The sequence below is a fragment of the Lacticaseibacillus thailandensis DSM 22698 = JCM 13996 genome, assembly GCF_001312865.1.
Lineage (GTDB): Bacteria > Bacillota > Bacilli > Lactobacillales > Lactobacillaceae > Lacticaseibacillus > Lacticaseibacillus thailandensis.
In genome coordinates, this window is record NZ_BBER01000011.1 from 1 (window position 1) to 44,110 (window position 44,110).

Consider the following 44,110-nt stretch of genomic DNA (forward strand, 5'->3'; position numbering starts at 1 on the left):
CAACGACGCCAACGACGCCAACGACGCCAACGACGCCAACGACGCCAACGACGCCAACGACGCCAACGACGCCAACGACGCCAGCAACACCGGCACGGGCCACCACGCCAGCGACGGCGCAGAACGCCACGGCGACGGATTCGACCGCGACACCAATTAGTGACGCGGGCGTTACGGCAAGTCTGGAGTCACTGGCAGCTAGTGTCACTAGCGGTGCGTCAACGGCGGCTGCAGCTAGTTCCGCGGCGGCTGCAGCAGCTCGTGACGTGGCCAATACGACTAACGTTGACGTCACTGACGCGATCGACATTAACGGTACCGATGCGCAAACACAGCGGGCCGTCACTCCAGCTGGCGTTACGGCTACCATCATCAACGTCAGTGAACAGTCACAAAACCGGATTCCTGGTGGTAGTGCGCAGTCGACTTACACCTACTTTGCCCAGAAGGTTGCTGATACCCAGACGCAAGCGGCAGTTCAGTACGAACTGTTACTCCGTCAGTGGGACAGCGGCGTGAACAACTGGGTGCTGCCTTCTAGCTTCGGTATCACCGTGGGGATGCAGACCCGGTTAATGGAACAAGCGCTGCGGAGCTTGGACTCTCATAACATCAGCATTAACCTGACCACCAGTCAGTTTACTGATCCAGCGGTGGTTCGGCGTCTGAGCGAGTTTGGTCGCGAACAAACGCAGGGCACCCTCACCATTGAATTAGGTGAGTTACCATCCACGGACCAACTGGCAAGCGTTCTGCCAACGTACCATGCTGGTGGTGTCCAGGTTGTTCTGGGTGACGCGCAGAATACTGACGTTAACAGCGATACGGCTGCACGGGCCGCACAACAGCTGGACGGCTTCAAGTTCGCCCTACAGAAGTTACGTGCTCGTGGTGCTGATCAAGGCTGGGTTCAAACGGCTCAGCAATGGCAAGCACTGGCCCAGGCCAACGGCGGTAGCTTTACCCTTGAAGGGATTGAAACGCAGGATGACCTCAGTGTTGCTCAGCAGATGGGCGTTGAAAAGGTTCAGGGCTTCCTGTTAGGCAAGCCGGCCGAACCGACCGAGATCAACTTTAATTAAATGGTGAGTGGTTACTAGTAAAATCAGGTAAACATCACTTAGCGGGTGCGCTATCAATGATGATGGCGCATCTTTGCTTACATAGCGTAAGAAATTTACGGTGTTGGTCCCATTTCCGGGATAAGTTGCAGTAGAATGGTCTGTAACTAAGAGTATGTAGTTATCGGCCACTGGGGAGTGGGCGGATCGGTTTGAAAAATGGGGGAATCACCATTGAATACGTACACTTATTTTGCCCAAGCAATCGTGAACGTGACTACGCGCAAAGTAGAGGAGTATGAGTTGCTGTTGCGTGCCTGGTCACCCCAAGACCGCGACTGGTACCTGCCGGAAACGTTTGATATTTCGGTGGGCATGCAGACGCGGATGCTCAAAGAAGCGTTGAAAAATCTCGACGTGCAGCGGGTCAGCATCAACTTGACACCAGAACAATTTGCGAGCCGGTCAGTGGTTCAGCGCCTCGCCCGGTTTGTGAAGCAGACGCCCAGGCTGGCACAGCTAACGGTGGAACTAACCGCGGCTCCCACGGTGGAGGAGTTGACCACGATGGGGCCGGAGTATCACCAGCACCAGATGTTGATTGCCCTGGACGATGTGGGTTCGGACATTGATGATATTGGCTTGGTAGAACAGTTGGCCCCGGGGGTCGATAGCTTTAAGTTTGCCCTCCAGAACCTCCGTGAGCAGGGGGAGACGGCGGACTTGTTGGGTCGGGTGCAGCCGTGGGCAGATCTAGCGCACGCTCACGACATTCAGTTTACGGTCGAAGGGGTCGAGACGTACGCCGACCTACAGTTAGCCCGGTCGGTGGGGGCCAGCCATGCCCAAGGATTCTTCTTCAACCACCCGACGTCACCCAATCAGCGTAACGAACGGGCTTTTGCCCAACAAATTAGTAATTTGAATGATTTAATTTAATCGTGAACATTTGCATTAATATTAGCGGCGGTGGGTTTAATCCCACCGCCGTTTTTATTAGAGCCAACCGTGAGCGTGGGGGCCGGCATGATGAGGGCCAAACGGCTGATTGTGGCTGCGGCGGGCGATGAACCGCTCACATTTTTGTCCGCATTGCTCATCTAAACGTGCAATTTTGCCGATATAAATGTGGCGAAAACTAGTTTTAAGTGAGAATTCGGTGTACAATAGGTTCATCTTGAAACATAGTAGGGGGAAACAACTATGAAAAAGAAGTCAGTGATGCTGGGAGCAATGCTGACCACGATGGTTGCCTTGTTGGCTGCCTGTGGTTCCAGTTCCAGCTCATCTAACAAGAAGTCATCCGTTACATATATGCAGGGTGATGTGCTCCAGACCATGGATCCAGCCTTGGCGACCGATGTCATTTCTGGTCAGTCGCAGACTGATGTATACTCGGGTCTCTTCCGTTGGGACAAGACCAAGCTGACCCCAGATATGGCAGCCAAGATGCCGACTGTATCTAAGGACCAGAAGACCTACACCTTCACGTTGCGGAAGAATGCTAAGTGGAGTGATGGTAAGGAAGTTACCGCGCAAGACTTTGTCTACGCGTGGAAGCGCGCCATCGACCCGAAAACCAAGTCTGAATATGCCTACATCTTCTCTGGCATCAAGAACGCTGACGACATCATCGCCGGCAAGAAGCCAGCCTCAACTTTGGGCGTTAAGGCTTTGAGCAAGACCAAGTTCCAGGTTCAGTTGGACAAGGTTATGCCTTACTTCAACAAGATGATTACCCTGCAAACCTTCGACCCGGTTGAACAGTCCCAGGTTAAGAAGGAAGGTTCCAAGTTCGGGACTAACGCCAAGACGCTGACCTTCAACGGACCTTACAAGTTGGGTAAGTGGACTGGTTCTGAAAACTCTTGGACTGAAACCAAGAACAACAAGTACTGGAACGCTAAGAGTGTGAAGATCAACAAGATCAAGTACCAGGTGATCAAGGAAAACAACACCGCGTACAACCTGTACACGTCTGGCAAGGCTGACGACGTTACCGTTACTGGTGACACGGCAACCCAGGCCAAGAACGACAAGGGTTACACTGTCGTTAAGCAGAACGCGACCTACTACCTGGTTCCAAACTTGAAGCGGGTTCCAGCCTTCAATAACCAGAAGATTCGTCAGGCTATTTCCATGTCCATCAACCGTGCCGAATTTATCAAGAAGGTGCTAGGCAATGGTTCCGTTCCTGCTAAGACCGTTGTGCCTACCGACATGATGATCAACAGTAAGGGCAAGGACTTTACCACTGACGCTACCAATGGCGTCACGACCAGCAACTACGACTTGAAGAAGGCTAAGGAACTGTTCAAGGAAGGTATGAAGGAAGCCGGCAAGACTGACCTGACCTTCACGCTGTTGAGCGACGATACCGACACTGCTAAGTCCACGCTGGACTACCTGCAGTCCGCAATCGGTCAGTTGTCCCAGACTGGTGCTAAGTTGACCGTCAAGACGAAGTCCGTACCGTTCAAGACCCGTCTGACCCTGTCCACTGATGGTGACTTCGACATGGCCATTGAAGCTTGGTCCGCTGACTTCCCAGACGCGATCAGCTTCCTAGACATGTTCACTACTGGCAACTCCTACAACTACGGTGCTTGGAGCAACAAGCAGTACGACAGTCTGATTGCTGCCTCCAAGGGTGCTGACGCAACGAACACCACGAAGCGTTGGAACGACATGGTTCAGGCTGACCAGATTCTGGCTAAGCAGTCCGGTGTCATTCCTCTGTACCAGCTGGGTGCTGCCCACCTGCGTAACACTAAGCTGCAGGGTGTCACTACCAGCCCTAACGGTATGATCAACTGGGTCAAGGCTTCCTACAAGTAAGCTTTCACTGAGTAGCAAAAAGCGTAACCTCCGGGTTGCGCTTTTTGTGTGTTGTGCGCTAACCAGCCACGCTTTGGTGGTCTTTGTCTGTGAAACACTGTATAATTGATGAGCGCGTGGTTAAAGCGACGTAATGATTGGGAGGTTGTTTGGGGATGAAGAAGCATTCAGCGTTGGTAGGCATTGGGTTGGTCATCATGGTGCTCGTTCTAACGGCCTGTGGTGGTCAAGCGCAACGCCCAGCGCGTACGACCGTTAACGTGATGCAGGCAAGTCCACTCCAATCAGTGGATCCGGCGCACGCTAGCGACATTGTGAGTGCTCAAACCATGATGGACGTGTATTCCGGGCTTTACCGTTACAGCAACAAGCAGCTCCACCCCGACATGGCGGCCCGCATGGCCACCATCTCGCATGATCAGAAAACCTATACGTTTCACTTGCGCCGTAACGCCCGCTGGTCGGATGGCCGTCACGTCACCGCACAGGACTTTGTGTACGCGTGGCGGCGGGCGGTCAACCCGGCCACCAAGTCACCCTACGCGTACGCCTTTAATGACATTGTGAATGCCCAGGCCATCGGGGCCGGCAAAATGTCGGCGCAACGGCTAGGGGTAGTGGCCCTCACCCGCACTACTTTGCGGGTGCGGCTAACCAAAGCCGTGCCGTACTTTGAAAGCATGTTGACCATGTCCGTCTTTGACCCCGTCGAACGTACCCAAGTGACCAAGTATGGATCGCAGTACGGGACCAGCGCGGCTACGCTCACGTTCAACGGTCCTTACCGGCTCACTAAGTGGCGCGGTAAGGGGGCGCAACGGTGGGTTGAGACCAAAAATCCAACCTACTGGCGGGCACACCAAGTCCACCTGCACCGGGTCACGTACCGCGTCGTGAAGTCCAGCCAGCACGCCCTCAAGCTGTTCCGGCAAGGACAACTGGACGACATTACCGTCAGTGGTAGCAGTACCCACAAGGCCAAAAAGATGACGGGGTACCATGTAGTCAAACAAAATATTGCGACCTACCTGGAGCTGAATCAGGCGCGGGTACCGGCCCTTAAAAATCAGTCAGTCCGCCAGTCTTTGGCGTTAGCATTAACCGCGCCGGCTTGATTCGTGACGTGCTGGGTGACGGCTCGCAGCCGTTGACCACCATCGTCCCTGCCGGAATGTTTTACAACGAGCAAAGTGGTGCGGACTTTGCGACCAGCGCGGCCAATGGGGTCAGCCGCTATAGCAAGTACGACCTGGAACGCGCCCGGAAACTGTTTAAGGCGGGCATGGCCGCTACGGGGCAGACGCAACTCACGCTAACGGTGATTGGCGCCGACACGGATAGTGCCAAAGCGACGTTGCAGTACCTGCAGCGGTCGCTGGCAGCGTTGAGTCAGCCACAGGCGACGGTGACGGTCAAAGTAGTACCACTCAGTTTGACTGACCGGCTAGCCCGGCTACGGACGGGCAACTTTGACCTTGCCCTCACGGCGTGGTCGGCAGATTATCCTGATCCCGCCACGTTCCTGAACTTGTTCACGACTGGCAACAGCAACAATCATGCTGGGTGGTCGAACACTAAGTATGATCAGTTGGTGAACGCCGCCCAGACGACGGATGCCGGTAACGTTACGCACCGGTGGCACGACTTATTGGCAGCTGATCAGTTGTTGACCCGGTCGGTGGCAACGATCCCGCTGTACCAAGTCGGCCAGGCCCGGGTCCGTAACCCGCAGTTGCATGCCCGGTACAATAACCCGAACGGTCTCGTAAACTGGGCGACCGCGTATTACCAAGGTCAATAACTAGTACTAATCAAATCCACATTAACGAGCCATGTTGACGTTCTTTGGAGCGTGAATATTGGCTCGTTTTTTGGTGACTTTGCTGCCGTTAGCAGGTGCGACGCCGCACATAATGGCTAAGTGAGCTAGGCATGTGACGCGTGTGAGTGCAAAATTTGAACTTTTTGAATAAAATGTGATAAAAATGTGTAGACATGAGTTAAAAATGAGTGTATTATCATTTACATAAACGCACAGAGGTAATCATCACTGTACATATTTTAGGAGGCAATCATTCATGAAGAAGAAGCCATTATTGCTTGGCTCAATGCTAACAACCATGGTCGTTCTCTTAGCTGCTTGTGGCAGTAGTAGTGCCAGTGCTGCAAAGACTAAGTCGATGACCCGCATGGTTAAGGATGTCATTCAGACTATGGACCCCGCGCAGGCGACCGACGTTATTTCCGGTCAGACTTTGCAGGACACCACGGCCGGATTGTTGCGGTTTAAGGGCAAGAAGCTCGAACCAGACTTGGCCAGCAAGATGCCTAAGGTCTCTAAGGACCAGAAGACTTACACCTTCACGTTACGCAAGGGTGCTAAGTGGTCTGACGGTAAGGAGATCACCGCGAAGGACTTTGTTTATTCTTGGGAACGCGCGGCGGACCCGAAGAATAAGTCCGAATATTCCTACATCTTCTCAGGTATCAAGAATGCGGACGCCGTTATTGCCGGCAAGAAGGACCCATCCACAATGGGCTTGAAAGCTGAAGGCAAGTACAAGCTCGTTGTTACTTTGGACCGGGTCATGCCTTACTTTGAAAAGATGATCACGCTGCAGACCTTCAACCCCGTTGAAAAGTCTGAAGTGCAGAAGTACGGTAGCAAGTTTGGTACGAACTCCAAGTACATCACGGCTTCTGGCCCATACAAGTTGACCAACTGGAATGGTTCTAACAACACTTGGACTGAAGTGAAGAACAAGGATTACTGGAACGCCAAGAACGTGCACCTGGACAAGATCAAGACGACTGTTGTTAAGGATACTTCCACAGCCGTTAACTTGTTCCAGTCCAACAAGCTGGATGACGCGGTTATTTCCGGTGATACTGCCACCCAGATGAAGAATGACAAGGCTTACAAGACGATGGTTCAGGGTCGTACGACTTACCTGGAAATGGAACAGAAGAAGGTTCCGGCCTTCAAGAATCAGAAGATTCGTCAGGCCCTGTCCCTATCCATCAACCGTTCCCAGTTCATCAAGAAGGTCTTGGGTGATGGCTCGCGTCCGGTTTACACGATCCTGCCATACAAGTCCATGTACAGCGCTAACGGCACCGACATTGCGGCGGCCGCAACTAAGGGTGTCAAGCAGTACAACGATTACAACTTGGCTAAGGCTAAGCAGCTGTTCAAGGAAGGTATGAAGGAAGCCGGTTTAACTTCATTCAGCTTCACCATCACTTCTGATGATACTGATGCGGCTAAGTCCACGACTGAATACCTGCAGAACGCCTTTGAAAAGCTGAGCACTAACGGTGCTAAGTTGACGGTTAAGACTAAGTCCGTACCGTTCAAGACGCGGATTACCTTGTCCGAACAGCACAACTTCGACATGGTGGTTAGTGGCTGGCAGGGTGACTTCCCTGACGCCATCAGCTTCCTCGACCTGGAAACTACGGGCAACGCTACAACTTCGGTCAGTGGAGCAATGCTGAATACGACAAGTACGTTCAGGCTTCCAAGACGACCGATGCTACCAGCACCACGAAGCGTTGGAACGACTTGGTTAAGGCTACGCAGATCATGGCCAAGGACAACGGGTTATCCCTCTGTACCAGACCGGTGAAGCGCACCTGACTAACACCAAGATCAAGAACTACGATTACGGTCCAAACAACATGATCGACATGGAATCTGTCACTAAGAAGTAACGGATGCGTGCACGAAGCGACGTCCACCTCGGTGGGCGCCGTTTTGTGTGTCTTGACGGGCAGACTGAGGGAGTGGTGTAGCGTTGGGGCTTTGTGGACACCCAGCTGCTGGAACCGTATCGCGGCCATAAACGGGGTCGCAAACAACCAAGTAACGGTTACCAACCGTGCACAAACTCACTCGATGTGGCAGTTGGAAGCGTATACTGGAAGGCAGAAGACGTGAGAGAGGAAGTTTTGTTATGGTTACACCAGAAATCAAGTTGCTGAGCGCCGCCGAACAGGAGCGGTTTGACCGCCTGTACGCGTACACTGAAAGCGTGCTGGCGGCGGACCGCACCGGCCACTCGTTGGATCACATCAACCGCGTCCTGGCCAACGCCGTCCTGTTGCTGCACGACACGCCGGCTGCTGACACGTTGACCGTGGTGGCAGCCGCCACGCTCCACGACACTTACGACGATAAGCTCGTGGACAACGTGCCTGCCGCTCGCCGGAAGACGGCCGCCATGTTGGCGGATCAGGGTTTGACCAAAGTAGCACGGCGGAAATCCTGGGTATTATCGACCAAATGTCCTATCGCTACAGCTTGGACCACGACGTTACCCTCGACCTTAACGGTCAGCTGGTACAGGATGCCGACCGGCTCGACGCCATTGGCGCTATCGGGATTGCGCGGACGTTTTACTACGGTGGGGCCCATGGCAGTCAGCTGTATGGGGGCGAAGTGCGTGAACACTTGAGTGGCGCGGAGTACCGTCACAGTAGCTCGGTACTCAACCACTTTGACGAAAAGCTCTTCAAACTGGTCGACCAACTCAACACCCCTGCTGCCCAGAAACTCGGCGCCCACCGGCAACAAGTCATGCGCGACTTTGTGGCTGAGTTCAAAGCCGAAGTGAATGGCGCAAAATAACAAATAAATCTTTCCAAAGTTGACTACGTTTAACCCTCCCAACCGCTTAAAATAATGGTTAGGAGGGTTAATTATTATGGTAGAGACTAACTTTGGTTATACATACCGCGAGTTACGGCAAGCCAAGGGCTATAGTCTGAAGTCGGCGGCCAGCGGTGAGGTGTCGGTGCAATTTTTGTCCCAGTTTGAACGCGGCGAGTCGCAGATCAGCTTTGAACGGCTGGACCACCTGCTGCGCAATATCCACGTCAGCCTGAGTGAGTACGTGGCCGCGGCCGGCAACGATCAGCTTAACTGGCTCGATTGGTGGGCGTACCAACTAACGGAAGCCTGGCGCCGCCGACCGGCCGATATCGCGGGTGCGGTGGGCATGGCGCCCGTGAGCGTACGACCCGTGGTGGCGGCGATTAACAGCATCGTGCTCCTCGACCAGGCGGACCAGCGGGGGGCATTGACCGGTGCGTCGCTGTCAGCGGTGACCGGTGTATTGCGGCGCACCGTGCGTCCGGGGATGTTTAGCAACCTGGTGGCCGCACTGTCCGCCTTTGCCTTGCCCAACGAACTGCGCGTCAGTACGGCCAACCGGCTCCTGGAGCAACCACCCATTCGGTCCTACGCCCGCTACTTGCGGCCGTGCACCACGATGTACGCCGTCGTGTGTTTAGCCGAAGCCGAAGCGATTTTAGGGCAGCCATGCTTGGCGGGACAGTGGCTGTCCCGGGTGGAGAGACACCTCGGACCCGTTGATATGTATGAACGGTTGATGGTCCGCAAAGTGCAGGCGGGGGTGCTGTTCGCTGAGGGGGCGGTGGTTGCCGCTGAACGGATGCGCGCGCAGGTGCTACGAGCATGGCGAGTACTGGATGACCCGACGGAGGAGCAACTGTTTACGGAACACATGGACGCGATGTTTGCGATGATGGAGGATGAACGCATGGTACAGCCTAAATACGGGACGGCTTTTCGCGAGTTGCGCCAGGCCAACGCGGTGTCACAGTTGGCGCTGGCCGATAGTGATGCGGGACGGCAGGCCTTATCGCGGTTCGAACGAGGGGCGCATGCGTTGACGGTGATGCGGTTGAGCCGCATGCTGGACCGCATTCCGGCCACCTACCAGGAGTATTTACGGTTGCTGGCGCCCGATCCGGACGGCAGCTTTGAAGACTTCATGGTCATGCGTCAGCGCTTGCTGTACGGACCGGCGGGGCGCGTGCGGCTCCAGATGCTAGCGGCGCGGTACCGGAACCGCTACGACCGGGAGGGGCACGCGTGGTTGGAGCACCGGGCCGTCATGCTGGCGGCGACTCCGGACGGGCAAAGACGGCAAGCGGAACGCCAGCGGCTCTATTACTTTCTCCGGCAACAGGGCGCCTGGAGCCATTACGAGTTCGCGCTGTTCACGCACGGGTTGGCGACCACGCTCACGCTGGGCGATGTGCGCCAATTATGGGCGCAGTTAACGCAACCATTTGATGTCCGGACGCGGCTGGGCTACCAAAATCAGCGGCGTCAGATCGACGCGTTGTTAATGGTGGCGCAGGTGGCACTGGCGGCCGGGTGTCTGCCCCTCGCGGCGGCCGCGTTGCGGGTGACAGCCCAACTGCCCGCGCTGGCAGGAGGGCCATACGAAGAGTTGCGGTTGCAGGGCTTAGAGGCACTGTACATGATTCAGGACCCTGAGCAGTCGACCAAGGTGGGCCGGCAGCGGATTACCGCCATCATTGAATTGTGCGACTTTGTGGAGGACAAGACGGTGGCTCAGCGGTTGCGGACAGAACTAGCGGCACGCGCGTAAGGGTGCGGGTTGGAGTTCCGGCGCCAAATCGGGTATATTATGAAGGCGGTGCAGTTAGACGCCGCCTTAGCTCAGGAGGTAGAGCGCAGCGTGGTAAGGCTGAGGTGGCTGGTTCAAGTCCAGCAGGCGGCATAAGTGCTACGTTGTTTGACGACGTTAACACAATAGGGCCAGACTCCACACGAGTCTGGCCCTATTTTGATCGTGGCTCCGCAACAAACACCCCCACCAGTTAGCTGGTGGGGGTGTTGGGCGTCGCTCAGGAGATGAGCCAAAACTGCACTGTGGGACGACTATGGCAATCATCGGGGCGCAGAAGTAATGCTGGCGGTGAGTAGCTACCAGGCGGTCTGGGGATAAGTAGCGGCGTCGGTGTTATTTTAACCCCGGCATGTGCAAAATAAAAGGCTAACGGGTTAACCGTTAGCCACATAATTTTATTCATTACAGTAACGCCCAGCAGTTATTGAGTACGTGCAGTACCATCGATACCCGCAGGTCGTCACTCCAGGTGTAGGCAAAGGCCATGCCCGCGCCCAACCCGCAGTAGGTCAAGAAGTTGATCGGGTCACCGGGTGAATGGACCAGGGCAAAGGCGATGCTACTGACGATGGCGGCAAACCAGCGGCTACCGCGGGTGCGTTGAGCAGTGAACGCGTTCATCAACATGCCGCGGAAAATGAGCTCTTCAATGATGGGTGAAAATAGGCCTACCGATAAGGACATACTCCAGGGGATGCGGCGCAAGTAACTGACCACGGCGCTTTGGTTACTACTTTGCGGTGCCAGGTGGTAGGTGGCGGCCAACCAGGCGGCTACCTGCACGACAATCAGGATTGCCAAGCCACCCAGTAACGCCTGCCAATTGCGGCGGCTAAGGAGGCGGCGCCGGTGGTCCGCAGGCGTCACGTTGCGCACGTAACGCCGGTACGCCCAGTATAGGCCCGTAATCAGTACTAGGTAGCCGGCCACCGTGACGGCGAGCGTCCCGGCGTCTTCATGATGCCCTGTGGGTAGCACCAGGACGTCCACTACTTGGTAGGCCAGGAAGGCCAGCAGGAAGCCTAATGTGCGTTGGGTGACCGAAAAATGCCGCATAACTATCCTCCGGGACTATGGCTGGGTTTCGGCGCTCGCGTTGTCCGGCGCGGTGGCCGCTAGGTACTGCTCACCGGTCTGGGCGGTGTACAGCGATGCGGGCACCGCGTCGATCAGCGGTGAGACCGCATCGCGTGCCACTAGCACCAGTTCGTGCAGGGTGCGGGTGCATAGCGTGTACAGGATGTCCCGGTCGCCGGCGCTCGTATAGGTGTCGGCGGAGACGTCAAAGCCGATGACGGCGTCGAACTCGAGCCCCTTAGCGAGATAGACGGGTAGCACCACGCAGCCGCGGCTAAGCTGGTGGTCATCCTTGCTGAGTAGCGTGACGTCCACGTCGGTCTGCAGGCCCAACGCAACTTTGCTGGCCGTTGCCGCGTCCTTGGTGAGGATCGCGACGGTCGGGTGGCGCTGTAGCAGGTGGTTGACCAGCGTCGACAGCACCGGCTGGTACGTGCGCCGTGGTACCGTCAGGACCAGCGGCAAATTACCACCGCGGCTGAATGCCGTGATGTCCTTGCCTGCTGGAATTAAGGCGTTGGCAAAGTCGGTGATGGGACGCGTTGAACGGTAGGACTTGTTGAGAGTCACGAGGCGGGGATGCAGGTCGGCAAAGTCGTGTTGCAACTCCGCCAGGTAACTCTGACTGTCAGCGTAATTGCCCGTGAACACGTCTTGAGCCACATCGCGAGAAAGGTCAGTTGGGCGCGGGGGAAGGCGTGGTGCAGGTACTTGAGAATGGCGATACTGTAATCCTGCATTTCGTCGACAAAGACGGACTGGATGCCATGGTTTTGGCCACCGCCGGTCAGCACGTCGCGAATCATCATCAGTGGTGCCGCGTCATCGAGGCGCAGACGGTGGGCTTCCAGGTCAGCGCCGACCGCGTCACACATGGCCGTCCAGGTAGCTGCGTCCACAACGGTCTGCGGGTACTGACGGAGGAAGTCCAGGTAGTTTAGGTAGGGGTCGAAGAAGTAGTCGTCGTACAGGGCGGTGTAGACGGGCGCAAAGCGTTCGGCCACGACCGCGCGGGCCACAGCGCGTAGCTCGTCGGCGCCGTTTTCGAAGCGCTGGTCGCCGATGTAGTGCTGGACCTGTTCCTCGTTGAGGCTGGCCAGGGTGTCGTCGACCCAATCCTGGTGGGTTTCGAGGCCGATGCGGGTGTTGAGCCGCTTCATCAGGCGTTTACGCGTTTCGGCAAACTTATCGGCCAGGGTCATCTGCCGCGGAAGGCGGTCGTAAATTTTACGGATGTTTTTGGCGGCAAAGAAAGTCTCACCGTTGAGGTCGACGTCGACAAAGTGCGGTTCCGCTCCGTGCTTAGCGTACGCGGTGGCGGCGTCCATAAACGCAGCGCTCTCCTTGAGCCGCCGCATGGCTTTAGCGGCGGCGGGGAAGGAGGCTTCATCGCGTTCGAAGCGGTCAAAGAGGGTCTCCACCTGCAGCCCGGTTAGCCGCCGAGCAAGGAATTCAACCAGGGTGGTCTGAATCATGTTCTTTTCGCCCAAACTCGGCAACACCTGGGAAATGTAGGTGGCGTAGAGCTTGTTGGGCGAGAACAGGACCATCTGATTGGCGTCCAGCGTGGTGCGGCTGTGGTACAGCTGGAAGGCGATGCGTTGGAGCACAGCACTGGTTTTGCCGGACCCCGCAGCCCCCTGCACGAGCAGGAGGTCGGAGCTGGTATCACGGATAATGGTATTTTGTTCCTGCTGGATGGTAGCGACGATGTTTTGCATGTACTCGGAACTAGCGTCACCCAGCACTTCCTGGAGGATCGAGTCGCCAACGGTTTCGCTGGTGTCGAACATATTGCGAATTTGGCCGTCCTCAATCTGGAACTGGCGTTTATTATTCAAAGTTGCGTGGGCGGTCCCGACTGGGGTGGTGTAGTCGACGGGTCCCAGCGTCCCGTTGTAATAAATAGAAGCAACGGGGGCGCGCCAGTCGTAGACCAGGAACTGGTTATCGCTATCCTGGAAGGTCCCAGTACCGATGTAGAGGGTGTCGTCCTCACCATCTTCGGTGATGTAGATGCGACCAAAGTAGGGTGAGCGGGCCAGCCGGGTGAGGCGAGTCTGTTCCTTTTGCAGGATCTGCTCGTTTTCGACGGCGCGTGCAACCAGTTGCTTTTGCTGTTGCACGGCGGCGTTAGTTTCCATGCGGTCGTCGACCTCGGTGATGTTGACCTTAGTGTTATCACCGTAATTCTGTTCCACGTCACGAGTTTCGGCGTGTGCGGTGTCGATTTGGTGTGCGACTACATCCAGCCGGTGGTGCAGCCGGTCAATGACGTGGTCGACGCGGCGCTGTTCATCTGCGCGCGATGCATTTTGCATGGGACAACCCTCCTTTACTTCCACTTCTAAATTGATAGTACATTGTACTTCCCGCCGGCCAAATGTGCAAGTGAGCACGCTGGTATGATTTCGGGCAGCTTGAGTGTGGGTAGTTTCGGCTTCTCTTCTGTGGAAGACAAACGTGGTGGTGTCTGCCAAAGAAGAATAAGCTGTGCGTTTTGTGGTATTGGCTCTGGGTCAATGGTGTGTATAATACGGTAACTCTTTGACGTGTAGTTGACCTCAAAATAGCGGGAATCTGCGGCTGGTGGTAGGAAGCTACGGCGTAGGACGTAAGCCACAGTCCCACCGCCGACCACAGATTCTACCCACGCAAGCCGCAACTACCTGACCCCGACCAACCCTAAATCTTACGCACTAAGCCAGGGACGTGTGGTACAATTGAAGCCATATGTAAGCGTCCGCAATTAATTCGTGGCGGGTCCCGTGCCCACCAGCTTAGTAAAGGAAGTTCGATTATGCAGCAACAACCAGGTCAACCAGCAGCACCAGCCCAGATGGATCCTAAGCAGAGCAAGAGTTTCTGGATTCGTCATTACAAGGCTATTTGTATCATTTTGCTTGTCGTCGCCGTCTTTGGCGGGGCCGTTTACAAGTTGACGCGGCCGAAGCTGAGCGGTTTTATCCCTGACAACGTTTTCCGCGTGACCATGACGGGCAAGAGCGGCGCGCGGTCCACCTCCTACATGTACTTTGGCGACAAGGAATCCGGGTACGGGGCCGTGGGGTCTACCAGCCAGAAGAAACTGGAGAAGGCCGTCGCCCAACCCGGGTTCAAAGCTAACCTGAAGAAGCAGGTAGCTGGCGGCAAGCGCAACACGTACACCCTCAAGAACAACTCGACCCTCATTCTCTACGACGGTAACGCCGTGGCCTTTAAGATCAAGAGCAGTAAGATCGACGGTAACGAGCTGACCGGTACCCTATCAGCTGGGAACGGGTCCGTCGCCGTGACCCTCATGAAGATCGTGCAATAAATATTTCTACCTAACTAGGTCGCCAACGTGGCGGCCTTTTTTTGGTGGGCATGGGGGAAAGATGCGGTGTCAATTTTACAGCAATCAGCTCACGTGCTGGGGCCATCCCCAGCATTAATGCCCACCATGACCCAACTTTGCCCCGATTATTTTCAGCAAACTACTGCTTTCACCAGTAACTTCTATTACAATAGGGAATTGTTTAGTCTACATATAAAAGTTGGGAGCACGTAATTATGTCGTTAGTTTTAACGTGGTGGGCGGCCCTCATTGGGCTGGCCGTCGCTATCATCTTAATTTTGCAGCACCTGAATCCGGTATATGCGTTAATGCTCGGAGCCGTGGTTGGCTGCTTGCTGGGTGGGGCCAACCTGACCCAGACCATTAACATTCTCATTGCTGGGGGCCAAAGTGTCATGGGCATCGTACTGCGGGTACTCGCGGCCGGCATGCTGGCGGGGGTCATGATGGAGTCTGGTGCCGCCGACACCTTGGCGCGGGCCATCGTCACCAAGATGGGTGACCGCCTGGCCATCCTCGCGTTGGCACTGGCGACCATGGTGATCACGGCCGTCGGGGTGTTCATTCCCGTCGCGGTCCTCATCGTGGCACCCATTGCTTTGGAGGTCGGCCAGCGGATGCACATCTCCAAGTTGGCGCTCCTTGTCGCCCTGTCTGGTGGGGGCAAGGCCGGGAACATTATCTCGCCGAACCCGAACACGATCGCTGCCGCCAAGGGCTTTAACGTTGAGTTGAGTCAGGTGATGATTGCCGACTTTGTTCCGGCCGTTGTGGCGCTGATCGTCACGGTGCTCGTGGCCACTTTGTTGAAGGGCAAAGGCTCGGCGGTACTCGAGCGCGACCTAGACATCCTAGCCAGTGAGGCGCACCCAGACAGCTTGCCGTCCCTCGGTACCGCGCTAGTCACGCCGGTGTTGGCCATCGTTTTGTTACTGCTCAACCCGATTGGGTCCCTGCTCCACATTGGCGTGTTGACCAAGTTCAGCTTGGACGCGATGTACGTGTTGCCGATTGCCGCCATTGTCGGCGCGCTGGCGATGCGCCAGGGGCACAAGTTGATGAGCTACGCGCAGGCGGGGATGAACCGCATGACTGACGTCGTCCTGATTTTGATTGGTGCCGGCGCGATTGGTGCCGTAATTACCTCCTCCGACCTGCCGGCCCAGTTAATTCACCTGATCAAAATGTCGGGCATCTCGGGTGTCTTCTTGGCACCAATTGCTGGTATCCTGATGGCAGGGGCCACCGCGTCCACTTCGACCGGGGTCATCCTGGCGACGGGGTCGTTTAGCAAAGCCGTGCTTGGCTTTGGCATCAGTCCGTTGGCGGGCGCCGCGATGATGCACACCGGTGCCATCGTCTGCGACCACCTGCCGCACGGTAATTACTTCCACGTCACGGCCAACGCGATGCGGATGTCGATCAGCGAGCGCTCGAAGGGAATTCTTTACGAGTCCCTGGTCGGGGGCGCCGCCGTAATCACGGCCACGATTATGTACGGGTTCTTCTAGAGGCAGTACGAGGCAAAGGAGAAGCAAAAAAATGAAGTTTGTCATTGCTCCAGATTCATTTAAGGGCGGCCTGACCGCCAAGGAGGCGGCTCACGCGATGGCGACCGGCATCCGGCGCGTCTTTCCGGACGCTGATTACGCCCTCGTACCGATGGCCGATGGCGGTGAAGGGACCGTCCAGTCGCTGGTCGACGCGACTAACGGGCGGTTGGTCACCGCCACCGTGACTGGGCCACTAGGCGACCCAGTCACGGCCCAGTACGGGCTGCTGGGGGATGGGCACACGGCCGTGATCGAGATGGCGGCGGCCAGCGGCATCCAATTTGTTGATGACCAGACGCATAATCCACTGGTGACGACCACGTACGGCACGGGGGAGTTGATCCGCGCGGCTTTGGCGCAGGGCGTGGATAAGATCATCCTTGGTATTGGGGGCAGCGCGACGAATGACGGCGGTGCGGGGATGGCTCAGGCCGTGGGCGTGCACCTGCGTGATGCAGCTGGGCACGAGTTGCCGTTCGGTGGCGCGGCGCTGGCCAACTTGGCAACAATCGACCTCAGTGAGCGTGACCCGCTGCTGGATGACGTGGAATTGCTAATTGCGTCCGACGTCACCAACCCACTCGTTGGTGACACCGGCGCATCGGCGGTGTTCGGCCCGCAGAAGGGCGCGACACCCGCCATGGTGGCAACGCTCGACGCGGCTTTGGCCCACTATGCGGACGTGATTCACACCCAGGTGGGACCAGATTTGGCCCAGGCGCCGGGTGCGGGGGCTGCTGGTGGCCTGGGTGCCGGGCTAATGGCATTTACCCACGCGACGATGGCCCACGGTATCGACATTGTGGTCGAGTACAGCGGCTTGCGGCAGCAGGCCGCTGACGCCGACTTTGTCTTTACCGGTGAGGGCGGCATCGACTTCCAGACCCAGTACGGCAAAACGCCATACGGGGTGGCGCAGGTGACCAAAGCCGTGACGCCCGATGCGCCGGTGATCGTGCTCGCGGGGAACGTGGGCAAGGACGTTGACGTGCTGTACCGTCACGACGCCATCGACGCCATCTTCTGTACGGTGGCAGGCGCCAACCGCTGGCCCGCGCGATCGCGGATGGGGCGCATGACGTGGCCCAGACGGCAGAGAACGTGGCGCGGCTGATTGCGGCCATGCGGGGCTGATGATGAATAAATGGGGCGTTGTTGGTCGGGTTAAGGCTGATAACGCCCCGTTTGTCGGTGATGCTAGCTTACTAGTCCAAGCCACGGTACGCCAGCCAACAACTTCTTAAGAATCCCAGCCCACCCTGTTCAGCGGTCCCGCAATACGGTATATTAGATACCAGTGACAAAACTAAGATAAATTGATGGGGGTTCGCATGGCACAAGATAAGCAAAGTGGGTCGCAAGCAGCGGCTCAGACGAAGCAACCGTGGAGCAAGGCACGTAAGATTTGGACGTGCGTCGTAACGATCGTGGTGATTGTGGCGGCCATCGCCGGCTTCTTTGGTTGGCGTCAGGAGAGTGCCAAGGCTAAGTTTGCTGACCACATTTACCTGGTTACGTTGGCGGTCAACGGCAAGTCGAGTAACGCGCAGAGTGAAGTGTTCGCCTTTGGCAAGTACGACAAGAAGCAGGTGGCCTTCATGGACCTCAACTACTTCTACTACATTAAAAAGGCGTACCTGCGGAAGGTGCAGGCGGCGACGGCCAAGCAGTACGATGAGAGCTACAAGTTGAACGGCAATCACATCACGATTACCGGGAAGAACTTCAAGTATGACTTCAAGCCTTACACTAGCAAGAAGACCACTGAGACGTACGGGGCGAAGCGCAACCTGTACAGCGGTAAGTTCACGTACAACATCAAGAAGAGCGGTAAGACCAAGACCTACAAGGGTACGTACAAGCTGCGCGACATGGGGACCACCAACCAGTGGTACAAGACGGTCGGTAAGTACCTGAACACCAAGTCGGTCAGCCCGACTACTGGGAGTAGTTCGACAAGTAAGTAATACGAATCAATGCAGATAGACAGGTTGAAGGCGCACCGGCGTGGAGCTGGGGGCGCCTCCTTTTTAGTTTGTCAGTTACGGCGGTGGACTACCCAGACGGTCGTCGTACTACCAGGGGCCAGATTCTCTCCGCTCGGGCATAGCCGGTCATGCTATACTGGTTGGGAATAGCAAAAGCAGAGGAGTGTATATCCAAATGTCAAAGAAAGTCATCCTGACTGGCGACCGCCCAACTGGCCGCCTGCACATCGGCCATTACGTGGGTTCGTTGCGCAACCGTGTGGCACTACAAAATTCCGGCGACTACGAAAACTTCATTATGATTGCTGACATGCAGGCGCTGACCGACAATGCACGTGACCCCGAGAAAATTCGGCACTCGCTGTTGCAGGTGGCGCTGGACTACCTGGCCGTGGGCATCGACCCGGCCAAGTCCACCATCCTGGTGCAGTCCCAGATTCCCGCGTTGAGCGAGCTGACCATGTACTACCTGGACCTGGTCACCGTTGCGCGCCTGAACCGCAATCCCACCGTCAAGACGGAAATCAAGCAGAAGGCCTTTGGTGAGTCCGTACCGGCTGGCTTCCTGATCTATCCGGTTAGCCAGGCGGCGGACATTACGGCGTTCAAGGCCGACACGGTGCCGGTGGGAGATGACCAGGAACCAATGCTGGAGCAGACCCGGGAAATTGTACGCACGTTTAACCGCGTCTACAACACCGATACGCTGGTGGAGCCCGAGGGATACTTTCCACCCAAAGGCAAAGGGCGCCTGCCAGGGATCGATGGTAACGCCAAGATGAGCAAGTCACTGAACAACGGCATTTACCTCAGCGACGACGCCGACACGGTCAAGAGCAAGATCATGAGTATGTACACCGACCCGCACCACATTCACGTTCAGGACCCAGGTCAGGTCGAGGGCAACGTGGTGTTCACGTACCTCGACATCTTTGGCACCGATACCGACAAGATTGCCCAACTGAAGGAGCAGTACCGCCACGGTGGCCTGGGCGACGTGAAGATCAAGCGTTACCTCATCGACGTCATGGAAGCTATCCTGGAGCCCATTCGCACGCGGCGTGCCCAGTACGCTGAGGACATGGGCGCGGTAGCTGACATGCTGCATCGAGGCTCGGCGCACGCCAACGAGGTGGCCAACCAGACACTGGCAGAGGTACGGCAGGCTATTGGGGTCAATTACTTCGACTAGTGTTCTTTAACCGGACCGCAAGTGCATAAAATTCACAAGCAAAAACGGCATTCTGCTATCGTGGGATGCCGTTTTTATAAGGAATAATCGGCCGAATACCAGCAGCTAGAAGGAAATCTTAGGATAAATGTAACGGTTATTTAATATTTGACAGGAGTGAATGCTGGTCTCTGGGTTTGCGTATATGCAACTTCTTACGTATAGACCAATAGTGGGAATAGCGCGGTTGACAGCGGTTCCGTAGGCAGAGAGGCGCTGTTTATCACCCATTTTTCGCAAAGTTAGACAACGTTAGTAACTTGTTATGGGACCGCCAACCGTATGGTCAGCAGCCCATATCTATGATTTAATAATGTCAAGCAACGTTAAAATTAGGGTAAAAGTCCGCAAACTTTTCTAAAATGTGGACGCATCAATGTCGAATTTAGGTGGGAAAAAAACGATATGGATAATGCAATTGATCTAACACGCCTCTGGGCTATCATCAAGCGCAGTCTCGTACCAATGATTGTGCTGGCGATTGTAGGCGGCTGGTGGCTTTTATTGGGGCCAAGGTGCTGATTACGCCGAAGTACACGGCATCGACGACGATGCTAGTTAATAGAGCGGCTGATAGTACAGACGCAAACACACAGTACACGGCACAACAGGCTGATGTTCAACTTATTACTACATACAAGGGTATCCTTACGAGCCCTACTATTCTGGACACAGTGGCGAAGAATTTAACTCAGCCGCGGAAGGTGATGACGAAGAAGCCTACCAAGGCAGTCTATGGGCGGAAGTATAATTCTTACACTGATTCCTATAGTAGCTACTTAAAGACCAAGGCAAAACCGGCTGAGTACAAATTAGTGCCAGCTAAATATCAAGATATTACTGGTAGTGATTTGACGGATATGGTTTCCGTTACCAATGAAACTAATTCTCAACTGTTCACGGTTAACGTCGAAAACACCAGTGCCACGGAAGCGCGCGACATTGCCAATGAAATTGCATCTGTTTTCAGAATTAAGATTAGCAAAATTATGAGCGTTAAAAATGTCACGATCATGTCAAGGGCAACGGCAGATTACACACCGACGTCACCCAACCTGAAGCTCTTAGCGCTGATTGGGGTAGTTTTGGGTATCATTATTGGTTTTGCTTGGGGCTTCGTTCGCGAAGTTACGGACCGGACGATTAAGAGTCTCGACTTCATTACTGATGATTTGGGACTGACTAACCTTGGTATCGTTAACTACGTTCATAAAATGAAGAGTATTGATGCTGCCAAGGCGTCCAGTACAGTAGCAAATAAGCGCATAGATTCGGACCGGCTGGCTCCGCGAGGAACGACGCCAGCCGCGGTGACTAGTGATGAGACTGACCTGACCCGCGAATCATTAACGCGATCACGGCGCAGCGGCAGCCGACGGATTTAGGGGGCATATACGATGCGAATTCCTTTTTTTTCATAAGCACTACAAAGAAGACATGACCTTCCAGACTCATGGCGTCCGGCTGGTTACCTATGCTGATCCCAAGCATGTTGTATCTGAACAGTTCAGAACGGTACGTACGAATATTGAATTTGCCGGTGCTGCCCTGGATAAGTTACAGGTGGTAATGTTTACTTCTGCGGCAATTTCAGAAGGTAAGTCAACGGTATCAAACAACGTTGCAGTTGCTTGGGCACAGTCTGGTAAGCGGGTATTACTGATTGACGCTGATTTGCGTCGTCCGACGGTACATGCAACATTTGATTTATTGAACACCGACGGTTTGACGAACGTCTTAGCGGGTAACGTCAAGGTGGAAGACGCCGTGAAAGACACGTTTGTGCCTAACTTAGCTGTGATGAACGCAGGCCCAGTGCCGCCAAATCCGTCTGAATTGTTAAATTCGCAGAAGATGGCGGACCTGCTGGCTTGGGCGCGTGAGCACTATGACATCGTAGTGTTGGATGTGCCACCAGTATTAGCAGTGTCAGATGTGCAAGTACTGGTGCCCGAGACCGATGGGGTGGTGCTCGTTGTACGTATGGAACACACGCTGAAGGGGGATTTGGAACGGACGGTTGAGGTCCTGAGAATGGCTCATGCGAAGGTACTTGGTGTGGTTGAACGGGTACACTCGAAACACGGCGATCGTGGCTATGGTTACGGCTACGGCTACGGCTACGGGTACGGAAACGACAGTAAGTAGGGTGCTTTTTTTACAGATTCATTTTAAAAGTTGGGGGTTGATTGAATTATGGAAGCAATTCGTGTACAAAATGGGGAAAAGACTGAGGAGACGTATGTAAATTCGATTGGGGAACCAGTTAAGTCGTGGTATCTGCCAATTAAGTTTGCTTTGGACTTCATTACCGCCGCGGTGATTTTGGTATTGACTTCGCCAATTATTTTAATTACCGTGTTGGCGATTAAACATGAGGACAAGGGGCCAGCATTCTATCACCAGACGCGAGTAGCTTGATGGGTCGCCATTTTACGGTCACGAAATTACGGTCAATGTATGTTGATGCAGAAAAACGCGGCGCGCAGTGGGCGGAGAAGGAAGATCCGCGCATTACGCGTGTAGGTCATTTTATTCGTAAAACGCGGATTGATGAATTACCACAACTTGTTGCAGTTCTAAAAGGTGAGATGAGTTTAATTGGTCCACGTCCAGAGCGTCCTGCTTTTACAGAACAGTTCTCGCATGAGTACCCGGGGTTTGAACAACGTTTACGTATCAAGCCAGGGTTAAGTGGCTATGCACAGGTACATGGCGGATACGATATTGACCCAGGTGAGAAGGCTAAGTTGGACCGGTACTACATAGAAAATTTTGGGCCAATGATGGATTTGGGTATTTTCTTTGAGACGATTAAGACTGTATTTACTGGGGAGGGTGCACGGTAATGGAGAACCCAATTATTAGGAACAGTAGGGTTTTAGTCACTGGTAGTGCCGGCTTCATTGGTTCCAATCTTGTAGATGCTTTAATTGGTGATAACGAGGTTGTGGTCGTTGACGATTTATCAATGGGAAGGGTGGAGAACCTTCCACAAAGCAATAATTTGCATTTCTTCAAGCATAGTATTGCGGATTTCAAATTCATGTCGGAATTATTGAAGGATTGGAAATTCGATTACATTTTCTTACTGGCTGCAGTTGCAAGTGTTGCGGACACAATTGTTCGGCCTGCTGAGACACATATTATCAATCAAGATGCTAACTTAAATGTCTTAGAAACAGTTAGGATAAATAAGTTAGACGTTAAGAAAATTCTATTTTCTTCTTCTGCCGCGGTTTATGGCAACAATCCAGAACTTCCCAAGAAGGAGACATCTCCGATTGACCCCCTTTCACCATATGCTGTGGACAAATTTGCTACCGAGCGTTTTGTAATTGATTATGGACGGTTGTATGATATTCCCACGGTAGCGACTCGTTTTTTTTAACGTTTATGGTCCAAAGCAAAATCCAAAGTCTCCTTATTCAGGAGTGTTATCTATAGTTAGCGATGCATTGTATAATGCAAAAAAAATTCACTTTATACGGTAGTGGTATGCAAACTCGGGATTTTGTGTACATTGATGATGTGGTAAACGCATTAATATTACTAATGCTGAGTGACAAAGCTCTAAATACTGTTTTCAATGTGGCTACTGGTGAGCAACATCCACTTATGGAAGTAATTAAAGATTTGGAACGCGTCGCTTCAAAAAAAGGTTGAAATACTTATGGCTGATTCGAGGATTGGTGACATTCAGAACTCGGTTGCCGATATTTCTAAAATACGGGATTTGGGTTACAAGCCCCAATTCTCTTTGCAGAATGGTTTGGAAAAGTATTATCAATCATTAGGAGAATCATAATAGATTTTAGCGTTTTAATGTATGTATATTCGAAGAAAAGTCAGAGTGTTTTCAGCAAGCGCTTGAAAGTGTATTTAATCAGAACACGACTGTTAATGAGGTGCTTATCGTTGAAAACCGTGAAATTGGGAAAGATCTCAAAGAGGTTATCCAGGCAGCAAGAATAAAATTCAGGGTAATAAATGATATGTATGCTGAAAAGCTGTCTATGTTGCTTGATGTTAGGCTGTTTGTGAGAACTGTTTGGTACGTATTGTTCCATATAGAAATTCGAGAAGGACGGAGAATTGGAAAAACAACTGACGTGGTTTCGACTAATAGTATCAGCAACACAAAAGCCAAGAGTATGTAGGAATCGCTTCTTTCAAGGTGGTGAATTGTTCCGATGAGTTTAAAGTTTCCAAAGTTTTCAGTGCTTATGTCGGTCTACTGGAAGGAGAAACCGAGTAACTTACGCAAATCCCTAGAAAGTCTTGAACAGCAAACCGTGTTGCCAAATGAAATAGTCCTTGTTGAGGATGGACCTTTGGGCGCAAGTTTAGACAGGGTGGTTAAAGAGTTCTTGCAGACGAATGCGTCTCTGCAAGTTGTCAAAATATCTCATCAGACTGGTTTGGCAAATGCTTTAAATGTTGGGTTGAATCATGTTACATACGATTTGGTGGCTCGAATGGATTCTGACGATATTTCAGTTAAGGACAGATTTAAAATTCAACTTTCATATTTTTTTTGAATCAACCCGGTTTAACCTTGTTAGGTGGCCAGTTGCTTGAGTTTGAAGATGGTAATGAAGCAAATATAATTGGCAAAAGAGAAGTTCCCTTGAGCAGAAGGGCTATAGAACGATTTGCTAGGTTTAGAAGCCCCTTTAATCATCCCACTGTAATGTTCAGAAAGAAAGCAATCTTGGCACTTGGTGGGTATGAGCGTCTTGATTTTCTGGAAGATTATTTATTGTGGGCCAAACTAATAGCTACTGGCGCTGTTGTTACTAATTGCCCCGATGTTTTGTTGCTAATGAGATCTGGAGCGAATCTTTACGGAAGGCGCGGCGGCATGAAATATTTCAGAAATTATTGTTTACTGAGACGGAAACTACATTCTATGGGAATCATTAATTCCTTCCAGGTGATTATTGGGGATTTCGCTGTTCTTTCCAGTTCACTAGTGCCGACCTACGTGAGAGGCTTATTGTACAAGAAAATATTGCATAAAGGCTGATTTTACTAGTGGAGGAGGGTCGAAGATGAAATTTATTAAGGTAATAGAAAAAAAATCCTGTGTCTCAGTTACTCTTGAGAACTGTTAGAATTGCGTATTTTCCCTTCTACAAAAAGGTTACTAAGAGTTTCAGACCATTTACGATAGCCAGTCTAGATGAAACGGTTAGTGAGTTAGCGAAAACGGGTAAGTCTTTTTCTAGATTTGGTGATGGTGAAATAAATATTATGTTTCGCAAAAGATCAATTGGATTTCAGAAATATTCCATGGGTCTGCAGAAAGACTTGCTAGATGTGGCTAGTCAAGAGAATAATGATGTTTTTATCGGATTGCCCCATGCGTTTCTTTCCACTTCCCCGGATAAATTGCTTGTGAAATCGTTTTGGTGGGCATACGTAGTTAATAATAGGGATAACATTACAAATTTTCTTAATCATTCACATAGAAGCTATTTTCTTGATACCAATTTTTCCAGGACGGTCACAGAAAGCCGCAGCAAGAAGACAATAAAACGGATTGTAACAAAGGTACGTCACTTGTGGGAAAATAAACGAGTTTTAGTTATAGAGGGAGCCGGGACCAGATTCGGTGTTGGTAATGGTTTATTTGAAAATGCCTTGAATGTTTCAAGAATCATAGCTCCATCACGCAATGCATATAATGTGATAAATAAAATTGAGTCTAGCGCAGTGGAGTTTATAAGCAAACAGCCGCGTAAAGATAATTTTATTGTTCTTATAGCTCTGGGACCTACAGCAACTGTGTTGGCGTCCAGGCTGTCAAGCATATGTCAGTCAATTGATATTGGACATTTCGATTTACAGTACGAGTACCTTGCAATGGGGAAATATCACAAAACAAATGTGCCAACCAGATATGATAATGAAATTATTAATGGTGATCATGTTGAAGATATCCACGATGAGGGTTATTTAGAGCAGATAGTTGCTGAGATAGATGAATAGGTCAGGTACGATAAATGATAGGAATAGTTGTTCTGAATTACAACACTTGGGAAGAGAGCAGGAAGTGTGTTGAATCTCTTCTCAACATAAATGAATATAAAGATATTTTTATTTATATTGTTGATAATCATTCTACCGTAGTTGCACCAGAGAAATTTGTTGATTTTATTAATGCAGATTCGCGAACGGAATTGATTTGGAATACTAAGAATTCTGGTTACAATGCTGGAAATAACGTTGGCATAAGGAAAGCTTTACAAGATGGCTGTGACTACATCTTGGTTTCTAATAACGATGTAACGTATGATCAAGATACCATACGAAGCATGGTCAGCATGTTCAGTTTGCATCCTGATGTCGGGATCGTTGGGCCAAAAATCATTGAGGGAAATGGTTCTATTCAGGAAATTAATATGTTAGTGCCCACTACTTTAGGTGGGAAATATAAGTATTTATTAGGGCACACACCTTTCAAGAGAATTGTTAGGAAATACATAAACACTTTTTCAGCGGACAGGTCGAATCTTTCTGCTCCCTTTTATGTAAGTTCAGTGTCAGGAGCTTGCTTGTTGATTTCCCGTGAATGTTGCCAAGCCATCTTTCCCTTTGATGAATTTCCTTTTTTTTGTATGAAGAAGAAATTATGTTGGGTCTAGCACTGTCCAAGACGAGATTTAAGACTTTATTAGATACGAATGCAACTGTTCATCATGTGCACGGGGCGTCTACTCACGGTATTGTAGCTTTCTCCTTTACTGAGTTTGTAAGAAGTGAAATGTATTACTGTTTGCATTATTTGCATAGCTCAAAAGTTGCTGTTATGCCATTATATTTGATACGGTGCGTGCAATATTTTTCTAGGTGTTTAGTTCGGGCAGACTACAGGCAGCAATTGAAACGTTTTTTTTGCAAGGACGAGGGAGTCATTTAAATCTGCATAGTTCAGGAGAATATTATGTTTTTGCTGTTTCTTTTAATTGCGATTGTTTCTTGTATTCTTAGTTTTTTTTAAGCTTCCACACGAGGCTAAATCCGATAAGCATCTATTTTATTATTTGGGTGTTCTGCCTTCTTTTAATCGAATTAAAGGTGATTGAGTTTAACACTCTTAGTGAACAGACATGGATATTAATTAATGCATACTCTTTAGTGTATACTCTTTCCTTTTTGATGGGCTCGTCGTTGGTTTCAAAGAAAGTCTCTCAGTCGGTTTACAGTAGCAACGGTAATGCTTTGTTCTTAAAACAGTTTGACGAGGCCGCACTAAAAAAAATATCTGAATAGGACAATCTTTTTTTTGTACAGCAATTTCGTGGTTATCGATTATTCCTTCGGTTGTTAAGCTAGTTGGGTCATATGGCTTGAATCTGGTTGCGAACAGCAATCAAATTTACGAGGATTCAATCAGTAATCTTGCAGGATCAAATGCAGGTGGCCTAAGTTTAGAAAATTTTGTCTTTGTAGCAATAGTTTTCGCCGGTGTTTACGTGCGAAAGTTTGGCATGTCATTTTCAGTTTCAATGGCATTAATGACTGCGATGTTAGGCCAGCTTACAAGTGGTTCTAGAGGGGGGTTGTTTGTACAAGTCGCTTTGTTGGTAGGCCCATGGATTTTGATTCCTAAAGGCAAAACGAAGGGAAAAGATCAATCTAACATTGGTGTTAGGGTTGCTGTAGTACTTGCGCTGGCGTTTCTCCTAATCATTACATATTTAAGAAAGAGCTCTCTAATAGACCTGCCTTATGCAACCCCTAACCTAAAAAAAAGCTTGGCGGTTTTTCGTCCCTAGTATATAATATATCCTTTTATTTCACTTCCCCCATTGCCACGTTGAACGAATTCCTGAAATCACCAGTTCACACGTACTGGGGGGCTTCGACATTTCGTCCGTTTTACCTGCTTTTAAATAGTTTGGGTGTGACAACGTATAATGTTGATTTCTACAATATATTTCTCTTTTATTCGCCACTTCCGGCGAACGTGGTTTCATATATTGGTGAGCTAATCCTTGATTTTGGAACTTTTGGTGGTGGAGTGGCAACGTTTATTTTCGGAGCTATTTTTGGTGTTTCGTATAGGAAAAGTAGAAGTAACTATTCGTCATTAACTTGGCTTGTAGTAATGGATATATGTTTTGCGCTAATGGTGTTATCATTTTTTTGCATGGTTTCTCCGGCCAGCATATTTATGGTTTTCACTAATTGTTGGAGTGTTTATTTCCGCCCTTGCAGGTGTACTAATTAAGCATAAGAAAATATGGTAATCAAATGCTGAAACTATTAAAAAAACTTTTCATATACTGTTTCGTCTAATTTATTGAATTTTATAGTCATTGCTCTTGTGACCTTAATTATTCCTAAAGTCATTGGAGTTAAGGAGTATGGCTTCTGGCAACTGTACATTTTCTATACTAATTATGTTGGTGTACTACATTTTGGCTGGATTGATGGAATGTATTTAAAGTATGGTGGACTGGACTATGATGAATTAGATAGCAGCTACTTTAAAAGTCAGTTTTCTTACTTCATAGTATTTGAATCACTTGTTACAGTGCTTATTGCAGCATTCGGTCTGATAGTTGATAGTGGTAATAATCAGTTTGTTGTCGTGTCGGTGGGTCTGTACCTACTTTTTTTACAATGGAAGACAATTTTTTTTGTATATATTACAAGACACAGATCGGATTCGGGAATATGCGTTTAATTTAATACTGGATAGGGTTGTGTATGTTGTTTGGATTGTAATTTGCCTAGCTGTAGGAGTTAGGAGCTTTAAATTACTAGTTGTTGGGGATGTTATTTCTAAGATTATCACGCTATTTATAGCTATCTATAGTTGCAGAACCATTTTCAGAGGTAAAATTCAACGTTTATCCGTGACGATTAAGGAGATTTATCAGAATGTCAATGTGGGTATAAAACTCTTAGTTGCAAATTTTGCTAGTCTCTTGATTGTTGGCATTGTGAGATTTGGGATCAAGTCTACCTGGGGAGTTACCGTCTTTGGGAAGGTTTCGTTGACTCTCAGTATTTCTAATGCAATGATGCTATTTGTTACGGCAATCAGTCTAGTGCTTTTTCCCACATTGCGGAGAATTAATAAATCACTTCTGCCTGGCCTTTATGATAATTTTAGACAGATACTAATTCTAATGTTATTTGCATGTATGTTCCTGTATTTCCCTTTAAATTTCCTAATCACACGCTGGCTGCCTAATTATCAAGACTCCTTGAAATATCTTTCATTTCTTTTCCCGATGTTTATCTATGAAGGCAAGTTTGAGCTAATGGTTAACACATTTATGAAAACTTTGAGAATGGAAAGAAAGTTACTCCTTGTTAATCTTACCGCCCTTGCCACAAGTGTATGCGTGACTGCTGTCAACGTTTTCTTTGTTAAAAACTTGAACATTATTATGCTTAGTATAATTTTGATTTTATGGTTTAGAAGCAATTTAGGAGAAATTGTAATTAGCTCTAGACTGAGCTTAAATGTTTTACGGAGTATAGGTGTGGAGACATTATTTGTTGCCATTTTTATCTGTGTCACATGGTTCCTGAGTGGCCTATACGCTTTCGCGATATTTGCGGTCATGTTTATTGTTTATGGCTTTACCCTTAGGGGGCGTATTCATGATAGCTTTGATTACGTAATGAATAATTTGCATGCATAGGTTTTACTATTTGTAGGTTTTTAGTTCAGAAGTGTCATTTGCTGAGAGTAAGGGAGGATTGTTTTATGAAGGGTATTGTTTTGGCTGGGGGATCTGGAACACGCTTATATCCCATTACAAAGGCGACAAGTAAGCAATTAGTTCCAATCTACGATAAACCAATGGTGTATTATCCGTTATCTGCGTTGATGCTTGCGGGTATTAAACAGTTTTTGATTATTTCGACGCCTGAGTTTTTGCCTCAGTTTGAGGAACTTTTCGGTGATGGTCACAATTTAGGCTTGGACATTCAATACAAGGTACAGGCTGAGCCAAATGGGTTGGCTGAAGCGTTCATTCTTGGTGCTGATTTCATTGGCGGTGATTCCGTGGCACTAGTACTTGGTGATAACGTCTTTTATGGTGCAGGCCTATCAAAACTGTTACAAGATGCGGCTTCCCAAGACAAGGGGGCTACGGTATTTGGGTATCAGGTTACCGATCCAGAACGTTTTGGTGTAGTCGAGTTTGATGAACATCAGCACGCCGTTTCAATTGTTGAGAAGCCAAAGCATCCACGGAGCAACTATGCTGTTACTGGACTCTATTTCTACGATAACAGCGTGGTCGATATTGCTAAGAACATTAAACCGTCACCGCGAGGGGAACTTGAAATTACTGATGTGAATGAAGAGTACTTACGTCGTGGCCAGTTGGATGTGCAAGTAATGGGGCGTGGTTACGCTTGGTTGGATACGGGTACGCATGATTCGTTACTCGCGGCCTCCAGCTTTGTAGCTACAATTGAGAAGCAGCAAAATCTCAAAGTGGCTTGCCTCGAAGAAATTGCTTACCGTATGGGTTATATTGATCTTCAGCAGTTGGAAAAACTGGCCCAGCCACTGAAGAAGAATGATTATGGCCAGTATTTGTTGCGTTTGGTCAAGGAGGAGAGTAAGTAATGGCTTTGAAAGTAATTCCTACAAAGTTAACTGATGTTAAGTTGGTTGAGACGGATGTATTTGGTGATAATCGTGGCTTCTTTACTGAGACGTATACGCGTCCCAAGTTCCAAGAAGCGGGTATTACCAACGATTTCAATCAGGACAACCAGTCTCTATCTGCAGAGGCCGGGGTGCTACGGGGGATGCACTACCAGATGGCGCCGTATGCTCAGACTAAGTTAGTTCGGGTCGTCACCGGTGTGGTTGAAGACGTTTTAGTTGATATTCGTAAGGGCTCACCTACATATGGCCAATGGGAGGGCTACATTCTGAGTGAGTTTAACCACCGCCAGTTGTTGGTACCGAAGGGCTTTGCCCACGGGTTCATTACGCTGACGCCCAATGTTAACTTTGCCTACAAGGTTGAGGGTTACTACGCGCCTAAAGCAGATCGCGGTATTGCGTTCGATGACCCTGATATTGGTATTGATTGGCCAATGTCTACTGCGCATTTGATTATGTCGGAAAAAGATCAGCACCATCCACAGTTGAAGGATGCCGAGAACAATTTCGTTTACGGGGAGATTTAACAATGAAAATTATGGTTACTGGTGGTGCCGGGTTCATTGGTTCCAACTTTGTGCATTACGTCGTTGATAATCATCCAGATGTAGACATCGTTGTTCTTGATAAGCTTACTTACGCAGGTAACAAGGCCAACATTGCCGACGTGCTTGGCGACCACGTGAAACTGGTGGTTGGCGATATTTGTGACGCTGAACTCGTAGATAAGTTGATGCCAGAAGTTGACGCGGTGGTGCACTACGCCGCAGAGAGTCACAATGACAACTCCTTGAAGGACCCATCACCCTTTATTCAGACCAACATTGTTGCACGTACACTTTGATTCAGTCAGCTCGCAAGTACAACAAGCGCTTCCATCACGTGTCAACTGATGAGGTTTATGGCGACTTGCCATTACGCGAAGACTTGCCTGGTCACGGCGAGGGCGTGGGCGAAAAGTTTACGCCAGATAGTCCGTACCGCCCGTCTAGCCCATACTCTTCCAGCAAGGCTTCTAGTGACTTGCTAGTTCGTGCGTGGGTGCGCTCATTTGGGTTACGGGCTACTATCTCCAACTGTTCCAACAACTATGGCCCTTACCAACACATTGAAAAGTTCATTCCGCGGCAGATTACCAACATCCTGAGTGGCATTAAGCCGAAGCTGTACGGTACCGGTAAGAACGTCCGCGACTGGATTCACACGAATGATCATTCAGCTGCCGTTTGGAAGATTTTGACTGAGGGTAAGATTGGTGAAACTTACCTAATTGGTGCTAATGGTGAGAAGGACAACAAGACCGTCCTGGAAGGCATCCTGCGGTTGATGGGTAAGCCGGAAGACTGGTATGACCAAGTTAAGGATCGTCCGGGTCACGACTTGCGGTACGCAATTGATGCCACAAAGCTACGCACTGAGTTGGGCTGGGAACCTAAGTACACTAATTTTGAAGATGGTTTGAAGCACACTATTGAGTGGTATACCAACCATGAAGATTGGTGGAAGGACGAAAAAGCTGCTGTCGAGGCCAAGTACAAGGCCAACGGTCAGTAATTGCGGATAGCAAAATAGCGAGGCTGCTGGGGCTTCGCTTTTGTTTAGAGTTGCAATCAAAGGGGATACACAAATGAAAATTTTGATTACTGGGGCAAATGGTCAGTTAGGTACTGAATTGCGTCACTTGTTGGATAGCCGTGGCATCGAATATCGTGGTACTGATGTTAAGGATTTGGATATCACGGATGCCGATGCCGTTGATAAATATGTTCAGGACTTCCAGCCAGATGTAATTTATCACTGTGCTGCATACACGGCTGTGGATAAGGCTGAGGATGAAGGCAAGGCACTTAACCAGAAGATTAACGTCAATGGCACTGAAAATCTGGCTAAGGCCGCAGCTGCGGTAGACGCTACCATCGTTTATATTAGTACTGATTACGTTTTTAATGGCGACAAGCAGGAAATTTATAAAGTTGACGACCAGCCAGCCCCACGTAACGAATACGGGCGCACCAAGTATGAAGGTGAATTGGCAGTTCAAAAGTACGCCAAGAAGTATTACATCATCCGAACTTCATGGGTCTTTGGTGAATACGGTCACAACTTTGTTTACACTATGCTTGACCTCGCCAAGACACATGATCATTTAACGGTGGTTGATGATCAGTATGGCCGCCCATCATGGACCAAGACATTGGCTGAGTTCATGACATTTGCCATCGATAAGAAGTTGGACTATGGTATTTACCACTTGTCTGAGGACAACAGTTGCAACTGGTACGAATTTGCCAGCGCTATCTTGGCTGATAAGAACGTAACTGTTTCCCCAGTTTCTTCTGCTGAGTACCCACAAAAGGCATGGCGCCCACGCCACTCTATTCTTGATTTGAGTAAGACCAAGGCTACCGGGTTCAAGATTCCTACCTGGCAGGATGCGCTGAAGGAATTTTTAGCGATTGTAGATAAGTAGAGTTTTGACGCTCAGCCTAAAAAAAGGCATATTACGGGTTTCCACCAAACGCTGTTGGTTTCATCATTCTGGAATTACTAAGGTTCTCCGCTTTGGAGGACCTTTTTTTTGTTCTCCATCAAGCGCTGTTGTTTTAATATTTTCGAATTTATGAGGTTTTCCATTTTTGAAAATCTTTTTGTTATCTGGGCGACTAGTTGGTAAATACGATTGAAGAAGTTTTGTTGGTTCTTAAAGCCAGAACAATTACGTTTCAAGGGTTTGATTAGGCGGTTCTCACCCTCAATTGGGCCATTACTATGGGGACCGAACGAAACTAATTTGTGCATGTTGCCATTAATGTAAATAAACGACATCATATGACCAGTGGAACGAAACTCGTCGAAACTCGGATTATGGGGTAGGTGTCGCGCAGGGGGGGTAGTATACTGCCGCCGTGAGGAGCCGTTGGAATGATGAAGCCGAGATGTTAATAATGTCGGCGATGACAGTTAATGGTAGTCGCTTCTACGCTAGTTTAATGATGCGTTCCACGTAACCCACTTGGGTTCAACTAAGGCGGGTGGTCATGGTAGTTAGTGCACCACCAGCGCTGTTTTTTTAAGCGCTATGATCGTTAGCGTTTCAGCCGCTCTGGGGACCTTAACCTGCGTTAATTCGTAGCCATAGCGTTGGAGAGTCGCAAACTGGTAATTCGGACACCGGCTGAGCGGGTGAGATGGTTCACAATAAATAACGTGGGCTTGGCGGGTAACGCCCCGAGAGGAGCCTTTTTCGTCACTTACTGCGGTGACTTTGATGTTAGTATCTGTTATTCCTAGAATAGACAGCGTAAAAATGTTTTTGGACATTGGGACATTGATCGATACCTCGCTTGTTGTTTGGTCGTATAAGAGCATAGCATGGGTAGCGGTAGCCTTTTTATTTTGCTAAAAGTGTCATTAAAAATAGGGCCTACACTTGCTGCGTTGGTAGAAACTAACAGCAGAAAGTGTAGCCCTTTTTTTTAATGAGATTATTCCACAGTTTTGGACATTAGGTGTAAGTACCCAATAACAGACCGACTGTGACCGTGGTGTTAGCATCAATGTCCCCATATTCTTCAATAACATCAACATCGGCTGTTAACGTATCCTAAAATGGTAGCTTTTAGTGTCTTGGGTATTGTATTCATGACTCTGAAACGTACACGCTAAGGATGACCAACATCGTCTGTACAATGTGGCAATGGTCAACAACAACCTTGGAGCTAATTTGTTGAGGGTAAATAAGACGATGCCACCCTGTGTGTTCCACGGCGGAAATTGCTTAGGTGATTGTGGATGTGATGGGAGGCCATGAAGGTAAAATAACTTCAAGTATATGATTGCCAACTTAGATGAAGCACATCTTGTCAGACTCCTTTAACTCTTTTAATACCAGTCGGTTAAATAACTATGCGCCTGGATAAGTGGACTTTGAATTTTGGCAAAAATGTCGCTGAAAACAGGGGATTTACGCTATGTGCATTGTTAAGGGCCAACGATAAAAGTGTAACTACTTTAACGGTTAGGCGCGCTTCTTTAGTGGTAAAATAGTTCATTGTGCAAATCCGGGAAAGGTGTCTTGAAGATGGGTTCAGTGTTTAGACGATGATTCGTTAGATTTTCTTGAGGATAGAGTTGAGTACCTGTAGCCATAATTTTTTTTGCTATTGCGATTGATGGAAGTAGGTTGCTATGGAGCTTATTAATAAGAATAATTGATAGTAATTTGCGAGTGTTTTCTCAATGAGGTAAATGGTATGACTGGAGTAACTGGTAGTTCTTGGGATTTTAGAGGTTTTAAAAAAAAGTGGGATACATTCGCTTGGAAAATACCCTGCGACTATGGTTGCGGAAATGCAGTTTAAGCTACTTAAAGAGTGGACAACAGGAACCAATCAGGTTGTGTTGGATCCGTTTATGGGATCAGGTACTTCGTTAGTTGAAGCGCAAAGGTTAGGATTTGATGCCATAGGAATCGATATTAATCCGTATGCCGTCCTTTTGTCGCAAGTCAAGACACATAATTATGGCGATGTAAACTGGCATGCATTGAAGGCACGCCTGTCAGAAAGACTTTTTTTTTAATCATGGTAGCATAGAAAACTGGCATTTTTCAAACATCGATAAATGGTTCAGACCAGATATTATTAGGTCTCTTACAAAGGTAAGAAATGCTATTCTTCATGAAGATGACATATGGATTAGACGTTATCTATGGATATGCATGTCAGAGGTTATTTATTACCATTCAAATGACAGAACTTCTACATTTAAAATGCATGTTAAACCCAACTCACAAATTAAGAATATAAAGGACGATGTAATTGAAACATTTTTAGAAATAGTTTTTTTTCGAAGAAGAGTTACTTACCTGTAACCCAACAACAAAGTGTGCGAATAGTTTCTGGTGATGCAAAAAAAAGCTTGCGAATCACTTGCCACGAATAGTATTGATGTGATTTGCACTTCACCACCGTATGGAGAGAATGCAACAACTGTCACCTACGGACAATTTTCAATTTTATTTCTCAAGTGGATTGATGAGCGGGATATTAGCGGGGATGAAAAACTACTTGATAATTTTTCGGCCATTGATAGTTTCAGTCTTGGGGGTAAGAATGCAGAATTGGAGCCAATAGACATACGTGTAGTTGAAGAATTTGTAAATTCAATTGCAATTCGTAAACAGCAAAAGGTAAGACGATTTCTTTCTGATTACTTGATAATTATTAAGCAGCTGTCCCGAGTCCTTAAGCGTGGTGGAGTTGCATTATTTACTGTTGGGAACAGAAGAGTTGATGGGGTTCAGCAACCCTTAGATCTAATCACTGTTCAAATGTTTAAAAAGTATAGTGTCCAGCTAATTGATGAAGAAAAACGGCATATCCTTTCAAAAAAAGATGCCGGTCCGTCTGTCCTCAGATAGCAAAGGTACCCCAGTAAAATCGATGAATGAAGAAAGTATACTTATTTTTAAGAAGGTATGATTATGGCGCAAATCCGTGTGGCAGGTAAGATAATTAGGGAAATCTCCGAACAGATCCCAAATGGGCAACTAGCGATGACCAAGCTAATTAAGAATGCTTACGAGGCAAATGCAAACTCGATCAAAATTAGTATTAATACTGTTGGCTCCGATATTATCATCCGCGATGATGGCAGTGGAATGAATGACAACGAGATAGGTTCTTTGCTTAACCTAAGTCACAGTGATAAAATCTTTGGTTCCAAAGTCAATGGTAGGTATGTGTCTGGAGAAAAAGGACTTGGATTTTTCTCTGCTTTTAAATTTGGGAGAATGATTAGCGTTGATACTTCTGATCCTGACGATAGTAGTATTAAACGTTCATTTAAACTTGACATGGCTGAAATTGGGAAGACTAGCGATGTATCAAATCTCGATGTTCCAGTTGAAAAATCCACAAATAATAAGGGCAAAGGGACAATCATTCGGATTACTAGGCTAAATGTTGATGCCGTTAAATTGTTTTGCAAATCCCTTTCTCAGGCAGGTTTCTCTTCTCGATTAACAAATATTATTGACGACACCAGTTTTAGTATAAATATCTTGGTTGACGGTGTGCATGTTGCAGATGATTATATAGAAAATGACAAATTTAAACAGGCCAGGATTGCAACCATTAGTCTGCTGGGACCAGATGAGGTTGATACTACTGGCGCCGTTTTGGTTTGTGTTGGCCACGAAAAGTCCAAAATACAAATTCCTCAAAATATTGGGCGTATTTTAAATACTAAGCACCTTAAATTATGGGCTGAGATTAGTGTCTATAGGCTGCAAGGACTTGGTATAGATTATGCTCCGAAAATATATTTATTCGATGATCATAAATTACATCCGCTGGTGTATATAAACGATTCATTGTTTGAGGGCGAAGGTCTTTATAATGTTGAAGTTAACGCCAGTGGCAAGACTAACAGGGTGTTTAGACAGCAGACGGGTAAGATTAGTTTATATTTAGATAAGCCAGATATATTGAGTTTTAATGCTGACAGAACTAGAATTATCGATTCAACGAGACTCCGTGAATTAAAGGCGCTGCTTGATTTTATTTCTAGTGAGGGCCAGTCAGAGGTTCGTAGATTGATTGATTTACAATCTAAGTCTCACGAATCATCCAAACGGTGCATGGTGATGCTACTGGCGTGGACGGTCCTCATCATAATGAAAAGGCAGATGGCAGTCATCTTCAGACGGAGGGTGAAGGTGCAACTGTGGGTGGTAAAACAGAGCCCGGAAGGAGAGAAAATGGAGCGACGGCTAAACTGTTGTTAGATACGGTTGAGGTCGGTCAGCCATACGAATTTGATAAGCTTATTGAGTTGAAGGACTCCCAGGGTGGGCAGTCAGTTAAGCCTTCAGAGGTGTCTTTTCAACCTTCAGATCGAACCGTTTACCTTGATTCCGATAAAGAAACGGTTGTGTTTACCCACTATGGTGAAGTAACTATAACATTCGATTATTGGGACAAAATCACCCAAAAGAAAAGTCATTTTTGTGACTCAGTGACCGTTAAGAGACCTAAGCGGCTGCATCATAAAAAGAACGACGTGTGGGTGTACCCGCTTCTGGATACAGATATTCTTGACGGAGATGTTGAATCATATATTATAGATTTTACTAATCAAGTCAACTTAATAGCTAATGACGACAAATTAGACCTTGTATTTGTTTCTTCACTGAGGACATTTGCCGAACTAATGATTAGGTCAATTGCAAAAACTGAAAGTGCAAATAAAGATGGTCTTAAAGAAACTTATAATGCTGTAATGGGAGACGCCAACTTCAATAAAGCTTTAAAGCGTTCGGGTATTTGTAATAAGAGCGTGAAGGCATTACAAACGATACATCGTCTTGTCAAAGAACAGAAGTTTGTACCAATAATTGATTTTCTTAATTTGGCCACACATAACGCGACTAAGCTGGTTACAGCAAAGGATGTCAGAGATAAGAGCATCTATTTCAAATTCTTATTAACTTATACTTATATTGCTAATATGGGAAATAAACACAAGTAAGATTTTCAGCAGGCTTCACTAAATGATCGTAGGCAGTTTGAGAATAGGCACCTTATTTCTAGGTGTAGGCGATTCTGAAACGTTTCTATTAGGCGCTACACGCGCCCTTTAGCTTGGAGTATGCTAGTTACCGCTAGTTCTGTGGCTAACTTTTTGCATGTATAGCCAAACTTCGTGAGGGGATTCTCAGTTGAGGGGGAATCCTCTTTTTTTGATGCAGGCAATAATTGAACACAGTGCACCGATCAGCAAGATCTTGGCGGGTGACTCGTAGTCGCGGAAAATTTGGACCATGATGCTGTAGTAGCCGCGGAGGGTTTCCTCTTGGGCAAAGGTCGCACCGACCACACAACCGCTACTGTCATCAGTGGCGATGGAGTAGTTTGCCTTACGCTTGCCATACTAATGCTTCTTAGATGCGACGCGTCCATTTGCACTAGCACGCCGGGATACTTGACCCTTGGTTGCGAAGGATGGGCCTTGGGCGACAAGATCAGATTAAGTCGTGATAACCATCGCAGTGAGGTCATACTAATTTGGTATTTGTTCGTCACGCACTAGGAACTCATGAAAATGTTTGATGTCAAGGCCTGTGTCCTTAGTGGTGTAAAGCCAGATGATCTGTTGCTGACAGATTGTTTGCCGGTTCCCTGCGGGGCGTTACCATGGACAAAACCGGCTTTGCCTTGACGCTAGTACACATTGACTAACCGATTTATCTGGCGTCGACTCAGGTCGAGGGTGATGCTTGCTCGTTGCTTAGCTGGTTTGCCTCGAACAACGTTTCTGATCGTCCGATACTTCGTTGCTTCTGTTTTCGTAAGACATACCTGCTTCATTGTAACCTCTTACTGATCAGTAAGAGGTTACCTATGTCTGGACATTTTGCCTTGGCCTTTGCCTGAGACAATATCACTGGCATTTCACAAGCACTTTCTTTTCGGTGTAAGTGCCCTTGACAGGATAACTACTAATAGTAAGAATCAGCTCAGTCGCCTAGAAAGATGGTTCCACGATTGATAAATAAGGTGCACCACCTTCAGGTAACCCACAGCTAAATTTCAACCAATCATTAGATTGATTATCCAACAATTGTAGGGAGCTTCAAGTGAAGATGAGGACTTCTGTGCATTTTGTAAAGGTCACTATTGTTTATGTTGGTGTACGCGTCAACGGCAAAATTGTCTACAGATGTTTCTTGACAACTATATTCATTACCGTGATACTGTATCCATGGGCTTGTTAGACATTTTGAATAAGCCAAAATATGATCCTTGTATTTAGAAATTTTGGCTGGTGTGATAATAAATGAAACTTTACCATGGGACAACAAAAAAAAGGGCCTATTAGGAATTAAAAAGACTAATAAAATTAAATCAAGTGGTATTGAGATGCCTGAGACAATGGATGTGCTGTTAGACAGAACTAATGCAGCCATGAATAGTCTTGACTATCTACCAAAGTCAGCTGGAACCAGTCAGCCCGCTGCACTTGGAGTTGGGATTTATGCGTTTGCGAGTAAACATCAGGCATGCAGCTTCACCAGCGAGCACTATGTTGTTACAATTGATATTGGTGATGGCGTTGATGTTTATGACCTAGACAATTCCGATTCTATCCGTAATCTTGCGCTCAGTCTTCTTTCTGGTGATGTAGCTGATGCCATAAAAAAATAAAATTTTCGACGGTGAAATGATACGTCAGTATCGTACTATATGTGTACAGTTCGCAGATTACTTGGTTGATCTGGCAGATTCCAGTGCGGATTTGGAGGACTATCCATATATTTTCGCCTACTCATTATGGATTATCCAGCAGTTTTCAAACGAAAACATTCAGGTAGTAGCCAGAACGTTTGGTAATGAACCTAAATATTTTTGTATACAGGATGATTCAGTAATTCAAAGCATTGCAGTTTAGGGAGGATCAAATTATGCGGCTAGAAACACTTACGGTTGAAGAATTTAACCGTTATTTGCAAAAGTCTGATTTTCACCCAACCGCTGAGTATGAGACTGAATTCAGAAAGCGTGTCTTTCGGAAGCTTATGACAAGTATGGTTAATGCTGCCTTCAAAAAGTTTTTCGAAAAATCAACCATTAAGCTCGATGTAACAATTGGCGATACTAAAGTGTCTGATAAAAATGAAGCAACATTAAATTTTAAAATTGAGACTAATGAACCTAGAAATGATTATAGTGACCACTTTCATGAAATTGACGTAAGCAAAACGTCTAAAATCACGAGTAATACTTCTCTTGATTTTGATCGTGCTGCATAGGTGAAGCGATGACAAAAGAAAATACTCCAATTATCAAGCTGAAAGGATATCGCATTGAAGATCTTCAATACTCCACTGATGCGGTAAAGTTGAAAGCTGCTCCGCGCGGCTTCCATATTGAGCCGACCATCGGAACCAATGAGTCACTTAATGTTGGACGTGTAACGCTTGATGTATCTCTAAAAGTAGAATCAGACTCAAACCAAGCTGATTCACGCCTTGTAAGGGTAAAGGTCAATGCTTTTTTTTGACATTTCGGAAGAACTTACTAATAAAGATGACATTGGACGAGCCTTGGCCGTAAATGGAACTGCCATCCTCTTTCCATACGTGCGTGGCATCATTTCAATGGTGACTGGGTTGGATTCAGCACATACAATCCTACTGCCGACCATCAACACACAGGAAATGTTTGGAACTCCTCGGAATTCCAGTGACGATTAAAGTTAGTGTAGCCCAACAAGTTTAATTCAAGCTCATCCCCATATTTAAAGATGGGCGATCGTTGATATTTTAAAGGGTTCCGTCAAACTATAGTGGTTTCAATGTTTTTAAGGGTATCTGTCAAGCACTGTGGGTTTCAATACTTTCAAATTACGGATCTTCGTCAAATCGTATTGGTGATACTCTGTTGATAACACATTCACTCCGGTGAATGTGTTTTTTTCCTCATGAATCAGCCGAATGCGGATAAACATGTTGTACTGATTTCGGAAACCAAAGCAGTTACGTTTCAGCGTCTTGATTTTTCGGTTGAGGACTTCAAGCAGACCGTTTGAATAGGAGTAGCGGCAGCTATTTAGCACTGCATTTTTGTTTTTTCTCAGCTTAGCGATGGTGGTGTCCATGGCGTTGCCACAATTCTTATAGATCTTCAGTAAATGGGCCAGTTTGGCTCCTGACTTGTTTTTTTAGGGCTGTCATGATGGTTTGATATATTTCGTAGGCAGCTCGGAAGCGTGGGGCATGATCGAGACCGAGATTAACCGCGGCCTGCGGGACAATCCATTCGTTTAACCCCCGTAAATATCGGCTCTTGGCTCGTTCTAGTTCGTCTTCGTTGAGGTGAAATGAGCGCCACTGAGATTTTAGAACTCGATAGCGACGACTATGTTGGTCGATTTCTTGATGGAGCAGCCGTAGGCGCTCCTGATCAAGTGCCCTAGCCGCCAGTTGCACGATGTGAAAACGATCGATGATGAGTTCAGCGTTGGGAAACAAACGGTGAATGAACTGGACATACTGCGCGTTCATATCAATCGTGACGGTTTGTACTGTTCGTCTTTCTTGTAGTGAGTACCGCGCCTCAAAATAGTCGATAATGTCACGGCTTAGCCTCGTCGGTAAAGTAGTGATGAGCTGATGGCTCTCAGCGTCGCAACAGTCAAACGACATGCGATGACCGCAGGTACGAATCTCATCAAAGCAAAGATTAGGTGGTAAATGTTTGACCCGATACGTGAGATGCACGTTTTTATTTAAGACCCGTTGGACGTTACTAGCCGAGATACCTACAATTCGGGCAATCGTTGTGGTCGGTATCAGTTCTTTGGCCAAACGGATCACTTGATGAATAACCTGATGACTGAAGGTTTAATTAAACTTGACCAGCGTAGTCTGGGCACCACAGGTCGCCCCACAGTGATGACATAGATAGCGTTGACGTTTGAGATGAAGTTCATAACAACCGCCGGCTAAAGTACCTAGGCGTACTTTAGAGAGATGAGTACCGTTCTTGATCAACGCCTTAAAGCCACACTGAGGACAACGTTTAAGGGGATAGGATAGCGTCGCTTTGATCACATGGATCTTTCTTCCTTTCACTCGCTTTGGCTGGTTAATAGTGATTTCTGAGAGATGTGGGTCTGTCAATTCGAACAAGCTTAGGATAAAATCGTTTTGGGACATCATATTTTCTCTTCTCGATTAGGTTTAGGCGCTTAAATCGTAGCATGAGGGGACAGTGATGTCCTTTTGATTTTCCAAAATTAAAAAAATGGCATTGGCTTTCACCAATACCAGAAAGTGTAGACTCGTTTTTTTTGTCGAGTTCTGTTGGTTTTAGCATTTTGTAATTGCCACGACTCTCCACTTTGGAGGGCATTTTGTTATCTAGGCGATCAGTTGATAGATGCGGTTGAAGAAGTTAATTTGGTCTTTAAAGCTAAAGCAGTTACGTTTTAGGGACCTGATTAGTCAGTTTTTTTTCCCCCGCAATGGGCCATTACTTCTGGGGCTAGCAGCAGACATTGGCATACCCTGATTTTTTTGTTTCCGGGTGGTCATGCGAGTATCTAACGAAGTACTCATAGAGCAATATGTGTTAAGGACAGACCAAAGGGTCACGGTGTTGCCCAATATCAGGCATTACGTAGCCTGAGATACGTTTCGTAAAAGGTTTGTAGCTATGGCTTATTGTCAAAGACAATGTCAAGTGTGTTCTGTTCAGTCATATATTCGTTGAGTCCGAAGGAGGAGTCAACATGACGGGTGTGAGGATCAGCCTTGTGGAACAAGCGCCCTTTCGATTTGAACATCTTGTATTGCCAAATATAGTGATTATCAAGCTGCGTAAGAGCGGCAATACGGGTTTTATCAGGTGTTCGTCCGAGCAATTGCACGATGTGGAAGCGTTCAACGATGATACGGCCATTCAGAAAATAAAGTGTTTGCAAGCTGCATTCGTGCTCAGGATGATGTTCGGGACTACCTGCCATTCATCAATGCTGTGATGAATAATGAAAAATTTCTTAATTGTGCGCTTAAAGTCGTCAAATGGTAGTGAAACTAGTTTGTGTGTGCCATCATCAATACAAATGAACGATCAACATAGTGTCGTTATAATAAAACTAGTTGAAACGAAGATTACGCGTTCGCGTAATCCATTGTCTGGGGTATTTTGCGACATTGGGACAGTTGTTTGGTGGCAGTTGACGCACCGTAGCGCTGTTTTCTGAGATCCAATAAGGTTGATATGTCAGTGCCACTTTGGCTACGGCTATGGGTCAAGGTGTAGCCTATATTGTTGTAGACTTTCAAACCCACAATTGGGACGGGATGAGTGGATAAGAATGTAGACAGGAGATGACATGAACCTGGTGATCAGTACCGTGGATGACGCTTTTTGCATCATTTACCGTGAGTATGCGGATATATTAGTATCTGGTATTCCTAGGATGGACAGTGTAAGAATGTTTCGGGGTACTGATTGAATGTTGTTGGTTTGGTCGTTTATAGCGTCGCATGGATAGTGCCTCCTTCATTTTGCCAAAATTGTCACCAGAAATGTGTTCTACACTCGCTTCGCATCGATGGAAGTCAAAAGCAAAGTGTAGAACCGTTTTTCTACAGTTTGTTAGTTTAAGCTGACGTAAGTGGTTCCTGGTTTGCTCTTGGCAAATAACCTTGATAACTTGGCAAATGGTCGCGTACGTATTAAATTTTCAGTCCTCCAAATTACTTCGTTAGTAAAGATTTGCATATCGTGAATAGCTCACTCTTTGAATGTATTCAGTCATATTTGTAATTTAATAGTACAAACGGGCGTTTGATGGTCCAATCCAGGAAAATCTCGGTCCCGCTTTCATCCGCACCAAATCAACAAGAGCAGATACGCAAATTTCATTGTCTTCCTCAACGATAGGAATTACTCTTGTCTACGTAAAGTTATTATTATTAACTTTTTTTCCTGAAGGAGGAAGATTATGATGAATGAACGCAATGGTGCCAAAAAGCTCTATAAGGCCCACAAAGTATGGTTTGCAGCTGGGGTTGCAGCCATCGGGTTGTTTTCTGCTGGTGCTTTAGGTAGTAACTCGGTTTCTGCTGCCACAACTGGTACGGAGCCAACTACTACCCAGGTAAAGGCAGGGAGTACAGCTACTGTCACGCAAACAAAGGCCGACAGTGCCTCCGCATCAGCTCAGTCCGCAGCTGATCAGGCTAACAGTAGCTTCAACGATTTCCAGCAGCAGCAGGAAACCAAAGCCAATGAAGCCGCAGCGGAGAAGAACAACACTCGTTTTGGTGGTGCGACGGTTTCTGACCCGTCCATGAAGACGAACACGTCGTTCAACGATTTCCAGCA

33 protein-coding genes, 1 tRNA gene and 8 pseudogenes are annotated in these 44,110 nt (G+C 48.1%); 35 read left to right on the forward strand and 7 right to left on the reverse strand.

Annotation, left to right across the window (positions count from 1 at the left end):
• From JCM13996_RS09570 to JCM13996_RS09610, 8 genes and pseudogenes are all read left to right on the forward strand, one after another.
• On the forward strand, window positions 1–1,082 hold a 1,082-nt coding region (locus tag JCM13996_RS09570), incomplete at its 5' end, for an EAL domain-containing protein (protein ID WP_156321955.1).
• 213 nt (window positions 1,083–1,295) lie between these two features.
• Window positions 1,296–2,000, forward strand: coding sequence for an EAL domain-containing protein (locus JCM13996_RS09575; RefSeq protein WP_054750961.1), 705 nt, complete (start codon window positions 1,296–1,298; stop codon window positions 1,998–2,000).
• 264 nt (window positions 2,001–2,264) lie between these two features.
• Entirely contained in the window at window positions 2,265–3,899 is a 1,635-nt protein-coding gene (locus JCM13996_RS09580; protein WP_054750962.1) for a peptide ABC transporter substrate-binding protein, read from the forward strand.
• A gap of 398 nt (window positions 3,900–4,297) precedes the next feature.
• Window positions 4,298–5,700 (forward strand): annotated as a pseudogene (locus tag JCM13996_RS12070) (peptide ABC transporter substrate-binding protein).
• Between the two features lie 277 nt (window positions 5,701–5,977).
• Complete coding sequence (locus tag JCM13996_RS09595; RefSeq protein WP_225353576.1) at window positions 5,978–7,528, forward strand: peptide ABC transporter substrate-binding protein; 1,551 nt, start codon at window positions 5,978–5,980, stop codon at window positions 7,526–7,528.
• A 348-nt stretch (window positions 7,529–7,876) separates the two neighbouring features.
• Window positions 7,877–8,529 (forward strand): annotated as a pseudogene (locus tag JCM13996_RS09600) (HD domain-containing protein).
• A gap of 76 nt (window positions 8,530–8,605) precedes the next feature.
• A complete protein-coding gene (locus JCM13996_RS09605) occupies window positions 8,606–10,324 on the forward strand; it encodes a helix-turn-helix domain-containing protein (RefSeq protein WP_054750965.1) in 1,719 nt (572 codons plus the stop codon).
• Window positions 10,325–10,384: 60 nt separating this feature from the next.
• Window positions 10,385–10,456, forward strand: a tRNA-OTHER gene (locus tag JCM13996_RS09610).
• A 312-nt stretch (window positions 10,457–10,768) separates the two neighbouring features.
• On the opposite strand, the gene JCM13996_RS09615 is transcribed toward JCM13996_RS09610, so the two are convergent.
• Window positions 10,769–11,422: a CPBP family intramembrane glutamic endopeptidase gene (locus JCM13996_RS09615; protein ID WP_054750966.1), complete on the reverse strand. Its 654-nt coding sequence runs from the start codon at window positions 11,420–11,422 to the stop codon at window positions 10,769–10,771.
• Between the two features lie 15 nt (window positions 11,423–11,437).
• Window positions 11,438–13,764: pseudogene (gene helD / locus JCM13996_RS09620) on the reverse strand (RNA polymerase recycling motor HelD).
• Between the two features lie 479 nt (window positions 13,765–14,243).
• Between helD and JCM13996_RS09625 the strand changes: the two are divergent.
• From JCM13996_RS09625 to rfbD, 19 genes and pseudogenes are all read left to right on the forward strand, one after another.
• Window positions 14,244–14,762 carry a hypothetical protein gene (locus JCM13996_RS09625; RefSeq protein WP_054750967.1) on the forward strand — a complete coding sequence of 173 codons (519 nt, stop codon included), beginning with the start codon at window positions 14,244–14,246 and terminating at the stop codon, window positions 14,760–14,762.
• Between the two features lie 236 nt (window positions 14,763–14,998).
• Window positions 14,999–16,294 (forward strand): GntP family permease, encoded by a 1,296-nt coding sequence (locus tag JCM13996_RS09630; RefSeq protein ID WP_054750968.1) that lies wholly within the window; start codon window positions 14,999–15,001, stop codon window positions 16,292–16,294.
• Between the two features lie 31 nt (window positions 16,295–16,325).
• Window positions 16,326–17,470 (forward strand): annotated as a pseudogene (locus JCM13996_RS09635) (glycerate kinase family protein).
• 197 nt (window positions 17,471–17,667) lie between these two features.
• Window positions 17,668–18,303 carry a hypothetical protein gene (locus tag JCM13996_RS09640; protein ID WP_054750969.1) on the forward strand — a complete coding sequence of 212 codons (636 nt, stop codon included), beginning with the start codon at window positions 17,668–17,670 and terminating at the stop codon, window positions 18,301–18,303.
• A gap of 196 nt (window positions 18,304–18,499) precedes the next feature.
• Entirely contained in the window at window positions 18,500–19,516 is a 1,017-nt protein-coding gene (gene trpS, locus JCM13996_RS09645; protein WP_054750970.1) for a tryptophan--tRNA ligase, read from the forward strand.
• Window positions 19,517–20,049: 533 nt separating this feature from the next.
• The gene (locus JCM13996_RS09650) at window positions 20,050–20,940 is read left to right on the forward strand and encodes a YveK family protein (RefSeq protein WP_225353579.1); all 891 of its coding nucleotides are present in this window, start codon (window positions 20,050–20,052) and stop codon (window positions 20,938–20,940) included.
• Between the two features lie 52 nt (window positions 20,941–20,992).
• A complete protein-coding gene (locus JCM13996_RS09655; protein ID WP_054750971.1) occupies window positions 20,993–21,703 on the forward strand; it encodes a CpsD/CapB family tyrosine-protein kinase in 711 nt (236 codons plus the stop codon).
• Window positions 21,704–21,751: 48 nt separating this feature from the next.
• A pseudogene (locus tag JCM13996_RS13255) lies at window positions 21,752–22,404 on the forward strand (sugar transferase).
• Window positions 22,404–23,363, forward strand: a pseudogene (locus JCM13996_RS09665) (GDP-mannose 4,6-dehydratase). Before JCM13996_RS13255 ends, JCM13996_RS09665 begins: the two co-directional pseudogenes overlap by 1 nt.
• 385 nt (window positions 23,364–23,748) lie before the next feature.
• On the forward strand, window positions 23,749–24,096 hold the full coding sequence (locus JCM13996_RS09675) for a glycosyltransferase (protein ID WP_054750973.1): 348 nt from the start codon (window positions 23,749–23,751) through the stop codon (window positions 24,094–24,096).
• Between the two features lie 32 nt (window positions 24,097–24,128).
• Window positions 24,129–24,584: a glycosyltransferase family protein gene (locus JCM13996_RS09680; protein WP_054750974.1), complete on the forward strand. Its 456-nt coding sequence runs from the start codon at window positions 24,129–24,131 to the stop codon at window positions 24,582–24,584.
• 59 nt (window positions 24,585–24,643) lie between these two features.
• Window positions 24,644–25,549 carry a GT-D fold domain-containing glycosyltransferase gene (locus JCM13996_RS09685; RefSeq protein ID WP_054750975.1) on the forward strand — a complete coding sequence of 302 codons (906 nt, stop codon included), beginning with the start codon at window positions 24,644–24,646 and terminating at the stop codon, window positions 25,547–25,549.
• 14 nt (window positions 25,550–25,563) lie between these two features.
• The gene (locus tag JCM13996_RS09690) at window positions 25,564–26,205 is read left to right on the forward strand and encodes a glycosyltransferase (RefSeq protein WP_054750976.1); all 642 of its coding nucleotides are present in this window, start codon (window positions 25,564–25,566) and stop codon (window positions 26,203–26,205) included.
• A gap of 705 nt (window positions 26,206–26,910) precedes the next feature.
• Window positions 26,911–27,339 (forward strand): hypothetical protein, encoded by a 429-nt coding sequence (locus JCM13996_RS09700; RefSeq protein ID WP_054750978.1) that lies wholly within the window; start codon window positions 26,911–26,913, stop codon window positions 27,337–27,339.
• Between the two features lie 41 nt (window positions 27,340–27,380).
• A complete protein-coding gene (locus tag JCM13996_RS13025) occupies window positions 27,381–27,794 on the forward strand; it encodes an oligosaccharide repeat unit polymerase (RefSeq protein WP_369395723.1) in 414 nt (137 codons plus the stop codon).
• 1,494 nt (window positions 27,795–29,288) lie between these two features.
• Window positions 29,289–30,164 (forward strand): glucose-1-phosphate thymidylyltransferase RfbA, encoded by an 876-nt coding sequence (gene rfbA / locus JCM13996_RS09710; RefSeq protein WP_054750980.1) that lies wholly within the window; start codon window positions 29,289–29,291, stop codon window positions 30,162–30,164.
• Window positions 30,164–30,736: a dTDP-4-dehydrorhamnose 3,5-epimerase gene (gene rfbC / locus JCM13996_RS09715; protein WP_054750981.1), complete on the forward strand. Its 573-nt coding sequence runs from the start codon at window positions 30,164–30,166 to the stop codon at window positions 30,734–30,736. The genes rfbA and rfbC overlap by 1 nt, the downstream gene beginning before the upstream one ends.
• Window positions 30,737–30,747: 11 nt before the next feature.
• Window positions 30,748–31,763: pseudogene (gene rfbB, locus JCM13996_RS09720) on the forward strand (dTDP-glucose 4,6-dehydratase).
• 73 nt (window positions 31,764–31,836) lie between these two features.
• Window positions 31,837–32,679: a dTDP-4-dehydrorhamnose reductase gene (gene rfbD / locus JCM13996_RS09725; protein WP_054750982.1), complete on the forward strand. Its 843-nt coding sequence runs from the start codon at window positions 31,837–31,839 to the stop codon at window positions 32,677–32,679.
• A 188-nt stretch (window positions 32,680–32,867) separates the two neighbouring features.
• On the opposite strand, the pseudogene JCM13996_RS12080 reads toward rfbD, so the two are convergent.
• A pseudogene (locus tag JCM13996_RS12080) lies at window positions 32,868–32,984 on the reverse strand (transposase); the annotation flags it as partial.
• 1,575 nt (window positions 32,985–34,559) lie between these two features.
• Here JCM13996_RS12080 and JCM13996_RS12085 point away from each other — a divergent pair.
• The 7 genes from JCM13996_RS12085 to JCM13996_RS11035 all read left to right on the forward strand — a co-directional run bounded on the left by JCM13996_RS12085 (window position 34,560) and on the right by JCM13996_RS11035 (window position 40,274).
• Complete coding sequence (locus JCM13996_RS12085; protein WP_263848912.1) at window positions 34,560–34,790, forward strand: DNA methyltransferase; 231 nt, start codon at window positions 34,560–34,562, stop codon at window positions 34,788–34,790.
• A gap of 325 nt (window positions 34,791–35,115) precedes the next feature.
• Window positions 35,116–35,631: a hypothetical protein gene (locus tag JCM13996_RS12090; protein WP_225353580.1), complete on the forward strand. Its 516-nt coding sequence runs from the start codon at window positions 35,116–35,118 to the stop codon at window positions 35,629–35,631.
• A gap of 63 nt (window positions 35,632–35,694) precedes the next feature.
• The gene (locus tag JCM13996_RS09740; RefSeq protein ID WP_054750984.1) at window positions 35,695–36,999 is read left to right on the forward strand and encodes an ATP-binding protein; all 1,305 of its coding nucleotides are present in this window, start codon (window positions 35,695–35,697) and stop codon (window positions 36,997–36,999) included.
• On the forward strand, window positions 36,939–37,742 hold the full coding sequence (locus JCM13996_RS09745) for a hypothetical protein (RefSeq protein ID WP_156321956.1): 804 nt from the start codon (window positions 36,939–36,941) through the stop codon (window positions 37,740–37,742). Before JCM13996_RS09740 ends, JCM13996_RS09745 begins: the two co-directional genes overlap by 61 nt.
• Window positions 37,743–39,016: 1,274 nt before the next feature.
• Complete coding sequence (locus JCM13996_RS09750; protein WP_156321957.1) at window positions 39,017–39,418, forward strand: hypothetical protein; 402 nt, start codon at window positions 39,017–39,019, stop codon at window positions 39,416–39,418.
• Window positions 39,419–39,675: 257 nt separating this feature from the next.
• Window positions 39,676–40,023 carry a hypothetical protein gene (locus JCM13996_RS09755; RefSeq protein WP_054750987.1) on the forward strand — a complete coding sequence of 116 codons (348 nt, stop codon included), beginning with the start codon at window positions 39,676–39,678 and terminating at the stop codon, window positions 40,021–40,023.
• Between the two features lie 8 nt (window positions 40,024–40,031).
• Window positions 40,032–40,274, forward strand: a complete 243-nt coding sequence (locus JCM13996_RS11035; RefSeq protein ID WP_156321958.1) for a hypothetical protein — start codon at window positions 40,032–40,034, stop codon at window positions 40,272–40,274.
• A gap of 300 nt (window positions 40,275–40,574) precedes the next feature.
• Here the strand turns inward: JCM13996_RS11035 and JCM13996_RS12585 are convergent, their stop codons facing one another.
• The 4 genes from JCM13996_RS12585 to JCM13996_RS11045 all read right to left on the reverse strand — a co-directional run bounded on the left by JCM13996_RS12585 (window position 40,575) and on the right by JCM13996_RS11045 (window position 42,698).
• The gene (locus JCM13996_RS12585; protein WP_162205217.1) at window positions 40,575–40,871 is read right to left on the reverse strand and encodes a transposase; all 297 of its coding nucleotides are present in this window, start codon (window positions 40,869–40,871) and stop codon (window positions 40,575–40,577) included.
• Window positions 40,872–40,887: 16 nt separating this feature from the next.
• Entirely contained in the window at window positions 40,888–41,580 is a 693-nt protein-coding gene (locus tag JCM13996_RS12590) for a transposase (protein ID WP_162205218.1), read from the reverse strand.
• Between the two features lie 36 nt (window positions 41,581–41,616).
• A complete protein-coding gene (locus tag JCM13996_RS13030; RefSeq protein WP_082383928.1) occupies window positions 41,617–41,934 on the reverse strand; it encodes a transposase family protein in 318 nt (105 codons plus the stop codon).
• 494 nt (window positions 41,935–42,428) lie between these two features.
• The gene (locus JCM13996_RS11045) at window positions 42,429–42,698 is read right to left on the reverse strand and encodes a hypothetical protein (protein WP_156321961.1); all 270 of its coding nucleotides are present in this window, start codon (window positions 42,696–42,698) and stop codon (window positions 42,429–42,431) included.
• Between the two features lie 1,029 nt (window positions 42,699–43,727).
• Here JCM13996_RS11045 and JCM13996_RS09780 point away from each other — a divergent pair.
• Window positions 43,728–44,110: KxYKxGKxW signal peptide domain-containing protein (locus tag JCM13996_RS09780; protein ID WP_054750991.1), on the forward strand; the 383-nt coding region annotated here is incomplete at its 3' end.

What these genes read in the sequence shown, in the direction of transcription:
- JCM13996_RS09580 (WP_054750962.1), top strand. Translation starts at nt 2,265, where the DNA reads ATGAAAAAGAAGTCAGTGATGCTGGGAGCAATGCTGACCACGATGGTT.
- JCM13996_RS09595 (WP_225353576.1), top strand. Translation starts at nt 5,978, where the DNA reads ATGAAGAAGAAGCCATTATTGCTTGGCTCAATGCTAACAACCATGGTC.
- JCM13996_RS09605 (WP_054750965.1), top strand. Translation starts at nt 8,606, where the DNA reads ATGGTAGAGACTAACTTTGGTTATACATACCGCGAGTTACGGCAAGCC.
- JCM13996_RS09615 (WP_054750966.1), bottom strand. Translation starts at nt 11,422, where the DNA reads ATGCGGCATTTTTCGGTCACCCAACGCACATTAGGCTTCCTGCTGGCC.
- JCM13996_RS09625 (WP_054750967.1), top strand. Translation starts at nt 14,244, where the DNA reads ATGCAGCAACAACCAGGTCAACCAGCAGCACCAGCCCAGATGGATCCT.
- JCM13996_RS09630 (WP_054750968.1), top strand. Translation starts at nt 14,999, where the DNA reads ATGTCGTTAGTTTTAACGTGGTGGGCGGCCCTCATTGGGCTGGCCGTC.
- JCM13996_RS09640 (WP_054750969.1), top strand. Translation starts at nt 17,668, where the DNA reads ATGGCACAAGATAAGCAAAGTGGGTCGCAAGCAGCGGCTCAGACGAAG.
- trpS (WP_054750970.1), top strand. Translation starts at nt 18,500, where the DNA reads ATGTCAAAGAAAGTCATCCTGACTGGCGACCGCCCAACTGGCCGCCTG.
- JCM13996_RS09655 (WP_054750971.1), top strand. Translation starts at nt 20,993, where the DNA reads ATGACCTTCCAGACTCATGGCGTCCGGCTGGTTACCTATGCTGATCCC.
- JCM13996_RS09675 (WP_054750973.1), top strand. Translation starts at nt 23,749, where the DNA reads ATGAGTTTAAAGTTTCCAAAGTTTTCAGTGCTTATGTCGGTCTACTGG.
- JCM13996_RS09690 (WP_054750976.1), top strand. Translation starts at nt 25,564, where the DNA reads ATGATAGGAATAGTTGTTCTGAATTACAACACTTGGGAAGAGAGCAGG.
- rfbA (WP_054750980.1), top strand. Translation starts at nt 29,289, where the DNA reads ATGAAGGGTATTGTTTTGGCTGGGGGATCTGGAACACGCTTATATCCC.
- rfbC (WP_054750981.1), top strand. Translation starts at nt 30,164, where the DNA reads ATGGCTTTGAAAGTAATTCCTACAAAGTTAACTGATGTTAAGTTGGTT.
- rfbD (WP_054750982.1), top strand. Translation starts at nt 31,837, where the DNA reads ATGAAAATTTTGATTACTGGGGCAAATGGTCAGTTAGGTACTGAATTG.
- JCM13996_RS12085 (WP_263848912.1), top strand. Translation starts at nt 34,560, where the DNA reads ATGCAGTTTAAGCTACTTAAAGAGTGGACAACAGGAACCAATCAGGTT.
- JCM13996_RS12090 (WP_225353580.1), top strand. Translation starts at nt 35,116, where the DNA reads ATGCAAAAAAAAGCTTGCGAATCACTTGCCACGAATAGTATTGATGTG.
- JCM13996_RS09740 (WP_054750984.1), top strand. Translation starts at nt 35,695, where the DNA reads ATGGCGCAAATCCGTGTGGCAGGTAAGATAATTAGGGAAATCTCCGAA.
- JCM13996_RS09755 (WP_054750987.1), top strand. Translation starts at nt 39,676, where the DNA reads ATGCGGCTAGAAACACTTACGGTTGAAGAATTTAACCGTTATTTGCAA.
- JCM13996_RS11035 (WP_156321958.1), top strand. Translation starts at nt 40,032, where the DNA reads ATGACAAAAGAAAATACTCCAATTATCAAGCTGAAAGGATATCGCATT.
- JCM13996_RS12585 (WP_162205217.1), bottom strand. Translation starts at nt 40,871, where the DNA reads ATGGACACCACCATCGCTAAGCTGAGAAAAAACAAAAATGCAGTGCTA.
- JCM13996_RS13030 (WP_082383928.1), bottom strand. Translation starts at nt 41,934, where the DNA reads ATGATGTCCCAAAACGATTTTATCCTAAGCTTGTTCGAATTGACAGAC.